The organism is Brevundimonas sp., assembly GCF_031412435.1.
GTDB lineage: Bacteria > Pseudomonadota > Alphaproteobacteria > Caulobacterales > Caulobacteraceae > Brevundimonas.
This window is the reverse complement of the sequence record NZ_JANODA010000083.1, coordinates 1-55,882: the sequence shown is the minus strand read 5'-3', so window position 1 is coordinate 55,882 and position 55,882 is coordinate 1. Positions and strand designations below refer to the sequence as shown.

57 protein-coding genes, 1 tRNA gene and 1 pseudogene (1 of these 59 cut by a window edge) are annotated in these 55,882 nt (G+C 67.2%); 42 read left to right on the top strand and 17 right to left on the bottom strand.

All coding sequences use genetic code 11. The features are described from left to right. Positions 1-821 carry the 3' end of a cellulase family glycosylhydrolase gene (locus RMO01_RS16545; RefSeq protein WP_309630164.1) on the top strand. The gene continues 1,117 nt to the left of window position 1, outside the view, so the window shows 821 of its 1,938 coding nt (coding positions 1,118-1,938); its start codon lies beyond the left edge, outside the window; its stop codon occupies positions 819-821. A gap of 195 nt (positions 822-1,016) precedes the next feature. Further along, on the top strand, positions 1,017-2,381 hold the full coding sequence (locus tag RMO01_RS16540) for a serine aminopeptidase domain-containing protein (protein ID WP_309630163.1): 1,365 nt from the start codon (positions 1,017-1,019) through the stop codon (positions 2,379-2,381). A 186-nt stretch (positions 2,382-2,567) separates the two neighbouring features. On the opposite strand, the gene RMO01_RS16535 is transcribed toward RMO01_RS16540, so the two are convergent. After that, entirely contained in the window at positions 2,568-3,146 is a 579-nt protein-coding gene (locus RMO01_RS16535; protein WP_309630162.1) for a hypothetical protein, read from the bottom strand. A gap of 87 nt (positions 3,147-3,233) precedes the next feature. Between RMO01_RS16535 and RMO01_RS16530 the strand changes: the two genes are divergently transcribed. The 3 genes from RMO01_RS16530 to RMO01_RS16520 are packed head-to-tail and all read left to right on the top strand — an operon-like array spanning position 3,234 to position 4,444. After that, entirely contained in the window at positions 3,234-3,395 is a 162-nt protein-coding gene (locus tag RMO01_RS16530) for a hypothetical protein (RefSeq protein WP_309630161.1), read from the top strand. Positions 3,396-3,409: 14 nt separating this feature from the next. Further along, entirely contained in the window at positions 3,410-3,715 is a 306-nt protein-coding gene (locus RMO01_RS16525) for a hypothetical protein (protein WP_309630160.1), read from the top strand. Positions 3,716-3,751: 36 nt separating this feature from the next. Further along, a complete protein-coding gene (locus tag RMO01_RS16520) occupies positions 3,752-4,444 on the top strand; it encodes an IS6 family transposase (RefSeq protein ID WP_309630159.1) in 693 nt (230 codons plus the stop codon). A 123-nt stretch (positions 4,445-4,567) separates the two neighbouring features. Here the strand turns inward: RMO01_RS16520 and RMO01_RS16515 are convergent, their stop codons facing one another. The 4 genes from RMO01_RS16515 to wecB are packed head-to-tail and all read right to left on the bottom strand — an operon-like array spanning position 4,568 to position 10,261. Beyond that, a complete protein-coding gene (locus RMO01_RS16515; RefSeq protein WP_309630158.1) occupies positions 4,568-5,392 on the bottom strand; it encodes a hypothetical protein in 825 nt (274 codons plus the stop codon). Between the two features lie 35 nt (positions 5,393-5,427). Beyond that, positions 5,428-6,966, bottom strand: a complete 1,539-nt coding sequence (locus tag RMO01_RS16510) for an NfrA family protein (RefSeq protein ID WP_309630157.1) — start codon at positions 6,964-6,966, stop codon at positions 5,428-5,430. Continuing rightward, complete coding sequence (locus tag RMO01_RS16505; protein ID WP_309630156.1) at positions 6,963-9,089, bottom strand: glycosyl transferase family protein; 2,127 nt, start codon at positions 9,087-9,089, stop codon at positions 6,963-6,965. The genes RMO01_RS16510 and RMO01_RS16505 overlap by 4 nt, the downstream gene beginning before the upstream one ends. A gap of 8 nt (positions 9,090-9,097) precedes the next feature. After that, complete coding sequence (wecB, locus tag RMO01_RS16500) at positions 9,098-10,261, bottom strand: non-hydrolyzing UDP-N-acetylglucosamine 2-epimerase (protein ID WP_309630188.1); 1,164 nt, start codon at positions 10,259-10,261, stop codon at positions 9,098-9,100. Between the two features lie 766 nt (positions 10,262-11,027). Here wecB and RMO01_RS16495 point away from each other — a divergent pair. Continuing rightward, positions 11,028-12,689, top strand: a complete 1,662-nt coding sequence (locus RMO01_RS16495; protein ID WP_309630155.1) for an FAD/NAD(P)-binding protein — start codon at positions 11,028-11,030, stop codon at positions 12,687-12,689. 10 nt (positions 12,690-12,699) lie between these two features. Beyond that, entirely contained in the window at positions 12,700-13,203 is a 504-nt protein-coding gene (locus RMO01_RS16490; RefSeq protein ID WP_309630154.1) for a DUF1543 domain-containing protein, read from the top strand. 386 nt (positions 13,204-13,589) lie between these two features. Here RMO01_RS16490 and RMO01_RS16485 read toward each other — a convergent pair whose 3' ends face one another. The 4 genes from RMO01_RS16485 to RMO01_RS16470 all read right to left on the bottom strand — a co-directional run bounded on the left by RMO01_RS16485 (position 13,590) and on the right by RMO01_RS16470 (position 16,931). After that, a complete protein-coding gene (locus tag RMO01_RS16485) occupies positions 13,590-15,377 on the bottom strand; it encodes an asparagine synthase C-terminal domain-containing protein (RefSeq protein ID WP_309630153.1) in 1,788 nt (595 codons plus the stop codon). A gap of 3 nt (positions 15,378-15,380) precedes the next feature. Then, a complete protein-coding gene (locus RMO01_RS16480; protein ID WP_309630152.1) occupies positions 15,381-16,055 on the bottom strand; it encodes a lasso peptide biosynthesis B2 protein in 675 nt (224 codons plus the stop codon). A 195-nt stretch (positions 16,056-16,250) separates the two neighbouring features. After that, complete coding sequence (locus RMO01_RS16475; protein WP_309630151.1) at positions 16,251-16,373, bottom strand: hypothetical protein; 123 nt, start codon at positions 16,371-16,373, stop codon at positions 16,251-16,253. Positions 16,374-16,469: 96 nt separating this feature from the next. Continuing rightward, entirely contained in the window at positions 16,470-16,931 is a 462-nt protein-coding gene (locus RMO01_RS16470; protein WP_309630150.1) for a helix-turn-helix transcriptional regulator, read from the bottom strand. On the opposite strand from RMO01_RS16470, the gene RMO01_RS16465 reads away from it, so the two are divergent. The 20 genes from RMO01_RS16465 (at position 16,840) to RMO01_RS16370 (ending at position 33,773) form a co-directional block, all read left to right on the top strand. Further along, a complete protein-coding gene (locus RMO01_RS16465) occupies positions 16,840-17,184 on the top strand; it encodes a hypothetical protein (protein WP_309630189.1) in 345 nt (114 codons plus the stop codon). The two genes, RMO01_RS16470 and RMO01_RS16465, sit on opposite strands and share 92 nt — an antisense overlap. Before the next feature lies 1 nt (position 17,185). Continuing rightward, positions 17,186-17,809 (top strand): hypothetical protein, encoded by a 624-nt coding sequence (locus tag RMO01_RS16460; RefSeq protein WP_309630149.1) that lies wholly within the window; start codon positions 17,186-17,188, stop codon positions 17,807-17,809. A 13-nt stretch (positions 17,810-17,822) separates the two neighbouring features. Next, positions 17,823-19,691: a type IV secretory system conjugative DNA transfer family protein gene (locus tag RMO01_RS16455; protein WP_309630148.1), complete on the top strand. Its 1,869-nt coding sequence runs from the start codon at positions 17,823-17,825 to the stop codon at positions 19,689-19,691. Beyond that, complete coding sequence (locus RMO01_RS16450; protein ID WP_309630147.1) at positions 19,678-20,121, top strand: hypothetical protein; 444 nt, start codon at positions 19,678-19,680, stop codon at positions 20,119-20,121. Before RMO01_RS16455 ends, RMO01_RS16450 begins: the two co-directional genes overlap by 14 nt. Beyond that, positions 20,121-21,077, top strand: coding sequence for a P-type conjugative transfer ATPase TrbB (gene trbB / locus RMO01_RS16445; RefSeq protein WP_309630146.1), 957 nt, complete (start codon positions 20,121-20,123; stop codon positions 21,075-21,077). Before RMO01_RS16450 ends, trbB begins: the two co-directional genes overlap by 1 nt. 244 nt (positions 21,078-21,321) lie before the next feature. Further along, the gene (locus RMO01_RS16440; protein WP_309630145.1) at positions 21,322-21,930 is read left to right on the top strand and encodes a helix-turn-helix transcriptional regulator; all 609 of its coding nucleotides are present in this window, start codon (positions 21,322-21,324) and stop codon (positions 21,928-21,930) included. Between the two features lie 2 nt (positions 21,931-21,932). Then, positions 21,933-23,156, top strand: coding sequence for a HipA domain-containing protein (locus tag RMO01_RS16435; protein WP_309630144.1), 1,224 nt, complete (start codon positions 21,933-21,935; stop codon positions 23,154-23,156). Between the two features lie 546 nt (positions 23,157-23,702). Continuing rightward, on the top strand, positions 23,703-24,023 hold the full coding sequence (locus RMO01_RS16430; protein ID WP_309630143.1) for a TrbC/VirB2 family protein: 321 nt from the start codon (positions 23,703-23,705) through the stop codon (positions 24,021-24,023). Further along, positions 24,023-24,301 carry a VirB3 family type IV secretion system protein gene (locus RMO01_RS16425; RefSeq protein WP_309630142.1) on the top strand — a complete coding sequence of 93 codons (279 nt, stop codon included), beginning with the start codon at positions 24,023-24,025 and terminating at the stop codon, positions 24,299-24,301. The genes RMO01_RS16430 and RMO01_RS16425 overlap by 1 nt, the downstream gene beginning before the upstream one ends. 7 nt (positions 24,302-24,308) lie before the next feature. Then, a complete protein-coding gene (trbE, locus tag RMO01_RS16420; protein WP_409013096.1) occupies positions 24,309-26,732 on the top strand; it encodes a conjugal transfer protein TrbE in 2,424 nt (807 codons plus the stop codon). After that, entirely contained in the window at positions 26,683-27,429 is a 747-nt protein-coding gene (locus tag RMO01_RS16415; protein WP_309630140.1) for a conjugal transfer protein TrbJ, read from the top strand. Before trbE ends, RMO01_RS16415 begins: the two co-directional genes overlap by 50 nt. A gap of 11 nt (positions 27,430-27,440) precedes the next feature. After that, positions 27,441-28,865, top strand: coding sequence for a P-type conjugative transfer protein TrbL (gene trbL / locus RMO01_RS16410; protein ID WP_309630139.1), 1,425 nt, complete (start codon positions 27,441-27,443; stop codon positions 28,863-28,865). A 2-nt stretch (positions 28,866-28,867) separates the two neighbouring features. Further along, positions 28,868-29,551, top strand: coding sequence for a conjugal transfer protein TrbF (gene trbF, locus RMO01_RS16405; protein ID WP_309630187.1), 684 nt, complete (start codon positions 28,868-28,870; stop codon positions 29,549-29,551). Continuing rightward, entirely contained in the window at positions 29,530-30,594 is a 1,065-nt protein-coding gene (locus tag RMO01_RS16400; protein WP_309630138.1) for a TrbG/VirB9 family P-type conjugative transfer protein, read from the top strand. The genes trbF and RMO01_RS16400 overlap by 22 nt, the downstream gene beginning before the upstream one ends. Further along, on the top strand, positions 30,591-31,772 hold the full coding sequence (locus tag RMO01_RS16395; protein WP_309630137.1) for a TrbI/VirB10 family protein: 1,182 nt from the start codon (positions 30,591-30,593) through the stop codon (positions 31,770-31,772). The genes RMO01_RS16400 and RMO01_RS16395 overlap by 4 nt, the downstream gene beginning before the upstream one ends. After that, positions 31,769-32,281: a S26 family signal peptidase gene (locus RMO01_RS16390; RefSeq protein WP_309630136.1), complete on the top strand. Its 513-nt coding sequence runs from the start codon at positions 31,769-31,771 to the stop codon at positions 32,279-32,281. The genes RMO01_RS16395 and RMO01_RS16390 overlap by 4 nt, the downstream gene beginning before the upstream one ends. Beyond that, positions 32,275-32,877 carry a lytic transglycosylase domain-containing protein gene (locus RMO01_RS16385; RefSeq protein ID WP_309630135.1) on the top strand — a complete coding sequence of 201 codons (603 nt, stop codon included), beginning with the start codon at positions 32,275-32,277 and terminating at the stop codon, positions 32,875-32,877. The genes RMO01_RS16390 and RMO01_RS16385 overlap by 7 nt, the downstream gene beginning before the upstream one ends. After that, positions 32,874-33,149, top strand: coding sequence for a hypothetical protein (locus RMO01_RS16380; RefSeq protein ID WP_309630134.1), 276 nt, complete (start codon positions 32,874-32,876; stop codon positions 33,147-33,149). Before RMO01_RS16385 ends, RMO01_RS16380 begins: the two co-directional genes overlap by 4 nt. After that, positions 33,142-33,336 carry a hypothetical protein gene (locus RMO01_RS16375; protein WP_309630133.1) on the top strand — a complete coding sequence of 65 codons (195 nt, stop codon included), beginning with the start codon at positions 33,142-33,144 and terminating at the stop codon, positions 33,334-33,336. Before RMO01_RS16380 ends, RMO01_RS16375 begins: the two co-directional genes overlap by 8 nt. Continuing rightward, positions 33,333-33,773, top strand: a complete 441-nt coding sequence (locus tag RMO01_RS16370) for an AlpA family phage regulatory protein (protein WP_309630132.1) — start codon at positions 33,333-33,335, stop codon at positions 33,771-33,773. The genes RMO01_RS16375 and RMO01_RS16370 overlap by 4 nt, the downstream gene beginning before the upstream one ends. A 151-nt stretch (positions 33,774-33,924) precedes the next feature. Here the strand turns inward: RMO01_RS16370 and RMO01_RS16365 are convergent, their stop codons facing one another. The 4 genes from RMO01_RS16365 to RMO01_RS16350 all read right to left on the bottom strand — a co-directional run bounded on the left by RMO01_RS16365 (position 33,925) and on the right by RMO01_RS16350 (position 41,254). Beyond that, complete coding sequence (locus tag RMO01_RS16365) at positions 33,925-34,848, bottom strand: nucleotidyl transferase AbiEii/AbiGii toxin family protein (RefSeq protein ID WP_309630131.1); 924 nt, start codon at positions 34,846-34,848, stop codon at positions 33,925-33,927. Further along, positions 34,841-35,722, bottom strand: coding sequence for a hypothetical protein (locus tag RMO01_RS16360; RefSeq protein WP_309630130.1), 882 nt, complete (start codon positions 35,720-35,722; stop codon positions 34,841-34,843). Before RMO01_RS16360 ends, RMO01_RS16365 begins: the two co-directional genes overlap by 8 nt. Positions 35,723-36,185: 463 nt before the next feature. After that, entirely contained in the window at positions 36,186-37,709 is a 1,524-nt protein-coding gene (locus tag RMO01_RS16355; protein WP_309630129.1) for an integrase arm-type DNA-binding domain-containing protein, read from the bottom strand. A gap of 344 nt (positions 37,710-38,053) precedes the next feature. Continuing rightward, complete coding sequence (locus RMO01_RS16350) at positions 38,054-41,254, bottom strand: autotransporter domain-containing protein (RefSeq protein ID WP_309630128.1); 3,201 nt, start codon at positions 41,252-41,254, stop codon at positions 38,054-38,056. Positions 41,255-41,451: 197 nt separating this feature from the next. Here RMO01_RS16350 and RMO01_RS16345 point away from each other — a divergent pair, with 197 nt between their 5' ends. The 3 genes from RMO01_RS16345 to RMO01_RS16335 all read left to right on the top strand — a co-directional run bounded on the left by RMO01_RS16345 (position 41,452) and on the right by RMO01_RS16335 (position 43,896). Then, positions 41,452-42,348 (top strand): SPFH domain-containing protein, encoded by an 897-nt coding sequence (locus tag RMO01_RS16345; RefSeq protein ID WP_309630127.1) that lies wholly within the window; start codon positions 41,452-41,454, stop codon positions 42,346-42,348. A 29-nt stretch (positions 42,349-42,377) separates the two neighbouring features. Next, positions 42,378-42,533 (top strand): hypothetical protein, encoded by a 156-nt coding sequence (locus tag RMO01_RS16340; protein ID WP_309630126.1) that lies wholly within the window; start codon positions 42,378-42,380, stop codon positions 42,531-42,533. 112 nt (positions 42,534-42,645) lie between these two features. Further along, a complete protein-coding gene (locus RMO01_RS16335; protein ID WP_309630125.1) occupies positions 42,646-43,896 on the top strand; it encodes a glycosyltransferase in 1,251 nt (416 codons plus the stop codon). Positions 43,897-43,927: 31 nt separating this feature from the next. Here RMO01_RS16335 and RMO01_RS16330 read toward each other — a convergent pair whose 3' ends face one another. The 4 genes from RMO01_RS16330 to RMO01_RS16315 form a co-directional block, all read right to left on the bottom strand. Continuing rightward, positions 43,928-44,446 carry a hypothetical protein gene (locus tag RMO01_RS16330; RefSeq protein WP_309630124.1) on the bottom strand — a complete coding sequence of 173 codons (519 nt, stop codon included), beginning with the start codon at positions 44,444-44,446 and terminating at the stop codon, positions 43,928-43,930. Between the two features lie 59 nt (positions 44,447-44,505). Then, positions 44,506-45,072 (bottom strand): hypothetical protein, encoded by a 567-nt coding sequence (locus RMO01_RS16325; protein ID WP_309630123.1) that lies wholly within the window; start codon positions 45,070-45,072, stop codon positions 44,506-44,508. Further along, positions 45,069-45,899, bottom strand: a complete 831-nt coding sequence (locus RMO01_RS16320; protein WP_309630122.1) for a hypothetical protein — start codon at positions 45,897-45,899, stop codon at positions 45,069-45,071. Before RMO01_RS16320 ends, RMO01_RS16325 begins: the two co-directional genes overlap by 4 nt. 287 nt (positions 45,900-46,186) lie before the next feature. After that, positions 46,187-46,263 (bottom strand) — tRNA-Asp (locus RMO01_RS16315). Between the two features lie 257 nt (positions 46,264-46,520). On the opposite strand from RMO01_RS16315, the gene RMO01_RS16310 reads away from it, so the two are divergent. The 12 genes and pseudogenes from RMO01_RS16310 (at position 46,521) to nuoH (ending at position 55,737) form a co-directional block, all read left to right on the top strand. Beyond that, entirely contained in the window at positions 46,521-46,898 is a 378-nt protein-coding gene (locus tag RMO01_RS16310; protein ID WP_309630121.1) for an NADH-quinone oxidoreductase subunit A, read from the top strand. Then, the gene (locus RMO01_RS16305; protein ID WP_309630120.1) at positions 46,868-47,488 is read left to right on the top strand and encodes an NADH-quinone oxidoreductase subunit B family protein; all 621 of its coding nucleotides are present in this window, start codon (positions 46,868-46,870) and stop codon (positions 47,486-47,488) included. The genes RMO01_RS16310 and RMO01_RS16305 overlap by 31 nt, the downstream gene beginning before the upstream one ends. Further along, on the top strand, positions 47,485-48,183 hold the full coding sequence (locus RMO01_RS16300; RefSeq protein WP_309630119.1) for an NADH-quinone oxidoreductase subunit C: 699 nt from the start codon (positions 47,485-47,487) through the stop codon (positions 48,181-48,183). Before RMO01_RS16305 ends, RMO01_RS16300 begins: the two co-directional genes overlap by 4 nt. A gap of 116 nt (positions 48,184-48,299) precedes the next feature. Continuing rightward, entirely contained in the window at positions 48,300-49,478 is a 1,179-nt protein-coding gene (locus RMO01_RS16295; RefSeq protein ID WP_309630186.1) for an NADH-quinone oxidoreductase subunit D, read from the top strand. Continuing rightward, positions 49,478-49,825, top strand: coding sequence for a hypothetical protein (locus RMO01_RS16290; RefSeq protein WP_309630118.1), 348 nt, complete (start codon positions 49,478-49,480; stop codon positions 49,823-49,825). The genes RMO01_RS16295 and RMO01_RS16290 overlap by 1 nt, the downstream gene beginning before the upstream one ends. Continuing rightward, a complete protein-coding gene (locus RMO01_RS16285; protein ID WP_309630117.1) occupies positions 49,822-50,010 on the top strand; it encodes a hypothetical protein in 189 nt (62 codons plus the stop codon). The genes RMO01_RS16290 and RMO01_RS16285 overlap by 4 nt, the downstream gene beginning before the upstream one ends. Beyond that, on the top strand, positions 50,010-50,672 hold the full coding sequence (gene nuoE, locus RMO01_RS16280) for an NADH-quinone oxidoreductase subunit NuoE (RefSeq protein WP_309630116.1): 663 nt from the start codon (positions 50,010-50,012) through the stop codon (positions 50,670-50,672). The genes RMO01_RS16285 and nuoE overlap by 1 nt, the downstream gene beginning before the upstream one ends. 208 nt (positions 50,673-50,880) lie before the next feature. Next, positions 50,881-51,087 carry a hypothetical protein gene (locus tag RMO01_RS16275; protein WP_309630115.1) on the top strand — a complete coding sequence of 69 codons (207 nt, stop codon included), beginning with the start codon at positions 50,881-50,883 and terminating at the stop codon, positions 51,085-51,087. Positions 51,088-51,089: 2 nt separating this feature from the next. After that, positions 51,090-52,401 (top strand): annotated as a pseudogene (gene nuoF, locus RMO01_RS16270) (NADH-quinone oxidoreductase subunit NuoF). A gap of 6 nt (positions 52,402-52,407) precedes the next feature. Continuing rightward, positions 52,408-52,626, top strand: a complete 219-nt coding sequence (locus RMO01_RS16265) for a hypothetical protein (RefSeq protein WP_309630114.1) — start codon at positions 52,408-52,410, stop codon at positions 52,624-52,626. Beyond that, a complete protein-coding gene (gene nuoG / locus RMO01_RS16260; protein ID WP_309630113.1) occupies positions 52,626-54,665 on the top strand; it encodes an NADH-quinone oxidoreductase subunit NuoG in 2,040 nt (679 codons plus the stop codon). Before RMO01_RS16265 ends, nuoG begins: the two co-directional genes overlap by 1 nt. Before the next feature lie 4 nt (positions 54,666-54,669). Continuing rightward, the gene (nuoH, locus tag RMO01_RS16255) at positions 54,670-55,737 is read left to right on the top strand and encodes an NADH-quinone oxidoreductase subunit NuoH (protein ID WP_309630112.1); all 1,068 of its coding nucleotides are present in this window, start codon (positions 54,670-54,672) and stop codon (positions 55,735-55,737) included. Positions 55,738-55,882: the final 145 nt, after the last annotated feature.

Sequence of the window (55,882 nt, the reverse complement as noted above, 5' to 3'; positions counted from 1 at the left end):
TTTTCGCCGAGGTCGACCCGTTCGCCGCGCTCGCGGGTGGTCATGGGTTTCCGCCGGGCCTGCCCGAGGGCGTGGTCAATGCCAGCCACTGGTACGATCTCGCCGCGCTCGTTACCAAAAGCTACGATCCTGAGCGCTCTGTCGACCTGCTCAGCGGACGTCCCCTGTTGGGCGCGCAGGCCATCGAGGACAACTACGTCGAACGCCTTTCGGCGCTCAGGGCGATCGGCGATGCCCTGCCCGGGGGAGCGCCGACCCTGATCGGCGAGTTCGGATTGCCCTTCGATCTCGACGAGGCCACCGCCTATCGCCGCTGGGCCCAGGGTGATCGTGGACCCGAGCCCTGGGCGAACCATGTCCAGGCCCTGACCACGATGTACAACGCTCTCGACCGGCTGTTACTGAGCTCGACCCAATGGAACTACACTGTATCGAACCGCAACGATCCGGCGGTGGGCGACGGCTGGAACCAGGAGGACCTCTCAATATGGTCTGCCGATCAAATGCAGGAGGGACATGACGGCAGCCGAGCTGTCGAGGGGTTCAGCCGGCCCTATGTCCGGCGAACACCGGGTCGTCTGATTTCCCAGCGGTTCGATGTCGCTGAACGCAGATTTGAGGCCGCCATAATAACAGAGGCCGAGCTCGCAGAACCGATCGATATATGCTTGCCCGGACATCTATATCGTGAAGGCCAGATGAGAGTGAATTTAAGCACTGATGCTGAATGGTCGATAGAAAACAACAGTTTGATTATTCAACTTGTGTCCGGTACTGGGATCGAAGAATTCTCTGTAGAGATCCAGTTCTTGGCCAGGTGACGAGTTTGGGTGTCACCGTGATCGAGCTTACGTCGGCGTTCAGGCCGCCATTCAAGATTGATCGACAAGGCGCTGGTCCTTCCCTGACGCCTGCCGCCGCCGCATCAGTCGTCCCGATGCTAATTCTCTGGGCAGGCCGTGGGCTCTCTGCTTCCGGTGTGACTAGATCATTGATTGAAGGCGCGGAGAAAACTGATGGCGGTCAGGACGGCCTTGGCTCCGCTTTTGCTGCTGGCCACGCTCGTCGCCTGCGCCACCGGCCCGCAGCCGTCACCGCCCCCATCCTCGGTTCAGGCCTGCAGCGGGGCGTGGCGCTTAAGTGATGGGCGCGGCGTTACAGCTACACCGATCGAAGGCGGGCTTCGCTGGCGCACTCTGGAGGGCGAGACCGGGCGTCTCGTCCTGGGCGCAGACGGGCAATGGCATGCGTCTCAGGGGGGCGCGATCGACCAGGGCGAGGCTCGTATCTCATTCTCCTGCCCGGGTGGAATGAACGCGTTCGACGGTTTCGCGGCAACCGCTGTGCAGACCGCCGTCGTTGAGACGGTGTTCCCGGGATCCGGCGGGGTCAGGCTCGCGGGTCGGCTAATATTGCCGGCCGGCTCAGACGCTGTGCCCGTCATGGTTCAGGTTCATGGCTCAGAGCAAACATCTGCCCGCGTCTTCGACCCCTTCCAGCAGCTTCTGCCGCTTCAAGGGGTCGGCGTGTTTGTGTACGACAAGCGCGGCACGGGCGGGTCGGAGGGGCGCTACACCCAGGATTTCGACGTACTGGCCGAGGACGCTGCCGCCGCGGCTCGCGAAGCGCGACGGTTGGCCGGAGTACGCCTGGCCCGCCTGGGCTTGCATGGCGCCAGTCAGGGCGGCTGGGTCGCGCCCCTGGCCGCCTCGGGCGTTGCCGCAGACTTCCTCATCGTCAGCTACGGCCTTCTGGAAAGCCCCTTGGAGGAGAACCGGGCGCAAACGATTCTGGGGGTTAGGGAAGCCGGGTTTGGTCTTGAGGAACAGGCGGCAGCCGGGGATCTGGCCGACGCCGCCGGAGCCGTGATGGCCTCGGGTTTTCGCGATGGGTTCGGTGAACTGGAGGTACTCCGTCGCGAGCACCGTGAGGCGCCATGGTTCACAGCGGTAAAGGGCGAATTCACCGCAGAGGTCTTGCGTTATCCGCCGGTACTGCTGCGGGTCTTTGGACCTCTGCGCTCACAGGGCACGAGTTGGCGCCACCAGGGTGAGCCCGTCCTTCGCGAGCTACAGATGCCCGTTCTCTGGATCCTGGCCGGCGAGGATCGCGAGGCTCCGCCCCAGCATACGCGAAGCAGACTGGCCACTCTGATCGCCGAGGGGCGCCAAATCCACCTGGCTGAGTTTGCCGGCGCTGATCATGGTATGAGGTTAGTCGACACCGCAACCGACGGCTCACGCCGCTGGAAGCGCTACGCGGCGGGCTACTTTAGCGTCGTCGGTGACTTCGCTCACGGCAGGCGTCTGGAAAACACGGGCGCAGCCTTGGTTACCCAAGGCCCCGCCATGACGGCGGCGTCTCAAGTCAGGCCGAACTGAACCCGAGCCGCATCTGAATTCATTCCGCGGCGGATCGTGGGTCGCGGCCGCAAGGAGGGGCGCAATGACCCACCAGACGTCCGGCCCTCCTTGGCAGCAATCTGCCATGGTATATGCCAATAAAGGGCGCCTCCGGGTCTTGTTTCGAGCGCCAGGTGACGGTCCGGTTCTGGCGCCTCCGCGACATTACGGAGACCGTCGCCGCCGGCCAGGCTTGGGGGCGACTCCAGATTCTGGCGCCGAGGCGTGAGGGGAAGACGTCTGTCCGTCCGCCGCTCGATCGAGACCGATAAGCGCCACGACTGCTACGATCTGGCGTGAGCGCCACCAGCCTAAGAACTGAAGCGCGCCGACACCAATGAGCGATAGAGCAACAATAGAGGCTCCGAGCGCGTTGGCCGCGAGCCACCGATCGACATAGCCGGGCACGATTTGCGCCCACGCGGCCAGGAGGGTGACAGGCACGGTCAGATAGGCCAGCGCCAGCCCCTTGAAAGCCTGCTCCTGCCTTGACGCATTCAACGCTGCCATGGTCCCCACACGGTCGAACGCCTCCGGGCTGAGCGGGGCCAGCAACTGAGCGGCCTGCGCGGAAGATTGGTTCGCCCGGATTCCGCGCAGTAGATCGACGCCGGCAAAGCGTGAACCGCCGGGTGTCGTGTAGGCGCTGAAGGGCAGGCTTGAGGTGGGAAACAGACGCACCAACCGGGACCAGGCGGCCCAGTGGTCTTCTGCGTCCAGCGGCTCGGGCTGCGGAAGGTTCATCCCCGGAGCCTGCGCGGGTCCCTTCGTCTTCCGCAAGTGTTGACCCGACATTTTCCGGTGTGCTCCCCTAAGTATCGCGGGGGATGAATGACCAAGACAGAGATCAACTTCGGGTTCATGGCCGTGGTCGGCGTGGTGGCGGGGGGTTTGCTGGGGTGGATGCTCTACCTTGCGGTCCTCGAGGCTGCACCCGGCGGCCCGGTCGCGATCATTTCCGACGCGACGGTCAACACAAGGTCGGGGAGCTGATCATAGCCGTCCCCTTGTTCCTGACCGCCCTGTTCTCGCGGACGCATCCCTACCGTTCGGTGGCGAACGGCCTGATGCAGGCCTGGCCCATCACCATCGTTGGGGCGGCGCTGAATCTTCTGGCGTGGATAAACACCATGGACCGTGCGCCATGGACCGAGCTCAACCGCTTGTGGTTCGCCGGTCTGGTGGTGGTCGGGATTGCGGTGGCGCCGCTTGTCGCTTCGGCAATGCGTGGCGGAGTTGCTCACGCGTTGACAAACCCGCCGCCTCCCACCGTGGGGGGTGCTGTCAGTCTAACGCTAACTTGTCTCCACTGAAGGCCGTTGTAACCGGCTGATTGTGCGTGAGTTTCCGTGACGCCGCTATCGTTCAAGCGCCACCGCTTTCCGCCGGAGGCGATCCGCCAGGCCGTGTGGCTCTACGTCCGCTTCAGTCTCAGCCTGCGCGACGTTGAGGAGCTCCTGGCGGCTCGCGGTGTCGACGTGAGCTACGAGACGATCCGGTGCTGGACGGTCAAGTTCGGTCCCCAGATCGCACGGCGGCTGAAGCGGCGTCGGCCGGCCCCATCGCCTCGATGGCATCTCGATGAGATGGGCTGCCGGATCGGCGGAAAGCGCATGTATCTGTGGCGAGCAGTCGATGACGAAGGCGAGGTTCTGGACCTCGTCGTCCAGCACCGGCGGGACACGGAAGCCGCCCTGAAGCTGCTTCGACGCCTACTCCGAAATCAGCCTGTGGAGCCTCAACTCATCACGACGGATGGGCTCGGCTCCTACGTCGCGGCCCTGGATCAGCTCGAGCTGCGCCATCTTCATCGACCAGGCCGGCTCCGAGAGAACAATCGGGCGGAGAACTCTCATCTTCCGATCCGAAGACGGGAGAGGCAGCAGCGGCTCTTCAAAAGCCAAGGCTCAGCCCAACGTTTCCTCACCACCCATGCGGCGATCTACAACACGTTCTACACCCAGAGACATCTCATCAGCCGGCCAACCCTTCGTCGCTTCCGCAGCGGCGCGGCAGCCGCATGGGCGGCTGCGACGACCTGACGGAAAGCAGGGGAGGGCGCTTCTCAACCTGGCGCGGTTAACCTGACAGCACTGCGACGAACGGGTGCTGCGGATTGGGGGGCAGCGTGCGTCTCTTACTGGACGACTACGCTCCAGAGGCTATCAATCGCTCTGCTGGACCAGCTGCTCCACGACCGCGTCCGACAGATAGTGCGGCCCGTCGAACAGATAGAGCCGGACGTCCTGATAATGGCCAAGCTGCCCCCGCAGCTCGTGGGCGGTCGCGCTGCGGAACCGCCCGTTGCCGTCAGGGCGGAAGGCCTCGGCGATCAGTCCGACCCGCTCCCGGCCAAGTCGCTGCTCCATGGCGTCGAAATACGCACGCGCGACGGCAGGACTTCTCACATGCTCGCCGACGCCATCCTGAAGCAGGATCCCGACATTTCGCGGAACCCAGGTCTCGAGCCAGTCCGCGAAGGCTTCCGGCCCGATGTTCTGTCGGTCGTAGACGCTGAGCCACAATGGTGTTGGAAGGTCCTCCAGCAGCGGGCCCAGCGTCGCGGCGCCTTGCCAGGACGGATCAACCTCGACCGGAAAATACCAGCCCGAGACGGCCACAGGCATCGGCCGGCGCGCCAGTTCAGCGGATCGAAGAGCCAGCCCGGCGACATCCGCACGCGCCTCGCGCTCACCGGACCGCCCCACCAGACCGACGATCACCCGGGTGGCCCAGGGCTCTGAGGCGATGCGGGTCCAATCAGGGCCCTGGCCCGCCGCGTGCCCGGGCGCGCCGGGCAGGAAGACGGCGTCATCGACCACCATCCACTGGACCAGCAGCTCGCGCGCACCCAACCGATCCCACTGACCGACGGGGTCAGAGGTGGCGTGATCGACCTGCCAGACGATGCCGGTGACGGGCGGCAGAGGGCGCTGGCTGGCGCAGCCCACCAGACCACCGGCCGCCATCAGGAGCACGGCGGAGCGCATGCCGCTATTCCAGCAGGCTCTGGCCCATCGGGGCGTCAATAACTCACGCTGAAGGTTGCGAAGAGCCCTTCGGCGCGCTCATCGCCGGCGAGGCGGAAACGGTACTCCAGGGTCAGGTCGACGAAGGATCGCGGGGCGGCGTATTTCGCCTCCCGGAACCAGCGACGCAGTGACACGCCCGGTCCCGCGCCGACGGCCTCCGCGTTGTCGAGGGCGCTGTCGTAATTCATGCCAATGCCGCCGAACACGGACACGATGGTGCGATTGTCGGCGCCCAGCGCGAAGCTGCGACCGGCGCGGGCGTCGATCACGCCAAACGTCTGCTGGTCATCGATGACGTAGGACGTGTCCGCATACAGACGCCACATCGGCCAGTTGCGCTGGTCGATCGTCATGTCCGTGCCCTGTTCGAGGGAGTAGAGGGCGCGCACCATCCAGTCGTTGCGGGCGGCGTCGCCCAGCTTGACCATCCGACTGCCCTCAAGCACCAGATTGGTGTCAGCAAGGGGTTTCCACCGGGCGCCGATCCAGCCTTGGCGCGAGTCCGCGCCGGTCGCGCCGATATCGGCGTCCACCGTCTCAAACACCCGCGCGAAGACGTCGATCGGAGCCCCGGCCCGGTATCCGCCCAGACGTCGGTAGACGTCGACCCCGGCCTGAAGGCTGTCGCTCGTGCCGGGCGAGGTAGGGATGCCGCTGGCCGCGCTTGAGGCGCCGTAGCTGATCGATCCCGAAGCTCCCCAGCTTCGGTCCAGATTGGCCACGTCGCGTCGGACGTCGAACAGGGCCCGGGGCGTCAGCTCCGGCGTTCCGGTCGCCGCATCGTCGATCCCGCGCGAGAAATAGGCGATGGCGGCCTGGTCTTCGTGGGCGCGACGCGCGCTGTATCCGGCATCCAAGGCCGCGCTGCCGGACAACAGGCCCGCGGTATCGGCCTCGACATAGAAGGGCTGGGCCACCCCGTCCTCGCCGACCGCGACGGCAAGCACAGCCATGTCCATGGGGCTTGAGCCCTCCAGCGTCCCGGCCTGAAGCGCGGCGAGGTATTCGGACCGTGCCTGGTCCCTAGTCTCGCTCTCGATCAGGGCCAGCACACGCGCCCGGGTGGCGTAGGCGCGAGTGTCGGCGGAGGGAGCCGCCACGCCGGCAGCGCCGAACGCGGCGGCCGCGGCAGCGTGCTGGTCAAGCTCTGACAGCGCCGAACCCAGCCGGGACTGGACCTCGAACGACGGGTCCTGCCGGATCGGCTCCAGTGCGGTCAGGGCGGCCTGCGCCTGACCAGCTCCAATCAGGGCATCGGTCAGACCCAGGCGATAGCTCCGGTTGCCGGGCTCAAGCCGGACCGCCTCGGACGCCGCAGCAGCGGCAGCGGCATAGTCCCGCCGCTCCAGGGCTGCGAAGGCCATCGTAGCGGACGCATAGCCAGGCCCGGCCGTCTGGACAGGTGCAGACGAAGGAGCAACCACGGTTTGCGCGTGGGCGGGCGATGCCAGCGCCAAGGTCGCGGCCACGGCCGCCGACATCAGGGGCCGGGCGACCGCGTTCTGGCGGTGATCGAAGAGGGCGATGATCATGCGGCTTGTATCCGGGCGGCGGCCAGAGCCGCGCGCTGCGCGCTGAGGGTCGAGGCGAGGGCCTCGGTGGAGATGGAACGCGTGTGGACGAGATATTCGCCAAGCCTTCCGTCGCGATCGGGGTGGTATCCCTGAAGCACGCGCTCCAGATCGTCGGCAGCGATGTGCCCGTCGCCGATCAACATGTCGCCCAGCAGGGGCGCCGACGCAGTCTGATCGAAGGCTTCGGCGTCGCCGCCAAGCCGTCGCAGGCCGGCCACGATTTCACTCTCACGGGCCACGACGAGTGTGACGGGCGCGTCAAAGGCGGCGGAGATCCTGGCCTCCTCCTCGGCGCTGAACGGACCCGACACAGCCAGCACGGGCGCGCCGTTGGGTTGCTGCCCGACCGGAATGGCTCGCAACTCGATGCAGAGCCGTTTCGACAGGCCGTCGCTGTGAGCGTCGACCCCGGCCGCCGTGATTTCGGCCCGCGGCAAGGCGGTCTGGACCGACATGGCTTCGGCAAGCGTCTCGTCATCCAGCAGTCCCCTGGCGAGCAGGATGCGGCCCAGCCGCTGCGGCCTGAGCGCCTGTTCGGCCAGGGCGTCCTGAAGTTCGGCCTCGGTCACCGCACGCCAGCTCAGCAGGATCGCGCCCAGTTGCCGGCGGTCCTGCGCCAGGGCCGCGTCCGTGGGGAACTGGTGGGCGGTCTTGTCCCAGGTGATTGGCGTCCGGAATACCAGATGCGAGACATACAGTCGGATGGCGCGGATCGAGGCAGCGAAGTTGATGACGCTGCCGACGACCATACGGGGGAAGGACAGGACGGCGTGTACGCCGCCGTAGATGCGGCCGACGAACCAGGCGCGCTGCACGACGCGCAGCACCAGCGCCAGCAGATTGAAAGCCAGCAGGACGGTGATCCAGCGATAGTCCGGGAAGATCGGCGCCAGTTCGCCCGCCTCCACCAGGCCCAACAGCTCCAGCAGGAAGTAGTTGATGACGATGAAATAGCCGGCCAAAGCGAGGCTGGGGGTGAACAGCGCCTTGCGGTCGCGGAACAGGAAGTAGTTGGCCTTGGGCGACTTGCTCCAGCCCAGCTGGGCCCAGCCCTGGATCGAGATGCCGAGAGTCCAGCGCGCCTTCTGGCGGTAGGCCGAGCGGAAGGTATTGGGGAAATATTCGCGCACGCACAACGGCATGCGCAGGGACACAGTGCGCGATGGCCCCAGACCCAGCCAGGAGCGACGATTGACGCGGTAGTTGACCGGATAGACGGCGATGATCGACGACAGGCCCGCCTTCGCCAGACGGGCGGCGATGTCGTAATCCTCGGTCAGGCTGTAGATGTTGAACGGCTCCATATGGTCCTCGGCCAGTGTGGCCATGGCCGCGTGCGACAGGCAGGTGCCGACCCCGGCCGACGGTACGGCGCGAGCGACCGCCTCGCGGACCACCAGATCCTTGCCGTGCCACTCGGCGAACTCGTCCATGTAGGTGCCGGCGACAAACTCGCCGTAGCCGCGCTCCAGCGAGACCACCGGGATCTGGATCAGGTCCTTGCGCGGCAGCAGATAGTTGAAGAACTTCAGCTCCAGCGGGTGAACCACGTCTTCGCAGTCGTGCAGGATCATGCCGGCGAAGGTCTGGCCGGTGGTCTTTTCCATCTGGAAGATGGCCCGGACGATGCCGTTCAGGCAGTCGGCCTTGGAGGTCGGCCCGTTCTGGGCCAGGTCGACGCCGACGACACGACCGTGTCGCTTGGCCAGGCGGCGAACCAGCGACCGGGTCTCGGGGTCATTGGCATAGGTGCCGATGAAGATGACGTAGTTATCGTAGTCGAACGACCGCACGGCGTTCTCGACCATCACCTCGATGACGTCGAACTCCCGCCAGGCCGGCACCATGATGGCCAGACGCTGCTCTGGCCGGCCCCCCAGTTCGGCCGGGGTCAGCCGGTCGTGGCGAGGCCGGATGAAAAGCTTGCGATAGAGCGCCCGGGTCCAGAAGCAGGCGTCAACCACAAGGTCGTCGAACGAAGAGACGGCGATCAGGACGACCGTCACGATCGCCATGATCTGAAGCGTGGTCGCATAGGTCTGCAGGAAGCCGATCCACTCGGCCGAAAGGGTGGTGAACATGATGTCGATCAGGCGTTGGCGGCGAGCGGAAGGGGCTCGGACGCCGTCTCGCTCGTGAACTCGCGGATCGTCCGCCCCATGAGGACGGAGACGATGCGGTCGGCGGCGTGGCCGTCGCCATAGGGGTTGGCGAGCCGGGACACGGCGCGATAAGCGCCCTCGTCGTCGAGCAACTGACCCACCTCCTGGGTGATCCGCGCCGCGTCGGTGCCGACCAGCCGGGCGGTGCCCGCCTGAAGGGCCTCGGGACGCTCCGTGACATCGCGCATGACCAGGACGGGCTTGCCGAGGGACGGAGCCTCCTCCTGAACCCCGCCGGAGTCGGTCAGGATGACGTGGGCGCGCTGCATCAGCCGGACAAAGCCGAGATAGCTCTGCGGCGGGATCAAGTGGATGTTGCGGCGACCCGCCAGCAGCTCGGTCACCGGTCCGCGCACGTTCGGATTCAGGTGAACCGGATACACGATGTCGATATCCGAACGCTCCGACAGGGCGATCAGGGCCGCACAGATGCCGCGCACTCCGTCACCGAAGTTCTCGCGGCGATGGCCGGTCACCAGCACCATCCGTCGGCCTGCACGGATCTCGGGGTGCTGACCGTCCAGGCGAGCGCGCAGCTGCGGCGAACGATCCAGCATGGCTGTGACCATCCGCAAGGCGTCGATGACCGTGTTGCCGGTCACGACCACCCGCCCGGACAGACGTTCGCGGGTCAGATTGTCCCTCGACAGCCGTGTAGGGGCGAACAGCAGGTCTGACGTCAGGTCGACGACCCGGCGATTCATCTCCTCGGGCCAGGGGCTGGTCAGGTCGTAGGTGCGCAGACCTGCCTCGACGTGGGCCACCGGTATTTTCCGCTGGAAGCCGGCGAGCGCGGCCGCCATCGCCGTCGCGGTGTCGCCATGGACCAGGATCCGATCCGGTTTCGCGCGCTCGAGCACCTCATCCAGTTCGCCGATGACGCGGCTGACGATACCGTTAAGCGACTGGTCGGCCGACATGATCGCCAGGTCGTAATCAGGAACGATGTCGAAGAGTTCGAGGACCGGAGCGATCATCTCGCGGTGCTGCCCGGTGATGCAGACTTGGCTGTCAATACCCGGCTCCCGGGAGAGCGCCTTGACGACCGGAGCCATCTTTATGGACTCAGGACGAGTTCCGAACACCGACAAGACACGCAAAAAACGACTCCGAACACTGATACAGGCGTCGTTAGCCCTCTCCTGCGTCGTTGGTTCCGACAAAATAAAGCTTCACTACAAGTATAGTGCGCATTATCGTTCGCTCTTGGATGCAAAACTAGCAAACTTTGACCGGCCTGTGTCCATATAGCGGCGTGATTTATCTATCCGCCACCCGAAACAGCGGGGCTGTCTTGGTCTTGCCTGCCTGAAGGCCAGCCATTGAGCCGCGGCTAACCCACGGGTGGTTTGGAAACGGAGCCAGACTGCGCTGCTCCGGCATCCGTCATCGCAGGCCCCCGGCGGCCGTGGTCGAAGCTGCCGATCTGCGGCATGGATGGGCACACCTTGAGAGTTCCGGTGTAACCTCGTGCAAACGTCGGAGCCTGTCCCGCCAGCGGACGTTGCCAACGGCCCGTAAGTGTCAGGAGCGGCGATGGCTTCGACGTGTTGCGTACCTTGAAGGCCGACCGCTTTTATCAAGACACGCGTGCGCCCGGTCATCTCTCTCCAGCCCGCGGCGGGTCCGCCGGAAAGCGGACCCGCTAAAGGTCTTTCGGGTGGTTGGCGGACAGTCCGAGCCCAGGGGAGGCCTGTTCAAGCTCTACCCAGGGCGAAGGGGTCCACCGGCGCCTTTTCAGTTTCGCCAGGACAGCACGGGAGTCGGGTGTTGGACTCTGCAGGCGCCGATGCCCCTGACATTGCGTGAAAATTACCGGGTTGCGGCGCCTTTGCGCGCGTCGCGCATTCAGGGGAAATGACGCCATCGATCGCATTCGTCGGAGCTGGACCGACAACACTTTACGCCTTGAACGCTCTGCTGACGCGCGGCGTGAAAAACGCAAGAATCACCGTGTTTGAGGCCAAGGCGCATGCCGGCTCAGGAAGCCCCTACACGCCCGGCTGGAATGACCCCGCCATGCTGTCAAACATCGCCAGCATCGAGATCCCACCCGTGGCGGAGACGCTGATCCAGTGGCTCATGTCGCAGACGAACTCCCAGCTTGAAGCCATGGGGGTCAACCCGGCGGACGTCGACGAACGGACCTTTGTCCCACGCGTCGTGCTGGGTCGCTATTTCGAAAGTCAGTTCGACGCTTTGGCCCAGCGGGTTCGTGCCTCCGGGAACACCCTCGACGTTCGGTTGGGCTGCCGCGTCGTCGATGCCGCGAACAAGTCCTTCGGGATGGAGCTGACGTGGGTTTCGCCCCCGCAGGGCGGGACGCGTACGCAGACATTTGATCACGTGGTTCTGGCCACGGGGCATCAGTGGCCGTCGCAACAGCAGGTCCGCCCGGGCTACTTCCTCAGTCCTTGGCCGGCAGCGACGCTCGCGACCGTTCCGGCTACCGAGATCGGCATCCGGGGATCTTCATTGACGGCGATCGACACGGCGGTCGCCCTGGCCGCAACCCACGGCCAGTTCATGCGAAGCGAGGACGGTCTGATCTACCAGGCGGGCGCCGACACCGAGGGTTTCCACATGACCATGATGTCGCGAAAGGGGCTCCTGCCGGAGGCCGACTTCTACTTCCCTCTGCCGCATGCACCGTTGGCGATCTGCACGCCCGAGGCCGTGGAAGAACTGCTAGGTCAGAGGCGAGACAGTTTGCTGGACGCGGTGTTCGATCTGTTCAGGTGCGAACTGACGAACCTGGATCCGGACTATGCGCGGGAAACCGGTCTGGCTGAGGCGACGCTCGAACAGTTCGGGGACGCCTATTTTGCGACGCGTGCGACGACCGACCCGTTCGCGTGGGCCGCCGCCAATCTGCAAGAGGCGCGAGCGAACCACGCCGCCAGGGTGACGGTGGCGTGGCGCGACGCGATCCTTCGCATGCACGAGGTGGTGGCCGTTATCGTCCCACACCTCGACCAATCGGAATTCGAACGCTTCAACCGCGTGTTCAAGCCCATCTTCGTCGATGTCTATGCCGGCGTGCCTCACGAATCCATTGAGCGGATCCTGGCGCTTCACAAGGCTGGGAAGCTGGATGTGATCGCGCTCGGCGACGAACACAGCGTCGACACCCGCTGCCCGGAGGGCGGGGTGCGTGTGATGGTCGGCGATCAATCAACTCACTACCCCGTCTTCATCGAGGCGACGGGTCAGCGCGCTCTGCCTGGCATCCAGTTCCCTTTCCTGTCGCTCCTGGAGCAGGGCATCGTTCGGGACGCGGTGGCCAGTGATCCAGACGCCGTCCGGGGGATCGCCGTTGATGACGTCTTCCGGCCCGTTGCCGAAGCCGTCCCCGCAGACAGGCTCTATTGCCTCAGCCTGCCCTTCCTCATGGGCCGGCATCCTTTCGTGCAGGGGATAACCAGCTCACACGAGATCGGCGAGATCGTCGGCCGACGACTGGCGCTGGTCCTGCGGACCCGCACTGTTGTACCCAAGGCCCTGAACGTGGCGGCCTGAGGCGAAAACGATGAAACTGTTCGCGATCTACATCGGCGGCGAGCATCCCGGCGCAAACATCGAGGTGCACGACATGCGGTTTGTCGCGGCGCCTGCGATCGAAGCGACCTATCCGGTGCTTCTGGCGCAGTGGTGGGGCCGTCCGGGGAGCCTCCACGTCGATTGCTGGTCGGAGATCACGCATGCGGATGGCTATGAGGTCGCACTCCGTCCCGAACCCTACGAGGGAGGCGAGAAGCTCTACTATGTGAACCTGGGCGGATACGACGGCCTAGCGTTCGCTGAGCAACACCGGAACGTCTTTGTCGTCGCCGACAGTGTCGCCGCCGCCAAGGCTCGCGCCCTCAAGCGGGCCGCGGACTGGCAGGATGGCCATCGGGACGAAATGTATGAGGCCGAGCAGGCCTTCGCCCTGGACGACGCAGCCCAGGCTCAGCGGCTGCACATCCATCTGACGCCCAGTCCTGTGACCGGCGATCCGGCCTTCACCTGCCGCTACACGCCGCTTCGGTGAGGCGACCCCGCACCTTGCCAGCCCGCTCAAAGGCTCGCCGCCAAAGACAATCAGCAGGCCGGACGAAGGATCGGGTCCTTCATCGCGGGTGAACTCAGGCCAGTCTTACAAGACAGCGAACCCGTTTTTCTGCGCACCGTGCGCCTGAGCGCCATTCCTGGAAGCAGGAAGACGGACTGCCCAACCCGGGTCCGCCTTCTCCGCGAGCTTAGGCCTCCGGCAACGCAGCCCGACAGATGCGCCCATGCAGACCCAGGAGGCGCTTGGCCAGTCGCAGAAGCGGAACCGCCGCGAATGACCGCGAAGTCCGCACTCTGCGGACCAGGTTCTGAGGACTATCAGACCGATAGTGACGAGATTTGGCCGGGCGTTCGTCCTCGTCCGGGTCACGGCGGGGTTCGACCCGCCGGCAGGCGCCGGGCGGCCGGGCCGAGCCGGTCCTCCCAGGCGCGGATCCAGCCTTCGTAGGCCGCCGCCACGAAGAGGGTGGAATACCGGCCCTGCCACAGGAGGGTCTCGTGGGTGAGGTGTTCCTCGGCCACGGTCCTGTCGATCACCCCCAGGGCGGCGAGCCGGCCGTCGAGCAGCCAGGATCGGAGGACCGGCAGATTGTCGAGGATCATCCGGCCATAGATGCTCGTCATGTCGCCCTTCGACCGGCGATCGAGGATCTGGCGGGGAAGCCGATCGCGGAACGCGATCCGCGCCAGACCCCGGTCCCGCCCGCCTGTTGTCAAAACGGAGGTGGGGAGGGCGAGGCAGGTCTCGATCACCGGCTGGGCGCAGAGGGGATGGCGGATGTCGATGGTCTTTGTGAGCATGGACGGGCCGTGACGCGACACGCTGTCGGCCACCCCGGCGATCTGGAGCGCCTTGCCCGGACCGAAGGCTTCGCAGTCTTCCAGCCAGGGATGGACCGTCGAAGGGCTGTCGATGGGGGTCAGGAGGGGATGGTCACGGACGGGCCAGACGGTCCCGCGGCGCAGGTGACGCCGGGCGGCGGCGACCATGGACCAGACAGAGGTCTCGTTGGCCGCCGCCAGTTCAAGCACGTCGGTGTGCAGCAGCGCTCTCCAGCCCCGCGCCTTCCACAGGTCGGCGAAGACGTCCGGGGTGGCCCGCTGAAGCAGGATCGAGTCTCCGCCCTTGCCGGTGAAGACGGCGGTCGCCCCGACGGCGCCGATCCTTGCGGCCCAGGCGAGATCGTGGGCGCGGTCGAGCGCGGCCAGGCCCGGGCGGAACCCCTGTGAGGACTCCTGCAAGCCTGCGGGGGTGAGCGGCCCTGTGGGATGCGGGATGAAGTCGGGTGCGAACCCGAGCGCATCGGCGAGCGCCTGAACATAGGTTCTCTCGTCGGCCTCGGGGGTCGGGCCGTGGGCATTGATCCAGAGGCGGACGCTCCCGGCTCCGCCACGCGCGAGACTGGCGGCGACGAGACTGGAATCGAGCCCGCCCGAGACCTCCGCGGCCAGAGGGCCGGGGAGGGAGGCCAGGCCGGTCACGGCCTCGTCGATGGCGTCACGCAGACTGCGCGCGGCCCGGTCGATCGTCGGCGGTCGTTCGAGACTGCGTCGGGCGAACGCCGTCGGCCGCCAGAGGATGTCCGCCGGCCGCGACGGGAGCAAGGGCTGGACCGTCCCGGGTTCGAGCGCGATCGGCCCGTCCAGCAGCAGGGGGCCGGTGGCCGGAACCGGGTCGCGCAGGGCCGAGGCCAGGCGCTCGACATTGATGCGCCAGGGCGGGCGCAGGCGCCGGATGAGCCAGTCCTCTGCGGCGGACGCGACCAGGGTCAGACCGTCCTGCGCCCAGGTGACGCATTCCAGCGCCCCGGACGGATCGCGCAACAGGCCCGAGATCTGACCGTCCGACGCAAAGGTGACGCCGACGTAGCGGCCCCAGAAGCGGGCCATCATCTTGCGCTCATAGGCCCAGGGATCGCCCGGCGCCGTGACGGGAAGAACCGGCGAGCGGCGGTCGAAGACGTCGCCGATCAGGGTCCAGGGCCCCACGACCAGGGGTCTCGGCGGTGTGGGGCCCCGGGCGCCGAGCCAGGTCCGGGCCTTGAGCGGCTCGATCCGCCAGCCGTGCGTTCGCGCCTCGTCCGCGAGGTCTTCGGCGCGTCGGCTTGCGGCCGCATCGCCGCGGGCAGGGTGAACGATGAGAAAGTCGCCCACGGGTCAGGCCGCCAGGATGGGGGTGAAGAACCGGACCCGCTCCAGCCTGTCGCCGATGACGAGGTCGCCGATCTGGATCCAGCAATGGGCGGCGAAAGGCCAGGTCCGGACGCCGAAGATCCAGTCGGAGGCGATCCCCCGGGCGGCGAGCAACCGCCGGAGCTCGAAGGATCGCTGCAGACACTCCCCTTGGAAGGGGACGAAGGGGCGGGCGCTGCGAACCGCGCAGACGAGGCGGTCGAGTTCCGTCTCGTCGAGGGGCGTGGAGGCGGGGCCCGGGGCGTCGACGGCGATCAGGGCCTCGAGCGACTGCCCGCGGAAGCCCAGTGTGGCGATGACCAGGGCGGTGACGGCCTGAAGCGTCCCGAGCCCTGAGACGGAACCGGTTCTCGGCAATTCCCGGGCGGGCGCCATGAGGCGCGGGCGGGGCGTCCGGTGAGGCGTGGGCGTCGCTATGCCGGCGGCGGCCAGGGCTTCGCGGACCTCGGGATCGGAGACCTCCAGGCCGCCGCCTTCGATCAGGCGGATGCTTCCCGCGCCGCCCATGAGGCAGTCGTAGGCGTCCGCCTTGAGATCGAGGACGATGATGTCCTCGTCGACTTCGGCCAGATGGACGCCCGGCGCGCACCACAGAGGCGGGGCCGCCGGGGCGGGGGTCAGGGGCGCGGCCGGTGTCATCGGCCTGTCGACGGCCGGCGGTCGCAGGGCCGGATGCCCCAGGCGTGCGCACGTGGCGCACGGCGACGGTGCGTCAGGCCGCACCGCGATCGGGAGGGAAGAAGGAGGGGACGGCGCATGGCGAGCTCCGGTCGGACGGCCTGCGATCCTGCAGGCGGGTGCGGGCGACCGCCTGGGCGGTCGCCCGCCTAGCCTTCAGCCGACGGGCGGCAGGAAGCTGTCGTTGACCTCGCGCTCGATATAGGCGCCGGTCAGCATGTCGCGCGTCAGCGCCCGGGCGCTGCCGAAACGGACGAGGCGGAGTTTGGCCGTAGTCATCACTCTCTCCTTGGTGGGTCGCCACGGGGTGTGGCGACCGGAGTGAGCGCCAGGACCGGCCGGCATCAAAGCTATATCTGGAGTATATTCCGCACCTCAGCGGCCCGGCTTCGGTCGCCTGGCCGTCAGCGCCTCCCGGCCCCTGGCCAGCCAGTCCTCGGCGGGATCAGCGCTGCGGACCCTTTCAGCGAGATCGTCGAACAGCCCGGCCACGGCGCCGACGAGGGAGCGGGTGTCGAGGTCGGCGATGCGGTCGCCGACCGACTGCTCGAGATTCTGCACCCCCACGATCAGGACCGTGGCCAGCATATTGTCGGCGACCGCCCGTGCGAACCCCGGCGAGCCGATCATCACGGCCATGAGGATTCCATAGGGATCGCTGGAGGTGGCCCGGGCGAAGCGGTGGATGTGATCCAGGTTCAGCCGGGTCGCCCCGGCCTCAAACCGTTGATAGGTGCGCACCGACATGTTCATCCCGTCGGCGACCTGGCGGGTCGACAGGCCGCGGGACGTCCGCACTGACTTCAAGGCCGCCGAGAGCAACTCGCCGTCACGCATCTGCTCCGCCGCTACGCCTGCCATCCACCGCGACCTTTCCGAGTCCGGTTGTGGTGCGACCGCGTCGCGCGATCAACATCTCAACCCCCGGATGCAGGTGGAAAACTCGAACTTGCGACAGAATCTGGTGCGTCTTGACGCGGTTCGTGTCGCCGCCGGCGACATTTTCCGGCGCGGCGCGGCCAAAATCCGCTCCAGCCTTTGGCGCGGAGGCTCACTTTCGCCAAAAGGTGGTTTTCAGGTGGGAGAGTAGAGTGACCCGCAGACGCGACCCCTTCGCCACGGCCCTGGAGAGCCTTCGGTCCCGCGCCGAGCAGGGCCTGTACACGCCCGGCCGTCCGGTGGTCATCCTCGATGAGGCGCGGCGGCTGAACATTTCCACGACCCCGGTGCGCGAAGCCCTGGTCTGGCTCTGCGGCTACGGGCTCATCGAACGCGCGCCGACCGGCGGCTTTCTCGCGCCGCGCCTGGACACAGCGACGGTGAAGGACCGGTTCGCGTTCCGGCTGCAGTGCGTCCTGAACAGTCTGAGCGGCGCAGGCCGGACGCAGGGGCGCGAGCAGGGGCTGAACGGGTCGGATCACCCGGACCGGGACCTGGCGGCCAACCTTCTCCGGGCGGTCAAGAGCACCGGCAGCGCCGCCCTGGTCGACGCCTACCAGCGGGTCTGTCGGCAGCTGGTGCAGCTGTCGTCGGCCGAGCGACGACTGTTCCGCGATCTCGATCGCGAAGAGGACGCCCTCGTCAGCCTGTTCGCGGACCCGGCCTCGGATCTGGTCGAGGCGCTCGTCGCCTATCACCAGCGCCGCATCGAAGCCGCACCCCTGCTGATCCTCGAAGCCGAGGCGGAGCGGGGCGCCATGCCTGGGGTGGACTGAGATGATCGGGCGGTTGACCGGACTGGCCTTCGGTCTCCTCGTCGGCCTTCAGGCGGCCACCCAGGCCTTTGCCTGGACCTATGCGTTCGACGCGGCGCTCGGGCCGGGCGCGTCCTGGGGAGGCGATCTCGTCGTCTACTGGCCCTGGTCGATCCTGCATTGGAAGACCGCTTTCGCGGACGAGGCCGGCGAGGCGCTGTCGCGGTCCGGACTGTGGGTTCTGCTGGGCGGGGCGGGCGGCCTCGGCCTGGGGGTGATGGCCGAAGGCGGGACGACGATCCGCCGTGTCAGGGGCTGGGGCGGTCCGGACGAGGCCCGCAAGGCCGGCCTGACGGCGAGGGCGGGTTGCATCCTGGGTGTCATGGGCCGGCGGATCCTGGCGACGACCGACCTGCGTCCGTCGCTCGTCACCGGCGGAACGCGGTCCGGCAAGGGACGCGGCCACGTCATGCCGACGCTCCTGTCCTGGCCCGCAAGCGTCCTCGTGCACGATCCGAAACGCGAGCTCTGGCGTCTCAGCGCGGGCTGGCGATGCCGGTTCAGTCATGCCCTCTATTTCGATCCGCGCGATCCGGCGTCGGCCTGCTGGAATCCGCTGGCCGAGATCCTGCCCGGGCCGGGTGAACTGGCCCACGTCCAGCGCCTGGTCGCCATCCTGTCGGACCCCGGGGGCGCCCGGGACGACGAGGCGATCTGGGACAAGGCGGCAACCGAGATCCTGGAGGCCGTGATCCTGCATGTGCTGTACACGGCCGAGGACGCCGACAAGACCCTGTTGACCGTGCGCGGCCTGCTGGCCGACCTCGACGACGCAGCGGACGTCATGGCCCGGGCCCTGCACCGCCCGGGCGCCGGGGGCCGGCCGGAGACCCACCCGTTCATCGCCACGGCGGTCAAGGGCTATGCGGCGATGCACGACCGCTTCCGCACCTCGGTCCAGGGGACGGCGCGGTCCTACCTCAAATGGCTGGCCGGCGAGGACGTCGAGCGCTGCCTGTCGCGGTCCGACTTCTCCATGGGCGACCTCATGTGCGCGCCCGTCCCCCTGTCCCTCTATGTCCAGGTGGCGCCGGCGGACGCGGCGGCCCTGCGTCCGCTCGTGCGGTTGTTCTTCTACGCCGCCGCCCAGTCGCTCACCGTGCGGGAGACCGAGGCGTCGGACGGCCGGACCAAACGGCACAAGCTGCTGATGCTGATGGACGAGTTTCCCCTGCTGGGGCGGGTCAGCTTCTTCGAGAAGTCCTTGCGGCTCCTGAGCGGCTACGGGGTCAAGGTGATGTTCGTCGCCCAGTCGCTGAACGATATCGTCGAGACCTATGGGGCCAACAACACCATCCTCGACAACTGCGCGGTCTACACCGCCTTCTCGGCCCTCGATCCCCTGACCCAAGACAAGGTGTCAAAGCTGACCGGCTCGATCCTGGAGACGCGGACGAGCCGCAGCAGCCCGGCCGGGCTGGCGGCCGGACGCAGTTCGGTCTCCCGCTCCCAGATCGAGCGCCCCCTGCTGGAACCGGGCGAGGTGCGGGCGCTTCCCGACGACGACCAGCTGATCTTCGCCGCCGGCGTCCGCCCCCTGAGGACACGGAAACTTCTCTACGACCGGCGCGAGCCCTTTCGCACCCGGGCGCGGGACAGGGCGCCCGACCAGGCCGCGAGGCTGGATGGGCCGCCGTCGTCACAGCATCCCTGGACCGGACGCCGCGGTCTCGGCGAGGACCCGAAAGCCGGCCTGCCCCTGTTCAAGGAGGTGGCGGCGGCGATGGACGACCGGAAGATGGCGGCGCGGGTGGCCGACATCTACGGGCGGGTGGCGCAGGAAATGGCCGCACAGGACGCGGCGCTCGATCATCTGAAAGGACTGGGCGATGGCCAGACGTGACGCAGGGACCTCCCGGGTCCAGGTCTATCTCAACGACCCCAAGGTGCTGGCGGGCCTGAACCGGGAGGCCAAGAGCGGCAGGATGCCGCTGAGCCAGGCGGCCGGCCGGGCGATCGCCCGGGGCCTGCAGAAGCGCCCGCAGGCTGATCCGGACGATCGGCTGCTGACCCTGGAACAGGCGCTGCGCGGGCATATGAAGTCTACGGCCCGGGACATGCAGATCGTTCAGGAGCTGCTGATCGAGGTGGCGCACGCCTTCTTCCTCCGGCTTCCGGACGCCCTGGTCGACCAGGACCCCACGGTCCAGGCGGCGGTCGACCGGCGGATCGAGCATCTCCTCGACGCCACCGCGGCGCGGATCGTGGCGGGCCGAAAGGACCGGCCTGGAGAGGTCGCACCCGAAGTCCGGTCGTTCGACCCGGCCGGCTGATGGCCGCCCATCCCATCATCGCCAGCCGCAAGCTGGAGGCCCTGCGCCACGCGCTCGGCGACACGGTGCTGGCCGCTCTGGTCGAGCCGGAGGTGGTCGAGATCCTCGCCAACCCCGACGGCCGTCTGGTCCTGGACCGGAGCGGCGAGGGGCGTCGGGATACGGGGGTTACCCTCTCTGCCGAGGCGCGGGAACGGGTGGTCCGGCTGATCGCCGACTATGTCGGGGAGACGGTGACCCGGGACGACCCGCGGCTCTCGGGCGTTCTTCCAGGCACGGGCGAACGGTTCCAGGGCCTGTTGCCCCCGGTGACTTCCGCGCCCGCCTTCTCGATCCGAAAGCGACCCGCCGTGATCTGGACCCTGGACGATTATGTGCTCGGCGCGATGATGACCGAAGGCCAGGCCGATGCGCTTCGAACCGCCGCCGTGGACCGGCTCAACATCCTGATTTCGGGCGGGACGGGTTCGGGCAAGACGACCCTGGCCAATGCGGTGCTGGCCGAGCCCGCCTTCGCCGGGGACCGGGTCTTCCTGGTGGAGGATACGCCCGAGTTGCAATGTTCGGCCTGGGATGTCGTCTCTGTCCTGACCCGGCGCCAGCCGGTGGCGATCGGCGTTGTGGACCTGGTTCGTGACGCTCTCCGGATGCGTCCGGACCGGATCGTGGTCGGGGAGATGAGGGACGGCGCCGCCGCGCTCGAGACGCTGAAGAGCTGGAACACCGGCCATCCCGGCGGGCTTTCGACGATCCATGCGAACTCGGCGGACGATGTGCTGCGCCGCGTCGAGGACCTGATCGCCGAGGTGTCGACGCGCACGCCGCGCCGCGCCATCGCCCAGGCCGTCGACCGGATCGTGCACATCCGGCGGACGGCGACGGGGCGGGCCGTGGAGGCCGTGCTCGGCATCGAGCCATCTGGCGACGACGCCTATGCGATCAGCGCGTTGGCGTAGGCCTGGGACCCCCCGTCAGGAATAATCTGGTGCATCATGGACAAACGAAACCGCTCGTCTGGTTCCCTATGATGCTGCGAATGTGAGCGGGGTTGAGGCTCGGGAGTGAGAACTGCTTAACAGGAGTGCGGACGCCCGATATTTTATGGAACATCAAGATCCAGGCGTGATATATTTCTATGTGTCAGCGTCTCGACGCCTGTTAGGAGCTGATATATAACTCTGCATCAGAATGGCGAAAATGATGCAGAACAAGATATCGAAAAAGTATGGACTTGAACCGCTTACGGACATCGTCCGGCAAGCGCGTGTCGCCAAAGGCTGGAGCCAACGGGACCTCAGCGCGCGCGCCAACCTGACCCAGGCCCAGATTTCTCGCATCGAGAACGGTGAAGCGGATCCCCAACTCTCGACCATGCTCCAGTTGGCGCGCTCGCTTGATCTCGATCTCCAACTCGTCCCCCGGTCGGCGCTCGTGGCGGTCGAGGCCGCCGTTCGTTCCGCCGAGGAACGTTCGGAGGAACGAACGCTCAGGACGCTTCTGACGACGCTCCGCCGCCTGGCGGAAGAGGCCCGGGCGATATTTCCGGAACGAGAGGACCTTGCCTCGATCGCAACCAGCCTTCGGGATCTGGAGCCGCTGGCGACCGCTTTGCGGGGACCCAACCTCCTCGCCGACCTGGAACGCCTCAGGGTCAACCTTCAGGGCATCCTGACCTATCCGCTCGCCGAGCGACCCCGCCACGCCCAGGCCTATCGCGACGCCGCCGTCTGGCTGAAAGCCCTCCGCAACAGCCTCCTGCATCGCCCGCACGCGGAACGTCCCGCCTACAGCCTGGATGACGAGGACTAGCGATGACCGCAGATGCGCTGGAAGTCTTCCTCAATGACCGCAGGGTCGGGGTGATCAACGCCCTGGGCGGTGATCAGTCGATCTTCTCTTTCGATGACGACTATGCGGAGGATCAAGATCGTCCGACCCTCAGCCTGTCGTTCAAGGGCGAACAGGGCGGCCTTCTTCGCGACCATCGTCCGACCCAGACGCGATTGATCCCCTTCTTTTCCAACCTGCTGCCCGAGGGCGTGCTGCGCGACTATCTGGCCAAGCGGGCCGGCATCAAACCGATGCGCGAATATCCCCTGCTCGAAGTGCTGGGGCCGGACCTTCCTGGAGCCGTCACGGTGCGGCCGTTCGGCGAGGCGCGAGCGGATGAGGGTGAAGATCCCGAACCGGCCGGCGACGGCGCGGCGCGCGACGGTCCCCTTCGCTTCTCACTGGCGGGCGTCCAGCTCAAGTTTTCAGCCCTGGAGAAGGCCCACGGCGGCCTGACCATCCCGGGCAGCGGACGAGGCGGGGACTGGATCATCAAACTGCCTTCCGCCCTCTATCGCGGCGTGGCCGCCAATGAATTCTCGATGATGAGGCTGGCAAGCGCGATGGGCATGGACATCCCGGATGTGGAGCTCGTCCCTCTCGATCAGATCGAAGGTCTGCCGGACGGCATCGGGAAGATCGAGGAAGAGGCCTTCGCGATCCGGCGGTTCGATCGTCGGCAGGACGGCGGCCTGATCCATGTCGAGGATTTCGCCCAGGTCTTCGGCGTCTATCCCGGGGAGAAGTACGACAAGGGGTCTTACCGCTACCTCGCCAAGGTGCTGTGGCTGGAGACCGGCGAAACCGGCGTGCGCGAACTCATCCGGCGGCTGGTCTTCAACACCCTGATCGGCAATGCCGACATGCATCTGAAGAACTGGTCGCTCATCTATCCGGACGGGCGAACGCCTCAGCTGTCGCCCGGCTACGACTTCCTGTCGACCACGGTCTACATCCCCGACGACAGCATGGCGCTGAAGTACGCCCGCACGAAACGAATGGCCGAGTTTACGATGGATGAGCTCGTCTACATGGCCGCCCGCGCCGGTATACCGGACTCCCTGGCGCGCGATGCCGCCACGGAGGCGGTGCAACGGTTTCGAGAGGTCTGGGGACGCGAGCGCGCGCACCTGCCGGTCTCGGACGCGGTGGAAGCCGAAGTCGAGCGCTTGCTGGCGCTCACGCCTTTGGCGCACGGCCGCTGATACGCCCGGGACAGCCCGGCTTCGACACGCCGCATCAGGCCTGAAGCGCGCCTCAACGCCAGCGAAAGGGATTCGAGGACCAGGCCCGCCTTCCGTCGACCTGACGACGGCGTCATAGGGTTGGCCCGTTTTCGGGACCGGTGTTGGCCCCGATACGAGAGCGCCAAACCGGCTTCCTCATCATGACCGCGCCGTCGGAGGGGCGCGCCGCTCGCGTGCGCCAGGTCGCCGCGACAGCCAGAAATGTGGCCGTCGCCCCGCTCCGAAAGTCAGGCGCCACCCTCCCGTCAAACCCCGCGGGCTTCCCACGGGGCGCAAACCCCTGCCCATCGGCGAATCCGACGGGAACGTCACAAGTCTCCCCGAGAGTTGCCGCAAGTCCCGGAGCAAGTCTCCACGGGTCGAGATTCGAGTTGAACGAGCTCAGGTTTGAGTTGTTATTGAGTTGTGAGAAATATTTGATCCACAGTGTTGACAGTATGTGGATATATTTGCTTGCAATGTGTTGAGGCGCGGTGAGATGCGCTGAAACAAAGGAAGCCTGACATGCGACGGTTACTGGGGCGCCGGCTCTTCGGCGCGATGACCACGTGCGGCCTGATGATGGCCGGGCCGGCCCTGGCCGGCGGATCGGGGATGCCGTGGGAGGGGCCGCTGCAGCAGGTGGTCGAATCCATCACGGGCCCGGTGGTCCAGGCCGCAGCCGTGGTGGCCGTGGTCGTCTTCGGCGCCGGCATCGCCATGAGCGAGAACGGCTCGTCCATGCGCCGGGGCCTCGGCATCATGTTCGGCCTCTCGATCGCCTTCGCCGCCTCGACCTTCTTCCTCGACTTCTTCGGCTTCGCCGGCGGGGCGGAGATCGGATGATGGCCGGGTCCACGCAGGACGGCCGGCCGGACGGCTGGGATCTTCCCGTCGCCCAGGCCCTGGCCGAACCCGTGCTGATGGCCGGGATGCCGAGGGATTACGCGATCGCCATGGGCACGATCGCCATGGTCCTGGGTCTGGCGTTGCGCATCTGGTGGCTGGGCCTGCTGTGGTGGGCGGCGGCCCACGCCATCGGCCTGTGGGCCGCCCAAGTCGATCGGCGGTTCTTCGATGTCCTGCGCCGCCACCTCGCCCTGCCGGGTCACCTGGACGCGTGAGGCCGGGATGCGCTTCCTCGACGAACATCGCAGACGACCGGCCGCCCTCGCCGATCACCTGCCCTGGGCGGCCCTGGTCGCCCCGGGGGTCATCCTGAACAAGGACGGCGCCTTCACCACCGGCTTCCGCTTCCGCGGCCCCGACCTCGAGTCCTCGACCGAGGACGAGCTGATGGCGGTCCGGGCCCGGCTGAACAATGCGCTGAAGCGGCTCGGCACCGGCTGGTGCCTGCACATGGAGGCGCGCCGACGCGGGGCCGCCCCCTATCCGGAGAGCGGCTTCGACCTCGATGTCGCCTGGCTTCTGGACGAGGAGCGCCGCAGCCGTTTCGAGGCGGGCGACCCGGCCTTCGAAACCAACTTCCGCCTGGCCCTCACCTGGCTGCCGCCGGCCGACGAGACCCGCCGGATCGAGCGCTGGCTGTTCGACGGCCTGGCCCGCAACGGCGCCGACTGGAGCCAGGCCCTGGCCCTCTTCGTCCGCGAGGCCGCGACCACCCTCGATCTCCTCTCGGACGCCCTGCCCGAGATCGCGGCGCTGGACGACGCGGACCTGGTGACCTGGCTGCACGACTGCGTCTCGCCGCGCGCCTTTGCGGTCTCTGTCCCGGACCCGCCGATGTTCCTGGACGCCTGGCTGGCGGACGCCGACCTGTCCGGCGGCATCGCCCCCCGCCTTGGGGGACGCTGGCTCAAGGTGGTCTCCGTGCGGGGCCTGCCGTCGGTGACGCGGCCCGGGCTCCTCGACGCCCTGGGCGCCCTGCCGTTCCCCTATCGCTGGACCGCGCGCTGGATCGGCCTCGACAAGCCGGAGGCCGAGCGCGAGATCGTCAAGCTGAGGAAGCGCTGGTTCGCCAAGCGCAAGGGCGTCGGCGTCCTGCTGCGCGAAGCCATTACCCGCGAGGAGGTCCCGCTCCTCGACACCGACGCCGCGTCCAAGACCGAGGAATGCGACGGGGCCCTGGCGGCCCTCGGCGCCGAGACCTGCGCCTTCGGCTATCTCACCCTGACGGTGAGCGTCCTGGACGACACCGAGGCCGGGGCCGCGGCCAGGGCCCGCGCCATCGAGGCGGCGCTCAACACCCAGGGCCTCGTCGCGCGGATCGAGGATCTCAATGCGGTCGAGGCCTGGCTCGGGTCCCTTCCGGGCGAGCCCTATGCCGACGTTCGTCGCCCGCTCGTCTCGACCCTGAACCTGGCCGATCTGTTGCCGGTCTCGGCGGTCTGGGCCGGTCCGGCGATGGATCTCAACCTCGACGGACCGCCGCTGGCCACGGCCCGGACCACGGGCTCGACGCCGTTCCGGCTGGTGCTCCACGTCGGCGACGTCGGCCACGCCATGGTCGTGGGACCGACGGGCTCGGGCAAGAGCGCCCTCCTGTCCTTCCTGGCCCTGCAATGGTTCCGCTATCCCGACGCCCGCGTCGTCTTCTTCGACAAGGGCCGTTCAGCCCGCGCCGCCACCCTGGCGGCGGGCGGACGGTGGCGCGCCCTGGAGCCGGGGGCGAAGGTCTCGCTCCAGCCCCTGGCCCGGATCGACGAGGAGGCCGAGCGGGCCTGGGCGGCGGAATGGATCGCCGAGAGCGTCCGGCTGGCGGGCCTGGAGCCCGTGCCTCGGATCCGGGAGGAGATCTGGGCGGCCCTGGTCGCGCTCGCCGATGCGCCCGTCAGCCAGCGCACCCTCACGGTCTTCTGCGCCCTTGTGCAGGATCGCGCCGTGGCGGCGGCCCTTGAGCCCCTGACCCTGAAGGGGCCGCACGGCGCCCTGCTGGACGGGGAGGGGGAGACGCCCGAGCCCGGACGGTTCGACACCTTCGAACTGGAGAGCCTGATGGCGACGCCCTCCGCCGTGGCGCCGGTGCTCTCGGCCCTGTTCCATCACCTCGAGCGCAGCTTCGACGGGCGGCCGACCCTGCTGGTCCTCGACGAGGCCTGGCTCTTCCTCGGCGAGACCGCCTTCGCCGCGAAGATCCGCGAATGGCTCAAGACCCTGCGCAAGAAGCGTGTCGCGGTGATCTTCGCCACCCAGAGCCTGGACGACGTCGCGGCCTCGCCGATCGCCTCCACCCTGATCGAGAGCTGTCCGACCCAGGTCTTCCTGCCGAACCCGCGGGCGCTCGAGCCGTCTTCGGCGCGGCTCTACGAGGGGTTCGGGCTGAACCGCCGCCAGCTCGAACTGATCGCCTTCGCCACGCCGAAGCGCGCCTACTACTGGAGACAGCCCCGGGGGCGCCGGCTCTTCGACCTCCGGCTGACCGGGGTCGCCCTGGCGCTGTGCGGCTCCGGCGCGCCGGAGGACCAGGCCCTCATCGACGACATCCTCGCGCGCTCGGGAGAGACCGGGTTCGCGCGCCAGTTCCTCACAGCCAAGGGAGTCCGCCATGTCGACGCCGTCCTCGACGCCTTCGCCCCGCCGCGCGCGGCCGAATAGACCGTTCCGCGTCCTCGCCGCCGGGCTTGTCGCCGCCGGCCTCGTCGGCGCCGCGCCGGCGCCGGCCCAGCATGTGGTGTTCGATCCCCGCAACCACATCGAGAACGCGCTGCAGGCGGCCCGTCAGCTGGAGAGCCTGGCCAACGAGGCCCGGACCCTGGCCGCATCGCCCTACAGCCACCTGACCCAGAACAGCCAGAGCCTTCGCGACATGGTCGAGCTGGCCCGCACCGCCCGGGGACTCGCGACCTCGATCGAAGGCCTGGAACGGCAGTTCGCCGACCTCTATCCGGACGACCTGTCCGGCGCGGACCTGGCGCGGCTCGTGGAACAGGGCGAGGCGCGCACCGCCGCCGCCCGGCGAACGGCCGAGGATGTGGCCCGCACCGCCGCCGAACTCGAACGGCTCGGTCAGGGACGCCCCGGCCGGCTCACGGGCGCCCTGTCCGCGAGCGAGGCCGCCGTGGGACAGACGGCGGCGATCCAGTCGTCGAACCAGATGCTGGCCGTCCTGGCCGAGGACCTGGCCGCGCTCCGCACCGTCATGCTCGCCCAGTCCCGGCTGCTGGCCGAGACCACGGCGCGGGAGGCGGCCGACCGGGCCGCCGGCGACGAGGCCCGTCGCCGGCGCTGGTCGGCGCCCGGGACGACGCCGGCCGCGCCCGTCTTCGACCCCCTGTCGCACGCCCGGGACTGAGGAGGGGGTCGATGACCGTCGGAGTGGAAACCCCCAACGAGCTGATGGTGGTGTTCTCCAACACCATCTCGGCCGGGTTCGACGCCCTGCAGGGCTCGGTCAACGGCGTCTTCGGACTGCTGATCGCCCTGGTCGTCGCCCTGACCGGCATCCAGTGGGCGATGTCGCCCAACCGGGAGGTTCTGGCCTCGGGGTTCGGCAAGGTGTTGCTGATCGGCGCCTTCGCCTGGCTGATCAACGACTGGCAGTCCCTGTCGGAGACGATCTACGCCGGCTTCATCGAACTCGGACTGACGGCGGGCGGCGGCTCGCTGAGCCGGGCCGACTTCCTCAACCCCGGCGCCATCCTGGCCCAGGGCTGGCGGATCGTGAAGGCTCTCGGCGAGACGCCGGCGCCGGTGAACAACCCGCTCGATGTCGTCGGCAACATGACCGACGCCCTGATCCTGGGCCTGGCCATGATCGGCATCATGCTGGCGTTCGCTGTGCTCGCCCTTCAGATCGTCGTGACCCTGCTGGAGTTCAAGATCGTCACCCTGGGCGGCTTCGTCCTCCTGCCCTTCGGCATCTGGAACAAGTCCGCCTTCCTGGCCGAACGACCCCTCGGCTACGTCGTCTCCTCGGGCCTCAAGGTCCTGGCCCTGGCCATTGTGGTCTCGGGCGCGCGGACGATCTTCGACCAGCTCCAGCCCTCGTCCAACCCGGACATCTATGAGGCGCTAAGCATCCTGGTGGCCGCCATCCTCCTGGCCATGCTGGCCCTGTTCATCCCCAACCTGGCCTCGGCCCTGGTGACGGGAGGCCCGGCGCTCGGGGCGGGCGCGGCCCTGGCCGGGACCCTGGCGGTCACAGGCGCGGGCGCCCTGGCGGCCGGTGCGGTCGCGGGCGCCGGCGCCGCCGTGTCCGGGGCGGCCGCCCGGTTGGCGGGACCGGCCAGGGCCGCGGCGGGGGCGGGATCCGGCCGTCCGCCCACGTCGCCTTCGGGACCCTGGTCGCCGGGTTCCGGCCCTTCCGGCTCCGGCCCGGCCGGGTCCGCGTCGCCGCGCCCGTCGAACGACAATCCCGCGCCCTTGGGCCGGTCGGGTTCCGGGGGGCAGGGGTCCGGGGTCGCCGAGCCGGCGCCCGCCTGGACGGCGGAGACGGCGACGGCCGAGGCCGGTCCGTCTTCGGGCCATACCGGAGGCGACGGCGCGCCGGCCGCGGGTCCCGGCGACGCCGCGGCCGGCCGGTCCCCGGGGACGATCGGACGCGAGGCCGAGGCGGCGCGCCGCGCCTTCCATTGCGCCGCGGCCGGCGGGCCGTCGACGGCGCCGCGACCGGCAGGGCGAGCGGCCGCCCTCCAGGCCTTCTTCGTCGCCAACGCCGGCCGCGGTCTGCTCCCCGCCGGCGAGGCCAGCGGCGTCCTGTCTCCCAACCTCCGGACAGAGGACCAGTGACCATGCATCCCTTCTTCCGCCCTCGACGCGTCCAGCCGTCCGCCCCGGATGCGACCCCCTACCAGCGCGCGGGCCAGGTCTGGGACGACCGCATGGGCCTGTCGCTCGCCCATGCCCGCAACTGGCGCCGGATCGCGGTGGCCAACCTCGTCCTCGCCGGCTTCCTCGGCGCGGGCTGGTGGGTCCAGGCCGACCGGGCCGTGGTCAAGCCCTTCGTGGTGGAGGTCTCCGACCGGGGCGAGACCCAGAGGATCACGGCCATCGGCGGCCGCTACGAACCGACCGAGGCCCAGATCGGCCATGCGCTGTCGGGGTGGATCCGCGACGTCCGGTCCAAGTCGATCGATCCGATCGTGATCCGCCAGAACTGGCTGCGGGCCTATGACCTGATGACGCCCCGGGCGGCCGGCTTCCTCAACGCCTGGGCCCAGACCCATGACCCTTTCGCCGACGTCGGACGCGAGGCCGTCAACGTCGAGATCCTCAACGTCGTGCCCCGCACCGGGCGCACCTACGACCTGCAATGGCGCGAGACCCGGTTCGTCAACGGCCAGCAGGCCGGGGTCGAACGCTGGCGCGCCCTGATCACGACCGGCCGTCAGGCGCCCCGGACCGAGGCCGAACTGATGAAGAATCCCCTTGGCATCAAAATCGAGGACATCTCATGGACCCCCGACGCCTCCTGATCCTCGCCGTCGCCGGCCTCGGCCTGAGCGGCTGCGCCCTGTTACGCGACCCGGCCCCGGCCCTCGGTCCCGCATCCGTCGTCCCGGCGGCCCCCCTGGCCCCGGCGGAGACGCCCGGGACGTCGCAGACCGGGGCTGCCGCCGCGACAGAGATCGCGGTCGCAGCGTCGCGGGTCGGGGAGGGGTCTGAAGCGGGGCCCGCCAACGGCGGACCCGTCCCCTATGAGACGGTCGCCGCCGCCTCGGTTCCGGCCAGGCGCGCGGAGACCGCGACGCCGGGCGTCTCGGGCCGGCGGGCCATCGCGGCCGCCAACCTGGAGGCCCGGGCGGCCTCGCGGTCGGACGCCTTTGTCGGCGGGGTCCAGGTCTTCGGCTGGTCGCCGGGCCGGGTTTACGAGGTCTGGACCGCACCGCTGCGCGTCACCACCCTCACGCTCGGCGTCGGCGAGACCCTGGTCTCCAAGGCGGCGGGGGACACCGTGCGCTGGCAGATCGGCGAGACCACCTCGGGCGAGGGGGCCGGCCGGCGCGCCCATGTCCTGCTCAAGCCGCTGCAACGCGGCCTGGAGACCAACCTGGTCCTCACCACCAACCGGCGCGTCTACCTGCTGGATCTGCGCAGCGGTGCGGCCGACGGCTTCAATGCGGCGATCGCCTGGGACGTGGGAGCGATGGATGAACCGGCGCCGGCCCTGGTCGAAGGTCCGGCGGACCTGCGTGTGCCCGATCCCGTCGCCACGCCGGAGGGCCCGCTCGACGCCCGCTACCGGATCGAGCCCCAGGGGCGGCGGGCGCGATGGACTCCGGTCTCCGTTTTCAACGACGGCCTGCGCACCTTCATCGCCTTCGACCCCGATCTGCAGATCGACGAGGCGCCGGCCCTGTTCGTGATCGCCCCGGACGGGGAGGCGCAGATGGTCAACTACCGCCAGGCCGGGGGGCTCTTCATCGTCGACCGGGTGTTCGACCGCGCCGAGCTGAGGCTGGGCGACCGACGGCCCCAGGTCGTGCGTATTCGCCGCCTTCAGGGAGCCGCGCGATGACCCGTCCTCCTGACCCCGGTCTTGAGACCGAAGACGCCGTGACCGCCCGGCCGGCCGCCAAGACGCCGCCGCCCGGCCTGTCGATGCGGGCGCCGCGGCCGCCCGCGACCCGGCTGCGCAAGTCCGTCGTCCAGGCGATCGTCATCGGCGGGGCCGTACTGGTCTCCGGCTCCCTGGCCTGGGCCTTCGTGATCCAGCCGGAACTGCGCGACAACGCCCGGGCGCGGGCGGCCGAGAGCCGGGAAGACGAGGCGCGCGGCGTGGTGCGGCCCGCCGAGGCCGTCACCGATCAGCCGGCGACCTATGACCGTCTGCCCGAGCCGCGCCATGCCGCCGAACCGGACCCGGAGACGGAGGCGGTGGCGCCTCACCGGGCCGAGCCCGTCCGCGCCTATGGCGGCGATTATGCGCCGCGATCCGAGCCGCGCGAGCGTGGGCCGGGCCCGCTGGAACTGGCGGCGCGTTCGGGTCTGTTCTTCGAGACGGCCCAGGGCGCGGCGCCGACCGGGGACGGGGGTCCGGCCGGCGGGTCCGCCCGCGCCGCCGGCGCCGACGTCGCCGACATCGGCGCCACCTACAATGGCCATGTCCTGACCGCGCCCCTCTCGCCCTACGAACTGAAGGCGGGGGCCATCATTCCGGCGGTGCTGCTGACCGGGGTGGATACCGCCCGGGCCGGGCCGGTGGTGGCGACGGTGTCCCAGAACGTCTTCGATTCCGTCAGCGGTCGCCACCTGGTGCTGCCGCAGGGGACGCGCCTGATCGGACGCCATGAGGGCGAGAGCGCCTATGGCGATCGTCGCGCCTTCCTCGCCTGGGACCGGCTCATCCTGCCCAACGGCAAGAGCCTGGTCCTGACCGGGGAGCCCGGCGTCGACGCCCAGGGCGCCGTGGGCGTCTTGGGAGCGGTCGACCGGCGGCTTCTGCCGCTCCTGGTCGGGACCCTGTTCGCGGGCGCCGTCACGACCCTGGGACAGATCGCCCGGGACGGCGACGGTCGGGGTTCGGGCGGCCTGCTGGGCGACGCCGGCGATGCGGCGGCCATCGAAGGCGCGCAGGTCGGCGGTCGGCTCATCGACCGGGAGCTGCAGGTCCGGCCCTCGATCCGCCTGCAGCCCGGCGCCCGGGTGCGGGTGATGATCACCCGGGACCTGATCCTGGAGCCCTACCGGCCATGACCTCGCCCCTGGACAATGGAAACCGCTGGCCGGCGCTCGGGGTCGTGGTCTTCGTGCTCGGCTGCGCCGCCGCCGTGGCCGACAGGACGCCGGCCCTGGCCCTCGTCAATGAGAGCCCGAGCCTGCCCCGGGGCCTCTATCTGCGTGAGATCGGCGCCGCGCCAGAGCGGGGCGCCACCGTCGCCCTGCCGCAACCGCCGGCGGCCCGCGCCTACCTCGGGGCGCTCGGCATGCCGCCGCAGGTGCTGCTGATCAAACGGGTGGCCGCGATCGAAGGCGATCTCGTCTGCCGCGAGCGGGCTGCGGTCACGGCCGCCGGCCGGACCGCCCCCGTGGTCGAGCGGGATCGCCGGGGCGGGACCCTGCCCCAATGGCGGGGGTGCCGCCGGTTGGGTCGCGGCGAGCTGTTCGTCCTGGGAGACACGCCGGGCAGTTTCGACAGCCGGTATTTCGGACCCGTTGAGGTCGAGGATCTCGACGGGGTGTTTCGGGAGATCCTGACATGGTGAGACTGGCCTTGATCGCGGCGATGTCGCTCTGGCCGACGACGGTGCAGGCCCAGTCGGTCGACTGGCGTCAGGCTGGGGGCGACCTGTTCGGACCGCCCGCGAGTCTTGAGCCTGTGGAGGTCGCCGGTGCGGGCGACCCGGAGCCGAGACTGGAGCCGCTGTCCCAGCCCTTCATGGCGGCCATAGACCGCGCGGCCCGCAGGCACGGTCTGGACCCAAAGCTGCTCCACGCCCTCGTGGTTGTGGAATCCGCTTATCACGTTCACGCCGTTTCCCCCGTCGGGGCCGGCGGGCTGACCCAGCTGATGCCGGGCACGGCGGCCGAACTCGGGGTGACCGACCGGTTCGACGTCGACCAGAACCTCTCGGGCGGCGCCGACTATCTGGCCCGGCAGCTGATCCGGTTCGGGGACGTCCGGTTGGCTCTCGCCGCCTACAACGCGGGCCCCGGTCGCGTAGCGAGGCTCGGCCGCATCCCCCGGATTGCCGAAACCGAGGCCTACGTCGCGACCGTGGTGGACTGCTACCTCGCCCTGAGCGCCGGCCGGGGCGTGCGGCGCTCAAGCCAGTGCCGGCCGACCGGAGACGCGCCATGACCGGGTTGTCCGAGACAACGGCTGCGCCGTCTTCGAATGAGATCCTGCTGACGCGCGCGGAGGCAGCGGCGCATCTGGAGCGGTTCGGCATCCGGCTCAAGCCCGCGACCCTGGCCCGGCTCTGGTCGACCGGGGGCGGTGGGCCGCCCTGCCGGCACATCCGCGCCAAGCCCTTCTATCCGCGCGACCTGCTCGAAGCCTGGGCCGCGTCCCAGATCTCGGACGTCCGGACGGCGGCGCCGGCGGCGGCCCAGGCGCGGCGCCGTGTCTGAGGCTCTGGACAGATCCGCATGGCCGACGGCCGAGGCGATCCTGGCCGATCCGGCCGCGAGCGTCGCGCTCAAGGCCGTGTTGCGCGACTGGGCGACCCGCGATGTCGTCGATGCGGCCAATGACGCTGCGGTCCTGCAGGCGGTCTGTCAGGGCGCGGTGCTGGCCGCCCTGGGCGTTGCGCGATGACGGACAGCGCCGCGATCGAGCCGGGCGGGACGGAAGATCGGCTCCTGGGCTGGCGGCGGGTGAAGGACATCACCGGTCTCAGCCGGACGACCGCCTGGCGGCTGCAGCGCACGGGCAGCTTTCCGGCGCCCGTGCGAATCTCGGTCAACAGGGTGGCGTGGCGCGAAAGCGAGCTCATGGCCTGGGCGGCGGCGCGGACGCGGGAGGCCCCGTTGTCCGTGGCCGCGCGCGCGCTGAACCCGGCACGGGCGCCAAAGCTGCCTGGCTTTAACCGGTCCCGGCCTGCGGTGCGTCCTGTGCAGCGGTCGGTCGAACCCCCGGACATCGGGCCGGCGCAGCCCTGTCTCGATCTGTCGACGGCGGAGCCGTCGCCCCAAAAACCCGGACGGCGGCGCAGGTCTCCCGCCTCGCCCGATCAGATCGATTTCGGCTTTTGAGCGAACGGGCGAGCAACGGCCTTTGGGCGAGCATTCAGGCCCGGGACCACATGGGCGTTCGGCCCGCATTTCAGTCGCCGCCTTCCGCCGTGCTGGAACGGCTTACGAACGTTCAGGCGTCGTAGGCGGTCGAGATGCATTGGGCGTCGATCTAGGGGGCCGCTTCGTTCGCCACCGCCCAAGGCAGTGCGGCATAGAGACTGCGGACCAGCGTGAACCGGTTTTCAAACGCGGGAAGGTCGGAGATTTCGAGCTTCAGGGTGTCCCAGTCCGCCTCTGCTCGCCGGACAACCTCAGGATCGTCCAGGGACGTCGCGTCGGGATAGATGCTGCGCGACGCGCATTTTTCCAGGAGCGTGCGATGGATCGTCTCCAGGTCCGCGCTCTGGAGGTCGTGGTGTTCGATCAGGAAGGCGATGTCGAACACATCCTGTCGACGGTATCGCTTGCGGATGGGCTGCTGCAGGAGCGCGCGAAGCTTTTCGGCGACGAGCTCGTGCAGGGTGAAGGCTCGCACCGCCACCCCGGCGCCAGTGAGCCTGAGATCCTGAGAGGCGTAGACCTTGTCCTTGAAGCTGATCTCGACGTCCAGAACGCGGGACGCCAGCCCCGCGTCAAGCCGCCCCTGTTCTGCCGTACCGCGGACCGCGGATGCGATCTTGATCCCGAGGGCGGGGAAGTCGTGCTCGGCAAAATTCTCTGGCCGCGGCATTTTTCGGACCGACTGCACACGGCACACAAGGTCCAGATACCCGAGCTTGAGCGCCGTTGGGGAGAGCAGGGCGTTCAGGTCATTCGAGAAGATATCCTCGAACCCTTCCGGATCGGCGTCGGCGGAAAAGTCCACATCCCCTGTCAGGCGAAGACTGTCGAATGCAAGTCCCATCAGGGTGCCGCCCTTCAGGACCAGGGCGTCACTGAGACGAGGGGCCATGCCGATCGCGGTCAGGACAATCTCTGTGACCTGCCGATCACGATAGGCGGCCGGGTTGGCGCGGGCCTCCTCGACCCAGGCGCGGATGTCGACATCGACGAAATCGACGGCCGAGCCGGCGACCGGCTTAACGTCAGACATTGAGGGAGATCATCCAGGTTTCCGAGAAAGTCGGAGCGTAGGGGGCCTCGGGATCCAGCTTTCGCGATCCGCCGCGCTGGGCGAAAGCTCTCCAGGCCTGGATGCGCGGATCGTCAATCTGCAGTCGTTCTTCCAGGATGTAGCCGGCGCGGACCTTGTCGATCTTCGACGAGGTGGCCTCGACGGCGGGTATGATTTCGTCGATGAACTGGCCGGCCGATCGGTCCCAGACATCGAGCGCGTGCCGCATGCCGCCGCACAGGTCCGGGTGGGTCAGCATATCGATAAAGGTCCGCCCGATACTGCTGATCCGCGTCCGCTCGCCACGCACCGCGACCGGCGTTGCGGGATGGCGCGTCTCGTGCGTGACGACCGGTCGCCGTCTCAGGGTCTCGCCGATGCCGAACCGGAGGAACAGGGCCTTCGCCTCCTCGTCCGCGCCTTCCAGGCCCATTTTCTCGTCCCGCATCGCATTCCACAACGCCCGGGCGGGACGCGTGAGGTGGAGCGCTTCGGGGCTGCGGTCGGTCAGTCCGTAGCGCTGCATCGCTGAGAGATGGGAGACGTAGCAGAACGGGTCGGCGATGCAGGCGATCTCTTCGGCCGATCCCGCCCGCGTCGACTGAACGATCCGCCAGACGCCCGAGTTGAAGTCCATATCCTGCGCGATGGCGCTCTTGTCGGTGAGGCGGCGCAGCAAGCTGCGCAGCCGCGAGACATCCCACTCCGTCGGGTTCCGTTTGATGGCTCGCCCATCCCACTCGCCCGCCGCCCGGATTGCGCGCGCACGCGCATAAAGATCATAGTCGGTGACAGCCGGTTGATCGTCCGCCAAGAGGGCGGCTTCGACAGCGTCGGTGAAAGATATCATCATGCTCGTATGGCCTTATGTCCTGAGGACATAAGGCCATACGAGCTGTAGGTCAATCTCGAATGTGTGTTCCCTATCCGTTCAAGGTGGATTTGACGACTAAGCAGGAGGGGCCTATGTCCTAAGGACATAGGCCCCTCCTGCTATAACAGGACAGAAGTCCGTCATACTGGTCCCCGCCCTCGCACGCGGCAGATGCTCGGTCCGATGTTCGGCCAGCCGATCCGTCGCTGCCAAGAACGGCGCCTGTCCCCCCGACCCGTCGCCCCCTTGTCCGTCTCGCATCCGAGGCGCGGAAAACAGGGCAACTGGCCGGCGTTTGCCAAAGCAGGGGCTTTGCCCTGCGTTGGGACGGCAGATGGCGGCCCATGTGACGCTTGGGGGGCGGCGTGAGGCCTGACATCTCGTAGTGGTCGGGAGCGTCTCGGCGCCTGACATCCCCATTCCCCTGGTCCTCACCGCTCCGTCAGCCGAACCCGTGAATCCACGTCTCCAGGTCCGACCAGTCGTTCTTGCCCGCGAGCTCCAGACCCACATTGGCCAGCAGATCCATGTGGGCCGGCGAGACCGCGCCGACCCGGCTGGCGGCCATGCACATGGTCATCACCGCCTGCTGGGTCCGCCCCTCGGCGCAGAGGCCGAGGGCCCGGCGCTTCGCCTTCTCCAGGTCCTCGGCGGCCAGGGTGGTGGGTTCGGGCTCGGGCGCGCGCGCTTCGAGCTGCACGCCGGTCAGATGCCCCGCCCACTTCACCAGGGCGTCCCGCTTCTCCGCGACATAGGTGTAGCGGTCATAGACGGCCGTGACCGCCGCGCCGTCCCTGGGCGTGTGCCCCAGGACCAGGCCGACGATGAAGCGGGTCACGCCATAGCGCCCGGTCAGGGTCGTCGCCCCGGTCCGGCGCACATCGTGCGGGGAGCGAAGCGGCAGTTTCCGGCGCTCGAAGATGCGCGAAAACGTCCGCGTGATCGCCTGTTCGTCGATGCACTGATCCGCGACGCGCGGGGAGGGGAAGACAAAGGGACTGGCGGGATCGAGCCCGAAAGCCTCGGCGAGCACCGCCAGAGCCTGGGGGCTCAGCGGAACGACGTGCTGGTGGTTCGCCTTGGCGCGTTCGGCCGGAATGACCCAGAGCCCGGCGTCCAGGTCGAACTCCGACTTCCGTGCGCCGGCCACCTCATTGCGGCGGGTCAGGGTGAGCATGAGGAACTGGATGGCGAGCGCCATCACGGGCTCCGGCCGGGCCGCCAGGCCGACGTTGAGGTAGCCCGGCGGTCGGGGGTGGGCCCCGTCCAGCGCGATCTCCCAGACGAGCTTGAGACCAGCTTCGTCGAGCAAGCGGTCGCGCGAGACCAGGGCCAGCGGGCGCGCCAGGCCGACCACGGGATTGGCGTCGAGCATCTCTTCCTGGACGCAATAGGCCATGACGCTGTGAAGGAGCCCGCCGATGGAGGCGGCGCTGGCGGCCGAGAGGCGCCGCTCGGTCACAAGCGAGCGCATGAAGGCCTTGACCTCGGCCCGCTTCAGATCGCGCGGCGCCATCGCGCCGAGGGAGGTCGAGATATGCCGCTTCCAGAGGTGTCGTTCGTTGGCGATCGTCCTGGGACGTTTGGGCCGCCTCCGGCCGCCGTGCAGGCCGAGGTCCGCCGCCGCCCAGTACATCTCTGCGACCTCGTCCAGCGTCTCCTGCGGCGGGGCCGGGACGAGAGCGGCGGCGCGCTCGGCGACGGGGTCTATGCCCTTTATGATGTCCAGCCTGAGCGCCGTCGCCATCTCCCGCGCATCGGCGAGAGAGACCGCCGGATAGTCGCCCAGGACAGTGCGTCGCCGGGGTCCGCCGCGCACGGCGAACCGGACCTCGAACTGGGTCAGACCCGACGGCCAGACCCTGACACTCAGCCCCCGCGCGCCGGAGACGCGACGCTCGTACCGGCGGTCGAGCGGCTTGAGACTCGCGAGCTGACGATCCGTGGTGATGACGTGACTGGGCATCGGGCGACGTCCTGAGCAAATCAGACGCCGCCAGCCTATCATTTAGGGGGGCAATAGGGGGGCAGTTGGTGCAAGATTCGCTGCAAACCCGTGCAAAGGGGTGAAACAGCCGATGCTATGAAAAACAACAACTTACTGCGACTTTGAAACGCAGAGAAAAGCAGAAAAACTGCATCTGGGGCCATTTACACCGAGAGGGTCGGCGGTTCGAACCCGTCGCCGCCTACCACCGGTCACAGAAAAGGCCGCCGGATCGCTCCGGCGGCCTTTGTCTTTGCATCGTCAAACCGACCAGGATTCACGACCAAGTCGACCAAGGTTTACGACCAACCTGGTCAACCTGATCAGAACCGGAAGCTGGCCCGAAGCAGCAGGGTGTAACGGACGTAGTCCTCGATCATTTCGGCATCGGCGCTGATCGAGATCTTGCCCAGGTCGTTGCCTACGCTGAGGTGGAAGCCCGCGATCGGGCCGCCGCCTTCGATCGAGTCCGGCGTCAGGGTGAACGCCGAGCCGCCCGAGGCGAAGCGGGCGATCGTCTCGCCCGGATCGACCGAGAAGTTCTGACGCCAGCCGAGGCGAACCTCGGGGCGGATCCAGCCGTTCTCGCCGAAGCCGTAGCCGATGTTCACGGCGGCGACGCCGGTGAACAGATGGCCGTCGCGGTCCTCGATCTCGAGGTTGAAGCCGTCTTCCAGCCCTTCCTCGACGTGGGCGTCCTCGCTCAGCGAGAAATACTCGGCAAAGACTTCGGGCCGGATGCTCAGGCGGCCGAAATTGCGCTCGTAAGAGGCGCCGCCGCCCAGCGACAGCGTGAAGCCGTTCCAGCTGGAGGTGTTGATGAGGTTGATGTTCTGGGTGACCAGCTGGCGCGTCGAATCGAAGCTGGCGTAGCCGCCCGCCGCGCGCGCCCAGGTGCTCCAGGCCTGGCCCTGTGCTCGCCAGTAGAGGCCCAGCTCGACCAGGTTGGCCGACAGGATTTCCTCGGCCTCGGCCTCGGGATCCTCGATATCGGACGAGGTGAAGGCCAGGGAGACGCCGACGGCGCCGAGGCCCGTTCCGCGCTCGATCCCGCCCGCGACGCCGAAGCCTTCCGAGCGGAAGCCGTAGGTGTCGGTCTTGTCCTTGTCGGCGTAGAAATTGATCTCCTGCAGCCAGGCGCTGGTCTCGCCCGGCTCGACCGTGGCATTGCGGCCGGTCAGGGCGCGGGTGACGGCGTCCACGCCCGAGGCCAGCGAGAGCAGTGGACCGCCCGAGTGGTCCGGCAGTAGCTGCTCGTAGAGGTCGATGAAGCCTTCACGGCCCGTCTGCGACAGGAAGGCGTCACGGAGCGCCGTGCTGGAGCTCAGGGCGCCATAGAAGGAATCGAAGATCTGGCCTTCGACGGCGATCAGGTTCGCCTCGGTCGCCGTGCGCCGGCGGGCGTCGATATAGACATCTCCGGCGGCCACATCGGACCCCGCGTTGACGACGTAGAGATACGGCGAGTTCGCCTGCACCGCCGTCTGGTCGATCGCGCCGATGGTCAGGGTATTGGCGTCGATGACGGTGAAGCGCTGAGGTCCGGTCAGCAGGGAGTTGAACCGCACGCCGAGGCCGGCTCCGCTGGCCAGGTTCGCCGCACCGTTGACGCGGAAGCCCGCGTTGGTAGTGGTCGCGGGATCGACAGTGACGATCAGATCGCCTGCCGCGCCCACATTCAGGCTGGTGACCGTGGTGCGGGTCAACTGGCGCGCATCCAGGGTCCCGTTGGTCACGTTGATGTCCAGACGGCCGTCGGAGTCGGTGATTGCGCCCTGGACGAGAGCGCCGCCGGAAACGTTGAGCCGGTCGGCGCCGGCCCCGAAGGAGATGGCTCCCGCAACCACGCCGTTCTCGAAGCTGGCCACATCATTGCCCGAGCCGAAACGAATGTCACCGATCAGGACCGGCTCGTTCGAATTGGTGACGCCATCACCGTCGGTGTCCGGATCCTCGGTCGTGGCGGTAGAGGTTTCGCCATACTGCCGCAGGGTCACGCCGGAGGTGTTGGCCGATACGTCGATGGCCGTAGTCGAGCCCGTGATGGGATTGTTGTCCCCGTCGGCGACAAGGGTGGCCTGGATGGATCCGGCGTTCTGAATCGAGGTGACGGTGCCCGACAGGTCGCGAATGGCTGTGACGGCCGAAACGCCCCCTCCGGAGGTGGCGAGGATCGAGCCATTGTTGAAGATCGTCGGAAGGTTTGCGCCCGCTGCGATGTCGATGGCGCGGGTCGGAGAGTTGGCGGCGGTCGAAGAAACCCCGGCGGTGATGACACTGACGTTGTCGAAGCGGGGCGTGGAAACGCCGGCGTTGATGGAGACGGCGGTGGCGCCCGCTCCACGGCCCAGGGCGGCGACCGAACCTTCGTTTCTGATTCCGCCCGCGATGGCGACCGTCTGGCCTCCGGCGACGCCGAAGCGCAGCCCGGTGGACGCGATGTTGTCGTAGACGCCGTCGGCGTTGACCGTGCCCCGATTGATGAAGCCGTAGGCGTTGGTTCCCGTGCCCGCCACGCCGAGGGTGATGCCACGCGTGGCCGACCCGACCGAAACCGCCGGTCCGCCGCCGAAGCTGTTGATGATCAGACTGCCTTCGGACGCGTCGGCGGTTCCATCGCCGTCTTCGTCGGTCGAGGCGGGGTTTGTCGCACTGTCCGTGACCAGGTCGGCCGGACGAACGTCCAGAATCACGCCACCGGCGACATTGCCGCCTATGACGACGGCGGAGCCGCCCTGAAGCAGGTCATCTGCGTCGAGCAGCGCCAGGGCTGTGTCGTTGGCCCGTTGCGTATAGCGATAGCCGGTAGCCGACATGTCGCCCTGAAGGGTCAGGCGACCGCCGACGTCGCCCTGGATATTGACGGCGCTGGCGCCGAGGCCCTGGGCGGAGACGGGACCACCCAGATTGACCGCGCCGGACACGTTGCCGGTCTGGGAATAGCCGATGGCGTTGTCGCCGAGGGCGCGCAGCGACCCGTAGGAGGTGACGTTGCCGGTCAGGCCGCGCTCGATCGATATGGCGCGAGAGTTCGCGCCTTCGACCACAACGGCGCCGGAGCTCTCCACCAGAATATTGCCGGTCAACGGCGTGGCGCCGGTAAGACGCAGGCCGTAGCGGTTGGCTCCAGCGGCGATCGGACCGTCCAGGTCGCCGTCGTTGTCAGTGTCCGGGTAGGTGTCGATGTTGTCGGTGACCGTGATGGTCCCGCCGATGATGATGTTCGCGGCCGTGGAGCCCGGGCCGACAAGGATCGCGGTCGATCCATCGGCCGAATTGGCCATGGTGATGTTGGTGCCGCTGTCCAGATCGATGTTGTTGTTCGAATCGACCGTGATCGCAGCGCCGGTGTTCACGGCGATGGAACCGCCGGTGCCGATGCGGATGTCGTCGCGCGCCGTACCGGTGGCGAGGGAGGTGACAATGGGTGTCGTCCGGGCGGTCGAAATCACGACCTCGGCATGCGCTCCTGCGGCCGTCATCAGAGGGGCAAGCGCCACCGCGGTCGCAAGCAGTCTACGCATTCGGAAATTCACCCCAAGTGGACACGCGCACGGGCGCCGGGCGCCTTCTAACAGGGGCGTCGCGACCTGTCTCAAGTTTCGCGAATTTGAGGCGAATGCAAGGCCGAAAGCGATGTGTCGGGCGACCGGAGGTCACTGAAAGCGTTGCGTTGCGGGCTGATAAGTGATATCACTTTTATATCGAAACGGAGGGGAAGATGACTGACCAACGCACGATCTCGCAGGAACGGCCCGCATCGACGACCAACGGCATTCTCATGTTGTTGGTCGGGATGGGCTTGATCATTCTGGGTCCCGTGGGCGTGGCGCAGGCTCCGGACACGGCGCTTTATGTCATCGGAGGCATCCTTCTCGCCGCTATCGGCCTGTTCCTGCTGTGCGGCCTCTACGCGCTGCAGCCGAACGAGGGCGCGGCCATCATGCTGTTCGGCTCCTATCGCGGCACGGACCGGACGACCGGCCTGCGCTGGGTCTTGCCTTGGTACACGAGGAAGAAGATTTCTCTCCGGGCCCGGAACGTCACCTCGGACAAGCTGAAGGTGAACGACAAGCGCGGCAGCCCCGTCGAAATCGCCGCGAATGTGGTCTGGCGCGTCGAGGATTCGGCCCAGGCCCTGTTCGACGTCGACGACTATCAGGCCTTCGTGAACATCCAGATCGACACGGGTCTGCGCGATATCGCCTCCCACTATGCCTATGACCACGGTGAGGAACAGGACGGCGTCGAACAGGAGCTGACCCTGCGCGCCGACGCCGAAGACGTGGCTGGACGGCTGCGGGACGAACTGGCCAACCGGGTTCGGGTGGCGGGCGTCGCCATCGACGAGGCGCGTCTGGCCCACCTGGCCTATGCGCCCGAGATCGCCGGGGCCATGCTGCGTCGCCAGCAGGCCGAGGCCATCCTGTCAGCCCGGCGCCTGATCGTGCGCGGCGCCGTCGGCATGGTCGAGAGCGCGCTCAAGGACCTGGGGGAGCGCGAAGTCGTGCAACTGGATGAGGATCGCAAGGCGGCCATGGTCTCCAACCTGCTGGTCGTGTTGTGCGCCGACCGCGAGGCCCAGCCCGTGGTCAACACCGGCACCCTCTACGGCTAGGCGTGGCCAGGGTCCGCAAACCCTTTCTGATGCGCGCCTCTGCGGGCGTGATGGCAGCGGTCGAACGGCTTGCGGCGGCGGAACTGCGCTCCGTCAACGCCCAGCTGGAGATTCTTCTGCGCGAGTCCCTGACCCGGCGGGGGATCACCCTTCCGCCGCCGGGCGATACAGACGATCAGGCTTGAGCTTCACCGTCGGCAGGTCTACGGGCGCAGAATGGCACGACCCAAATCGTCCGCACGCATCCCAAAGTCCCGGACGCGCGTTCAGCCGCAGCAGTCCCCGGAGCACGACCCCATGAGCATGACGGATCTCGACGTTTCCGAAGGTGAGTTGCGGCTCATTCCCGGCTGGGACGAAGAGGTCGCCGAGACGCTCAGGGTTCTGAAGGCTTCAACCCAGGATCCGCGCCCGCGCATGGTCGACACGACGATGCTGTATGCGCCCCGTTCGGGCGGGGTGAAGCGCTACCTCCTGTCCAAGAAGGCCTGGCTGGAGGCGAACCGGCCCGGCGTCGCCCACTCTCTTGTCGTGCCGGGCGCCCAGCACAAGGCCGGGCGCGACGGCATTATTCAGCTACATGCAACGAAATTGCCGTTCGGCGACGGCTATCGCTGGCCGAGCTCGGTCAGACGGTGGGGCGCGTGGGTCGCCTCGATGAAGCCCGCACTGATCGAGGCGGGCGACCCCTATACGCCCGGGCAGGGCGCGCTGGAGGCGGGCCAGAGGGCCGGCTGTCCCGTCGTCGGCTTCTGCCACTCCGATCCGGCGGGTCTCGCCGCGCTCCACTTCGGCGAATGGGCCAAGAAGCCGGTCGAGAAACGCTGGGCCCGGCTGTTCGGCCAGTTCGACCGCGTCATCTCGCCCAGCCGCTTCATCGCGCGGCGTCTGGAAGAGGCCGGCATCCGCGACATCGTGATCCGTCCCCTGGGCGTGGAGATCGACACCTTCCGTCCCGATCGCCGGGATCGCGAGTGGCTGCTGAAGAAGCTGGGCCTGCCCGCCAGCGCCCGCCTGCTGTGTTTCGCCGGTCGTCCGGCGCGCGAGAAGAACATCGATGTCCTGATCGAGGCGGTCCAGAAGCTGGGCGCACCCTATCATCTGGTCCTGGTCGGGGCCGGGCAGGGGATGCCCGCCGAGGATCGCGTCATCGCCCTGCCGTACGAGCGCGACCCGAAGGCCGTGGCCCGGATCATCGCCAGCTGCGACGCCTTCGTCCACGCCAACGACAAGGAGCCGTTCGGCCTGATCGTTCTGGAGGCCATGGCCTGCGGCCGCCCGGTCGTCGGCGTCAACGCCGGCGGCGTGGCCGAGACCGTCAACGACAGCGTGGGCCAGCTGGCCCGCAGCGCGGACCCCTCAGACTACGCCGAGGCCATCGAGGCCCTTTTCGCCCGCGACGTCGAAGCCATCGGCGCGGCGGCGCGGGTGCATACGGTCGAGACCTTCGCCTGGAACCGCGTGTTCGAAGGTCTGTGCATGACCTACGCCGAGGTCAGCGGACGGCCGGAGTTCGTGCAGCCGGGGGAAGAGCTGGCGGTTCACTGAGGGTGACGCCGGACCACTTTGACCGTGTTCACTAGATGCCGTGGCGCCGCAACTCGCCCAAGAGATTGTTTGGCAGCTGGGAAAACACAATCGTGGGCATCATTGCATCACGCAGCTTGGCCCTTCGCGCTCGGTCTTCCTTCTTACGGAAAGATCCACTCCCCACTACCGTAGTGGCTAGAATGTCGGCGTGATGCGCCTTCTCACCGTCGGGGGTATGGTAGATGCCATACCACCTTGCACCGCCATCGAGCGCTCGGACGAGGTCCACGGGGAAGATGGCGGCACCGATCAGCGTCTGTGGTTCTGCGGCCATGGCCAAGAGCGTATCTATCGTTAGAAGGATTTCTCCATCCGAAGCGCCTTGACGGATTAGGGATACGCCACTGGCTGTAGCCGCAGTGAGTTTTTGGGTGAGAATCTCGTCGTTCGCGTAGTGGCCGGGACTAGTCAGCACACGGGCTAGAAGTTCTCCATTTCCTACTTCACCGAAATCATCGCCGACGAGCGACCAAGCTTCACAGAAGCAGTCCGGATAGGCACCGTCCAACGCGGCGGCTTTTTCGTTGTGACTTGCGTCGAGCCACGCCGTTCGACAGCCTAGGCCGCTCAAGCGCCGGCCTTTGAGAAGACCTTGCGGAGGGTCTCCTGAAGGTGCGGGGGCAACGTTGTGCCCGGCATTTCCAAGTCAACTTCGGCCTCGGGTTCGTCGCCGGGCAAATCCAAGACGAACTCTAGTGACTCTGGTCCCACCACAGATATCTCGCCTTCACCGCCCTCGTATTTAAGCAACAAGAGCGGCTGTCCCTTGGCATCCAGCATGGCTGTCGGCACCAAGGGGTAGGTGTTCAAATGCCCCAGTATGATCGAGGCCAAATTCAGCGCGTCAGAACTAGGAGCGGGAGCACCTTCTGCATCCCAGTTCGATCCCCAGCCTTGAAATGTTCGTAGGCGTTGGAGCGCTCGGACACTAGCGTTCGGTTGGTCCGCAACGTGCGGGGCATAAATCGCGGGCACGCATAAGTGTGTGTGCCAGTAGTGAGTGCCACCGGTCGCGACGTCGAAAGAAGCCGTATCCACGCGCGAGCGCACGAGCGCTTTGACAATCTTAGCGAGCGCTTTGGCCTGAGCGTCAGAGCCGCCCTCGTTCGGTTCCGGATTTGTTACCTTGTTCATGGGTTTAGCGAGATGGCCTGCGTCGCGGCTGGTGTCAGGGCCAGCGCCAAGGTCTTTTTGAGAGTTTGGTGAGACGCCTCGAATGAGGATGCGATCACTGACCAATCGGGGGCCTCGGCCTCTGGCTCGAGGGGACGCTCTACGCAGCGAGTTAGCATCCGGAGAGTTCTCACGCCTGGATCCCCTCGGGTCGCAACGTCGATGTTGACGTTTACTACCCTCTTCAGCGGAGGCTCGCGATCCTCATACCAGCCTGAATTGCAGTGCCAATCATCCGTCGCTCGGAAGGCTGCCGCGGCAATCAAAGGGGAATGCTGATCTACGACTTCGCGAACGTCAGGTCTTTCGACGCCATCTTTACCGAGGAACACGTCGGTGTATTCATTTGCGGCGTGGACGAGCGTCGTGTTTTCCGCGAGCGTCCGATAGGCAGGTTGAAGGAGCGCCAGCGCTCTGTCGCGGAACGGAGCCCAGCGAATGTAGGCATAGTCGTAAAACGTCGCGCCATCGCGAGTGACCTCGAAGCGCTCGGCCACGCTGCCATCTTCATTGCGTCGCACGACTGCGACCCCGCGGGATGGGCCGGGGTTTAGTCCGAGAGCCAGCAGCTCCGGAGGAAGCACAGAGTCGAGATTTGAGACATCGACGAGACCGAGTTCACCAGCTATCGCCAACACTGAATGCTGGAGCCTTCTAAGCGCAACGTCGCCCAAATCGTCCTTGAACAGGATCGACAGCGAAGCCTGGCTAATGGCGTGCGTGTCCTGAGTGGGCTTCCAATCGGTAAGCAAAGAGTCTGCCTTCAAGGAACGAATCTGGTCGAGCACTGAGATAGGATCATCGCACCGTGTGAGCGAGTCCGCCACCTCCACCAACGTAGGCGGGTGGGCGGAGTTTGTAGCGCACCAATCGATAGGAACCTATCTTCGGGTCAGATCCTCCCGTTCGCCTGGCAGTTGCTCGCCATTTGACGCGCCTTCGCGCCGTCCACGAGCTCCGAATGGCGGATGTCCGGGAATTTGCACCTGTCTCGGGGAAGGCGTTGCGGACGATCCCCGTGTCTGATGATATCTCTGAAGGCGGGGCGCGCGCCACTTTCTGCAATCACAGAAAGTGGCGCGAGTGACGGGACTCGAACCCGCGACCTCCGGCGTGACAGGCCGGCACTCTAACCAACTGAGCTACACCCGCGTTTCTCGCTGCGGCGTTTCCGTCGCGGCGAGGGGCGTCGTTTAGGCGGGGGGTCGGTCCGGTGTCAAGCGACCTTTCGGGCCATTGCGACAGTTTTCTGCGCGCGCCTCCCGTCGCAGAACAGAGGCTTCCCAAGGCGCGGTTTGTGCGAACCGTTCGCAAGAAAAATCCTTTCGCCGCTTGGGTTTGAACCGTCGCCGGGTTGGGTCTAGAAAGCGCCGAATCCGCCGCCCTCCCTCGCGGCGTGGACCTGTCCAATGAACGCATTTCTTCTTCAGTATCTGCCGATCGTGATCTTCATCGGCATCGCCACGATCATCGGGGTCGGCTTCATGGTCGCCTCCTGGGCGATGGCGCCGTCGAACCCCGACTCCGAGAAGCTCTCGGCCTATGAGTGCGGCTTCAACGCCTTCGACGACGCACGGATGAAGTTCGACGTGCGGTTCTATCTCGTGTCGATCCTGTTCATCATCTTCGACCTGGAAGTGGCCTTCCTGTTCCCCTGGGCCGTGTCGATCTTCGACCTGACCCGGGGCGGCATGATCTTCGCCTTCTGGTCGATGATGGCCTTCCTGGGCGTCCTGACCGTCGGCTTCATCTACGAATGGAAGAAGGGCGCGCTGGAATGGCAGTAGTTTCCCCCACCGGCCTGATCGCCCCCTCTTCGCCGCTGCCGACCGCCTTCGGTCAGGGCGCGCGTTCGACGGTCCAGGGCTATGACCCCAAACTGCACGACAAGTTCTTCGAGGCGGTCAACACCGAGATCGCCGAGCAGGGCTTCCTGACCGCGTCGCTGGACGACGTCATCAACTGGGCCCGCACGGGGTCGCTGATGTGGATGACCTTCGGTCTGGCCTGCTGCGCCGTGGAGATGATCCAGGCCTCGATGCCCCGCTATGATCTGGAGCGCTTCGGCATGGCCCCGCGCGCCAGCCCGCGTCAGTCGGACCTGATGATCGTCGCCGGCACCCTGACCAACAAGATGGCCCCGGCGCTCCGTAAAGTGTACGACCAGATGCCGGACCCGCGATACGTGTTGTCGATGGGTTCGTGCGCCAACGGCGGCGGATATTATCACTATAGTTACAGTGTCGTCCGTGGCTGCGACCGCATTGTACCTGTTGATGCTTACGTTCCGGGTTGCCCGCCGACGGCGGAAGCTCTGGTTTACGGCCTGCTGCAGCTGCAGAAGAAGATCCGTCGGACGGGGACGATCGAGCGATGACCGATCAGACCGTGACGGGTTACGACAACGCGCCGTTCGCCCACGGCCATCTGGCCTCTGTGGCGCGCAACACCCAGGCGCTGACGCCCCTGGGCCAGGAGATGGTCGCCGAGCTGCAGGTCGATGCGACCCTGGCCTATGGTGAGCTGACGATCGCCTGTCACCGCGACCGGATCGTCGAGGTCCTGACCGCGCTGCGCGACCGCTTCGGCTTCCAGCAGCTGCTGGACGTCTGCGGCGTGGACTATCCGGATCGGGCCGAGCGGTTCGATGTGGTCTATCACCTGATCTCGCTGACGCGGAACGCGCGCATCCGGGTGAAGGTCACGACCGACGAGGCCCAGCCCGTCCCCAGCGTGATCGAGGTCTATCCGTCGGCCGGCTGGTTCGAGCGCGAGGCGTTCGACATGTACGGCGTGATGTTCTCGAACCATCCGGACCTGCGTCGGCTCCTGACGGACTACGGCTTCCAGGGACATCCGCTGCGCAAGGATTTCCCGATGACCGGCTATGTCGAGGTCCGCTACGACGAGGAGCAGAAGCGGGTGGTCTATGAACCCGTCAAGCTGACGCAGGAATACCGCAACTTCGACTTCCTCTCTCCCTGGGAAGGCGCCGAGTATCCGGCCCCGGTCCTGCCGGGCGACGAGAAGGCCGTCGGCTCGGCCGGAACGCCTTCGGGAGGCAAGGCCTGATGGCTGACGGACACCCCATTGCGAACGCGACCCCCGACCGCGCCGACCTCGACGTCGTGACCGACGACCTGGGCCACATCGCTTTCGATGACGGCCGGACCGCGCATGCGCGCGAGATGGACGACCGCAAGTTCACCATCAACTTCGGTCCGCAACACCCGGCCGCGCACGGGGTGCTGCGTCTGGTGCTGGAGCTGGACGGCGAGGTCGTCGAGCGCGTCGATCCGCACATCGGCCTGCTCCATCGCGGCACCGAAAAGCTGATGGAGGCCCGCACCTACCTCCAGAACGTGCCCTATCTGGACCGGCTAGACTACGTCGCGCCGATGAACCAGGAGCACGCCTTCTGCCTGGCCATCGAACGCCTGCTCGAGATCGAGGTCCCGTACCGCGCCCAGCTGATCCGGGTCCTGTACTCGGAAATCGGCCGTATTCTGTCGCACCTGCTGAACGTGACGACCCAGGCCCTGGACGTCGGCGCCCTCACGCCCCCGCTGTGGGGCTTCGAGGAGCGCGAAAAGCTCATGGTCTTCTATGAGCGGGCCTGCGGCGCGAGGCTTCACGCCAACTATTTCCGGCCCGGCGGCGTCCACCAGGACCTGCCGATGGCCCTCATCGATGACATCGGCCGCTGGTGCGCCGAGTTCCCGAAGGCCCTGCAGGACATCGAGAATCTCGTCACCGAGAACCGCATCTACAAGCAGCGCAACGTCGACATCGGCATCGTGTCGAAGGAACAGGCCCTGCAGTGGGGCTTCACCGGCGTCATGCTGCGCGGTTCCGACGTCGCCTGGGACCTGCGCAAGTCGCAGCCCTACGAATGCTACGCCGAGTTGGAGTTCGACATCGTCGTCGGCAAGAACGGTGACTGCTGGGACCGCTACCTCGTGCGCATCGAGGAGATGAAGCAGTCGGTGCACATCATGGAACAGTGCATCCACAAGCTCCGGAACTGCCCGGGCGATCCGGTCATGGTCGAGGACAACAAGATCGTCCCGCCGAAGCGGGGCGAGATGAAGCGGTCGATGGAAGCCCTGATCCATCACTTCAAGCTCTACACGGAAGGCTTCCGCACCCCGGCCGGCGAGGTCTATGCCGCCGTTGAGGCGCCCAAGGGCGAGTTCGGCATCTATCTGGTGTCCGACGGGACCAACAAACCCTACCGCGTGAAGATCTCGGCCCCCGGCTTCCGTCACCTGCAGGCGATGGACTGGATGAACCGCGGCCACATGCTGGCCGACGTCTCCGCCATCCTGGGCTCGCTCGACATCGTCTTCGGCGAGGTTGATCGCTAGTGACCGAGCTGTTCGCCGACATCACCCTGGGGACGGTCATCGTCATCGGCTTGCTGATGTTCGGCGGCGTGATCTTCGTCGCCAACATGAACGATCCCCGGAATGCCATGCATCCTGGCGGTCGCAAGGGCCGGATGCTGGATGAGCTGCTCGTCGTCGGCCCGCTCGCGCCGCTGCTGGTGATGATCACCGTGGGCGGTTTCCTTCCGGACCTTCGGGATGCTGCCTGGTGGTTCCCGATCCTCCTCGGATTGTCGGTCATCGGCTTTGCCGCCAGCTTCCTGCTCCCGTCCGTCCGCCGCGCCCGCAAGCGGGTCGAAGCCCTTCAGAAGAAGGCCTTCTCATGAGCAACACCCCTCTCAGCGACCTCGTCCGCCAAGGCTGGGCCGTGGTGTCCTACTCGGTGACCGACAGCGGCGGCGAGACCTGGCAGCACAACGTGCTGCTGGCCCGGCAGGGTCAGCATCGCATTCTTACCCTGCGCAAGAAGATGATCGGCGACGGCGTCGTCGCCTCGGAAATGGACGTCTGATGTCGGTTCGCCGCCTCGCCAAGGAACAGCCCGCCTCGTTCGCCTTCTCGAAGGAGACGATGAAGAAGGTGGAGTGGTGGATCGCCAAATATCCGGCGGATCGCGCGCGCTCGGCCGTGATCCCTATGCTGTGGCTGGTCCAGAAGCAGGAAGGCTGGATCTCCGAGCCCGCCATCCGCGCGGTCGCCGAGCTGCTGGGCATGCCGGTGATCCGGGTGCTGGAGGTGGCGACCTTCTACACCATGTTCATGCTGGAGCCGGTGGGCGAGGTGGCGCTCGTGCAGGTGTGCGGCACGACGCCCTGCCAGACGCGCGGGTCCGAGGCCTTGATGGCGGTCTGCAAAAGGAAGCTCGGGCCGCAGAACCATCGCTCCGCCGACGGCAAGTTCTATTGGCAGGAAGTTGAGTGCCTGGGGGCGTGTGCGAATGCTCCGATGGCGGCGATCAATGACTATTACTACGAGGACCTGACGCCGGAGAGTTTCGAGGCGCTGCTGGATGATTTTGCTGCGGGCAAGAAACCTAGGCCCGGCTCGGCCATCGGCCGTCAGGGCTCGGCGCCGGAGGGCGGGCCCACGACCTTGACGGACGTGGCGCTGTTCGACGGCTCGCTGGGTCAGCCGGTCACGGTGCCGAATCTCCCGACGACGGTGGGGGCATGAGGGCGGTGATCGATACCTCGCGCCTTTCCTTTCCCACGCAGTGGGAGAGGGGGACCGCCCGCCGAAGAGCGGGGGGTGGAGAGGGCAGGCTTCAAACGCGGCGCTTGGGACTGACTGAAAACAAGTTGGTAGATGGGGCCTTCCCTCTCCACCACGCCCTCTGCGGGGCGCGGTCCCCCTCTCCCGCTTTGCGGGAAAGGAAGGGCGTATGACGCCCGAACTCCTTGCCCAGAAAAAGCGTATGACCATCATGGCGGTGATCAACATCGTCAGCGTGGTGATCGCGCTGGCGGCCGTCGCCATCCACTTCCAGTACGCGCTGGACGGGGCGTTGTTCGTGTTTGTGGGCGCGCTGCTGGTGGGCTTTGGGACGCAGATCTGGTTTATCGCCGGCTTTCGCCGGAAGGGAGTTTAGGCGTGGCGGGTATCCTGGCCGACAAGGATCGCATCTTTCTGAACCTCTATGGCCAGCGTGACTGGGGCCTTGAGGGCGCGAAGGCGCGCGGCGCGTGGAACGGCACGGCGGACATCGTGGCCCAGACCCCGGAGTGGATCTGCGACCAGATGAAGGCGTCGGGCCTGCGCGGGCGCGGCGGGGCGGGCTTTGCGACCGGCCTGAAGTGGACCTTCATGCCCAAGGTCCTGAGCGAGCGGCCGCACTATCTGCTGGTCAACGCCGACGAGAGCGAGCCCGGCGCCTGCAAGGACCGCGACATCCTGCGCAATGACCCGCACCTGCTGATCGAAGGCTGCGTCATCGCCTGCAAGGCCATGCGGTCGCACCAGGCCTACATCTATATCCGCGGCGAATATGTGCATGAGCGCGAGCGCCTCACCGCCGCGATCAAGCAGGCCTATGACGCCAAGCTGATCGGCAAGGGCAGCGTCCTAGGCTACGATGTGGACGTCGGCCTGCAGCATGGCGGCGGCGCCTACATCTGCGGCGACGAGACCGCGCTGATGGAAAGCTTCGAGGGCAAGAAGGGCCAGCCGCGCCTGAAGCCGCCGTTCCCGGCGGGCGCCGGCATCTATGGCTGCCCGACCACGGTGAACAACGTCGAGACCATCGCGGTGGTGGGCACGATCCTGCGGCGCGGAGGCGACTGGTTCGCGGGCTTTGGGACTGAGAAGTCCACGGGCACCAAGCTGTTTGCCGGCTCCGGCCACCTGAACAAACCCTGCGTGGTCGAAGACGCGGTCGGCATCAGCGTCAAGCAACTGATCGAGGACCATTTCGGCGGCGTGCGCGGCGGCTGGAGCAACCTCAAGGCCGTGATCCCCGGCGGCATCTCGGTGCGGATGATCCCGGCTGAGGAGGCCGAGGTCGCGCTGATGACATATGAGGACCTGCAGGCGCGGGGTTCGGGGCTGGGCACCGGCACCATGATCGTCTTCGACAAGGACGCGGACCTGGTAAAGGCCATCGCGCGGGCCAGCTATTTACAAGCACGAGAGCTGCGGCCAGTGCACGCCGTGCCGCGAGGGCACTGGCTGGATGTGGCGGGTGATGGAGCGGATGGTCACCGGCGAGGCCGAGATGTCCGAGATCGACCTGCTGCTCGACGTGGCGTCCCAGGTCGAAGGGCACACGATCTGCGGGCTGGGCGACGCGGCTGCCTGGCCGATCCAGGGCCTGTTCCGCCACTTCCGCCCCGAGGTCGAAGACCGCATCACTCAGTACCGAGCGCGCAAGGGCAGCTATGCCGGCGCTGCGATCGCGGCGGAGTAAGGGCGGATGAGCGAGCCCGAAAGCCTTGTCCTGCGCTACCTGCGGCAGATCGATCAAAAGGTCGATCGGCTTGTGGAAGACATGCGGGACATGAAGGTGCGCATGTCGTCCATGGAGCAGAACATGACGGTCGTGCAGCGTCGCCTAGATCGTTTCGACGACAGGTTTGACCGAATTGAGCGGCGGCTGGAGCTCCAGAACACGCCCCCCGGAGTTCGCGAATAATGCCTATCGCCAAGGTCGACGGGGTCGAGGTTGAGTTCGAAGCCGGCATGAACGTGCTGCAAGTGGCTGAACTCGCGGGGAAAGAAATTCCGCGCTTCTGCTACCATGAGCGCCTCAGCATCGCGGGCAACTGCCGCATGTGCCTGGTCGAGGTGAAGCCCGGGCCGCCGAAGCCGCAGGCGTCATGCGCGCTGCCTGCCGCCGAGGGCCAGGAGATTTTCACCGACACGCCGATGGTGCGCAAGGCGCGCCACGGGGTGATGGAATTCCTGCTGATCAACCACCCGCTGGACTGCCCGATCTGCGACCAGGGCGGCGAGTGCGATCTGCAGGACCAGGCCATGGGCTATGGCCGGGACGACAGCCGTTACGCCGACAACAAGCGCGCGGTCGAAGAGAAATACATGGGGCCGTTGATCAAGACGGTCATGACGCGATGCATCCAGTGCACCCGCTGCGTCCGCTTCATTACCGAAGTGGCCGGCGTGCCGGACATCGGCCTGATAAGTCGCGGCGAAGACGTTGAAATCACGACCTATCTGGACAAGGCCGTGATGTCGGAACTGTCGGCCAATATCATTGATCTGTGCCCGGTGGGCGCGCTGACGTCGAAGCCCTATGCATTCAACGCCCGGCCCTGGGAACTGAAGAAGACCGAGAGCATCGACGTGATGGACGCGCTGGGCTGCGCGATCCGGGTGGATGCGCGTGGAGCCGCCGTGTTGCGGGTGCTGCCGCGCACCAATGAGGCGATCAACGAAGAGTGGATCTCCGACAAGACACGCTATGCGGTCGATGGCCTGGCGCGGCAAAGGCTGGATCAGCCCTACCTGCGCGTCGGCGGCAAGCTCAAGCCCGCCAGTTGGGTCGAAGCGCTGGATGCGGTGGCAGCGAGGCTAAAGGCCGCCAGCCCTGACCGGATTGGCGTGATCGCCGGCGACCTGCAGGACGCCGAATCCATGAAGGCCGCCTTAGACCTGTTCGGTGGTATGGGCGTCACCAGCCTGGATTGTCGTCAGGACGGGATGGCGCTGGGCGGCGGTCAGCGGGAAAGCTGGTTGTTGAACTCATCCATACAAGGCCTTGAAGACGCTGATGTAATACTACTGGTCGGGACCAATCCACGCCTTGAAGCGCCGGTGCTGAACGCGCGCCTGCGCAAGCGCTGGATGGCTGGCGCGCTGAAGGTCGGCGTGATCGGAGAGGCCTGCGATCTCACCTATGACTACGAACTTCTGGGCGCCGGTCCGGCGGCGCTGGGCGCGCTGGCCAAATCCAGGGGTGAATTCCTCAAGGCCCTGAAGGCCGCCAAGGCGCCGGCGATCATCGTGGGCGCGGGCGCATTGGGCCGTGCTGACGGGGCCGCCGTGCTGCAAGCCGCCGCCGGTGTCGCCAAGACCTTCAACATGACGTGGAACGTGCTGCATACGGCGGCCAGCCGGGTCGGTGGCCTGGACCTGGGCTTCGTGCCGGGCGAGGCCGGCCGGACGGCGGCCCAACTGGCGTCCAGGGGCGGGGCGGATGTCCTGGTGCTACTGGGCGCCGACGAGATCGATGTCTCGCAGTCCGACGCCTTCGTGGTCTACCTTGGCACCCACGGCGACGCGGGTGCGCACCGCGCCGACGTGATCTTGCCCGGCGCCGCCTACACCGAGAAGAACGGCATCTATGTGAATACCGAGGGCCGGGTGCAGCTGGGTGTCCGCGCTGTGTTCCCCAAGGGCGAGGCCAAGGAAGACTGGGCGATCCTGCGGGCGTTGAGCGAACGCCTGGGCGCCACGCTGCCCTACGACACCCTTGATCAACTGCGGACGAAACTGTTCGTCGACCACCCGACCTTCGGCCGCATCGACTATGTGCCGGATGCGCCGGCGGCTGTGGACCTGGGCGTGCTGGGCGCCAAAGGACCCTTGTCTGATGCGCCGCTGATGAGCGGCCTGAAAAGTTTCTACCTGTCCAACCCCATCGCCCGTGCCAGCGTGACCATGGCCGAATGCGCCGCACTGGCTTCCGGCGCGGCGAAGATGGCGGCGGAGTAGGGGGATGGATTTCTGGACCACTCCCGTCGGCTGGACCCTGATCACCGTTGGTCACATCCTGTTGATCACGGTCATTCTGCTGCTGACCATCGCCTTCGTGATCTACGGCGACCGCAAGATCTTTGCCGGAGTCCAGGCGCGCAAGGGGCCTAATGTGGTGGGGCCGTTCGGCCTGCTGCAATCCTTCGCCGACCTGGGCAAGTTCCTGGTGAAGGAGCTGATTATTCCGGCCGGCGCTGACAAACCGATCTTCCTGCTCGCGCCCCTGATCAGCGTGACGCTGGCGCTCGGCGCCTGGGCGGTGATGCCGATCGCGCCCGGCTGGGCGGTGTCTGACATCAACGTGGGCATCCTCTATCTGTTCGCCGTGTCGTCCATGGGCGTCTACGGGATCATCATGGGCGGCTGGGCATCGAACTCGAAGTATCCGTTCCTGGGGGCGCTGCGGTCCGCCGCGCAGATGGTCAGCTACGAGGTCTCGATCGGCTTCGTGATCATCACTGTGATCCTGCTGGCCGGCACCATGAACCTGAACCAGATCACCGAGGCCCAGGCCGGGGGCTTTTGGAACTGGTACATGTTCGGCGGCGGTCTGGCCGACCTGCCGCTGATCCTGATCATGTTCCCGATGGGGGTGATCTTCTTCATCTCGGGGCTGGCGGAAACCAACCGGCCGCCCTTCGACTTGCCCGAGGCGGAATCGGAACTGGTGGCGGGCTACGCCGTGGAATACGGCTCGACTCCCTACATGCTGTTCTACCTGGCCGAGACCTCGAACATCGTGCTGATGAGCGGGCTGATGGCGGTGCTGTTCCTGGGCGGCTGGAACGCGCCCTGGCCCGCCGACTATCTGGCCACCTGGCCGGCTTGGCTGGCCAGCCTGCATGGTCTGTTCTTCTTCGCGGTGAAGACCTTCTTCGTGTTCTTCATGAACGCCATGGTCCGCGCCATCGTGCCCCGCTACCGCTACGACCAGCTGATGCGCCTGGGATGGAAGGTGTTCCTGCCCACCTCGCTGGTGGCCGTGGCCTTGGTGGCGGGCTGGCAGGTCTACACGGGGTTCGGCGCATGATGCGGACCGCGATCCTTATGGCCGCATTTTTGGCCCTGAGCGCCTGCGCCAGCAGCGTCGGCAATGGGCGCAGCAGCGGCGTGGCCACTTACGATGATCTCAAGGCTGCGCAGCGGAAATGCGCGGGCGAGGGTGGCGAGATGAA

Coding starts and splice junctions, on each gene's coding strand:
- RMO01_RS16540 (WP_309630163.1), top strand. CDS start 1,017: ATGGCGGTCAGGACGGCCTTGGCTCCGCTTTTGCTGCTGGCCACGCTC.
- RMO01_RS16535 (WP_309630162.1), bottom strand. CDS start 3,146: ATGAACCTTCCGCAGCCCGAGCCGCTGGACGCAGAAGACCACTGGGCC.
- RMO01_RS16530 (WP_309630161.1), top strand. CDS start 3,234: ATGACCAAGACAGAGATCAACTTCGGGTTCATGGCCGTGGTCGGCGTG.
- RMO01_RS16515 (WP_309630158.1), bottom strand. CDS start 5,392: ATGCGCTCCGCCGTGCTCCTGATGGCGGCCGGTGGTCTGGTGGGCTGC.
- RMO01_RS16510 (WP_309630157.1), bottom strand. CDS start 6,966: ATGATCATCGCCCTCTTCGATCACCGCCAGAACGCGGTCGCCCGGCCC.
- RMO01_RS16505 (WP_309630156.1), bottom strand. CDS start 9,089: ATGTTCACCACCCTTTCGGCCGAGTGGATCGGCTTCCTGCAGACCTAT.
- RMO01_RS16495 (WP_309630155.1), top strand. CDS start 11,028: ATGACGCCATCGATCGCATTCGTCGGAGCTGGACCGACAACACTTTAC.
- RMO01_RS16490 (WP_309630154.1), top strand. CDS start 12,700: ATGAAACTGTTCGCGATCTACATCGGCGGCGAGCATCCCGGCGCAAAC.
- RMO01_RS16480 (WP_309630152.1), bottom strand. CDS start 16,055: ATGACACCGGCCGCGCCCCTGACCCCCGCCCCGGCGGCCCCGCCTCTG.
- RMO01_RS16475 (WP_309630151.1), bottom strand. CDS start 16,373: ATGACTACGGCCAAACTCCGCCTCGTCCGTTTCGGCAGCGCCCGGGCG.
- RMO01_RS16465 (WP_309630189.1), top strand. CDS start 16,840: ATGTTCATCCCGTCGGCGACCTGGCGGGTCGACAGGCCGCGGGACGTC.
- RMO01_RS16470 (WP_309630150.1), bottom strand. CDS start 16,931: ATGCGTGACGGCGAGTTGCTCTCGGCGGCCTTGAAGTCAGTGCGGACG.
- RMO01_RS16450 (WP_309630147.1), top strand. CDS start 19,678: ATGGCCAGACGTGACGCAGGGACCTCCCGGGTCCAGGTCTATCTCAAC.
- trbB (WP_309630146.1), top strand. CDS start 20,121: ATGGCCGCCCATCCCATCATCGCCAGCCGCAAGCTGGAGGCCCTGCGC.
- RMO01_RS16440 (WP_309630145.1), top strand. CDS start 21,322: ATGCAGAACAAGATATCGAAAAAGTATGGACTTGAACCGCTTACGGAC.
- RMO01_RS16435 (WP_309630144.1), top strand. CDS start 21,933: ATGACCGCAGATGCGCTGGAAGTCTTCCTCAATGACCGCAGGGTCGGG.
- RMO01_RS16430 (WP_309630143.1), top strand. CDS start 23,703: ATGCGACGGTTACTGGGGCGCCGGCTCTTCGGCGCGATGACCACGTGC.
- RMO01_RS16425 (WP_309630142.1), top strand. CDS start 24,023: ATGGCCGGGTCCACGCAGGACGGCCGGCCGGACGGCTGGGATCTTCCC.
- trbE (WP_409013096.1), top strand. CDS start 24,309: ATGCGCTTCCTCGACGAACATCGCAGACGACCGGCCGCCCTCGCCGAT.
- RMO01_RS16415 (WP_309630140.1), top strand. CDS start 26,683: ATGTCGACGCCGTCCTCGACGCCTTCGCCCCGCCGCGCGCGGCCGAAT.
- trbL (WP_309630139.1), top strand. CDS start 27,441: ATGACCGTCGGAGTGGAAACCCCCAACGAGCTGATGGTGGTGTTCTCC.
- trbF (WP_309630187.1), top strand. CDS start 28,868: ATGCATCCCTTCTTCCGCCCTCGACGCGTCCAGCCGTCCGCCCCGGAT.
- RMO01_RS16400 (WP_309630138.1), top strand. CDS start 29,530: ATGGACCCCCGACGCCTCCTGATCCTCGCCGTCGCCGGCCTCGGCCTG.
- RMO01_RS16395 (WP_309630137.1), top strand. CDS start 30,591: ATGACCCGTCCTCCTGACCCCGGTCTTGAGACCGAAGACGCCGTGACC.
- RMO01_RS16390 (WP_309630136.1), top strand. CDS start 31,769: ATGACCTCGCCCCTGGACAATGGAAACCGCTGGCCGGCGCTCGGGGTC.
- RMO01_RS16385 (WP_309630135.1), top strand. CDS start 32,275: ATGGTGAGACTGGCCTTGATCGCGGCGATGTCGCTCTGGCCGACGACG.
- RMO01_RS16380 (WP_309630134.1), top strand. CDS start 32,874: ATGACCGGGTTGTCCGAGACAACGGCTGCGCCGTCTTCGAATGAGATC.
- RMO01_RS16370 (WP_309630132.1), top strand. CDS start 33,333: ATGACGGACAGCGCCGCGATCGAGCCGGGCGGGACGGAAGATCGGCTC.
- RMO01_RS16365 (WP_309630131.1), bottom strand. CDS start 34,848: ATGTCTGACGTTAAGCCGGTCGCCGGCTCGGCCGTCGATTTCGTCGAT.
- RMO01_RS16360 (WP_309630130.1), bottom strand. CDS start 35,722: ATGATGATATCTTTCACCGACGCTGTCGAAGCCGCCCTCTTGGCGGAC.
- RMO01_RS16355 (WP_309630129.1), bottom strand. CDS start 37,709: ATGCCCAGTCACGTCATCACCACGGATCGTCAGCTCGCGAGTCTCAAG.
- RMO01_RS16350 (WP_309630128.1), bottom strand. CDS start 41,254: ATGCGTAGACTGCTTGCGACCGCGGTGGCGCTTGCCCCTCTGATGACG.
- RMO01_RS16345 (WP_309630127.1), top strand. CDS start 41,452: ATGACTGACCAACGCACGATCTCGCAGGAACGGCCCGCATCGACGACC.
- RMO01_RS16340 (WP_309630126.1), top strand. CDS start 42,378: ATGCGCGCCTCTGCGGGCGTGATGGCAGCGGTCGAACGGCTTGCGGCG.
- RMO01_RS16335 (WP_309630125.1), top strand. CDS start 42,646: ATGAGCATGACGGATCTCGACGTTTCCGAAGGTGAGTTGCGGCTCATT.
- RMO01_RS16325 (WP_309630123.1), bottom strand. CDS start 45,072: ATGAACAAGGTAACAAATCCGGAACCGAACGAGGGCGGCTCTGACGCT.
- RMO01_RS16310 (WP_309630121.1), top strand. CDS start 46,521: ATGAACGCATTTCTTCTTCAGTATCTGCCGATCGTGATCTTCATCGGC.
- RMO01_RS16305 (WP_309630120.1), top strand. CDS start 46,868: ATGGAAGAAGGGCGCGCTGGAATGGCAGTAGTTTCCCCCACCGGCCTG.
- RMO01_RS16300 (WP_309630119.1), top strand. CDS start 47,485: ATGACCGATCAGACCGTGACGGGTTACGACAACGCGCCGTTCGCCCAC.
- RMO01_RS16295 (WP_309630186.1), top strand. CDS start 48,300: ATGGACGACCGCAAGTTCACCATCAACTTCGGTCCGCAACACCCGGCC.
- RMO01_RS16285 (WP_309630117.1), top strand. CDS start 49,822: ATGAGCAACACCCCTCTCAGCGACCTCGTCCGCCAAGGCTGGGCCGTG.
- nuoE (WP_309630116.1), top strand. CDS start 50,010: ATGTCGGTTCGCCGCCTCGCCAAGGAACAGCCCGCCTCGTTCGCCTTC.
- RMO01_RS16275 (WP_309630115.1), top strand. CDS start 50,881: ATGACGCCCGAACTCCTTGCCCAGAAAAAGCGTATGACCATCATGGCG.
- RMO01_RS16265 (WP_309630114.1), top strand. CDS start 52,408: ATGAGCGAGCCCGAAAGCCTTGTCCTGCGCTACCTGCGGCAGATCGAT.
- nuoG (WP_309630113.1), top strand. CDS start 52,626: ATGCCTATCGCCAAGGTCGACGGGGTCGAGGTTGAGTTCGAAGCCGGC.
- nuoH (WP_309630112.1), top strand. CDS start 54,670: ATGGATTTCTGGACCACTCCCGTCGGCTGGACCCTGATCACCGTTGGT.